Below are 56,341 nucleotides of genomic sequence, written 5' to 3' on the forward strand. Positions count from 1 at the left end.
CGTATTCCCTTCCGAGGTTATTTTCATAATTTACCCTTACCTGCCCTGTGCTGGGATCAAGCCCATTCCAGGGTAGGGCATAGATCACATCCAGAGATTTGCCGACCATGACTGGTGGGATATCCAGGTATGGAGTAATGGAAGAAGGAATGGCAGTACTGAAATGGGTTACTTCGTTTTTATTATAACTAAACAAAAAGGTTGTTTCCCACTTCAATGCATTGTTAAGGTTATAACTGGTTAATGCCAAATCGAAACCCTTAGTTTTAAGATTTGCATAGTTGATTTTATTTTCCAGTGTAGGAAGGGCTGCATCAAAAATCCCGGTTGTAGGATCCATGAAATCAATCCCTATCAGGTCGCTCGCATTTTTGATGTAATATTCCATGCTCCCTTTGAGCCTTTGGTTCAATAACGCGAAATCCATTCCCAGATTTGTTGTCTTTACTGTTTCCCATCTCAAGTTAGGATTACCAGCACCGATCAGAGAAGCAGCAGGTAAACCTGTTCGTAAATCGGGGATATAAGACGCCACCGGAAAGGCACTTACATTTGGATTGACATTACCACTGCTACCATAAGTCGCACGCAGTCTTAAATAAGGTATTGCAGATAAGCTATAAAATTTTTCTTTACTCAATTCCCAGCTCACGCCTGCTGACCATAGTGGTACACCTTTCTGGTTTGAATTTACGCCAAACAGATTTGAGCCGTCCCAACGGATGCTTCCTGATAAAATGTACCGATCCATGAATATATCGGATGCATTTACAAAATAGGATAGATATCTATCTGTTGTCAATCTGTGAGATGCAGGAGGTGCCGGAATCTGGAGTGCTCCTTCGGGCCTGGCCGGATAATATTTACTATAGTCCAGCATATTATTAGCGGTCAATACATCACTGTTATAGTCATAAAGACGGAATCCAGGCAGTGATTCTGCAACTAGTTGCCTGACTTCTGCGCCTGCTAGTGCAGTAAGGGAATGACTGGATCTGATCCGTGTCGTATAGTTCAGTTGTACCCTGCCTGAATGGCTATCGGTCACTTGCTGGTTGCCTTCTAAAATTCCACCAGTAGGGATAACTCGCGTACCATCTGACTGGGTAAATCTATTAACCAGGTTTCTTACATAATAGCTATCTGGGTTATAATAGTTTCTACCCTTATTGCTATCACCTGTATATTGATAGGTAGCGTTAATATTGAACTCATTAAGAATATTATATTTCAAACCACCAATCAACCGGATCTGGGAGCTCAACCGGGTGTTGTCTGCTAGGTTAACTTCGTCAAGAGGTTTGAATGTCCAGTCCAGCAACTCTCTGGTTGGGGTAGCCTGCTGATAGCTGAAGCGGTATTCCTTTGGGATAGCTAGTGCATTTCCCTGTTCATCTGCCAGTTGCAAGTAAGGTGAAACACTGAGCGTTCCTGCCGAAAGGTTATTAAAAGAAAGGCCATTGTTTTTTATTTTTTGCATGGTATACCAGATGCCTGCTGTAATTTCCAATTGTTCAATGGGTTTGAAGGTGTTTTGAAGGTTTAGGTTCAGTCTGCTGCCTGTATTTCCAATGACATCAGATCGGTTTTGGTCATAGTCACTTGAAAAATAATACCGGTGTACATTTCCACCTCCGCTTATATTTATTGCGTATTGCTGGTTCAAGCTACGCTGATACAGGGATTTTAAGGCCTCAGCTCGGGTATCGGTTGTTTCCATTATGGCTTGCTGTCTGTTAAATTCTTCTGCAGAAATTGTCTCTTGTTTCTTGCTAATCAGGAGTTCGACATATGGAGGAATCAGAATGGCTGGATTTTCCGAGTAAGTACCACCCCTGTTATACAATTCCTTTTCTATTTCCATTACAGCACTGGAGGGCAGGTATTTTCTATCATAAAACAAGTCTGGTTTATTACCTATATTCAAACTGGTATTGAAAGATATTCGTGTCTTTTGATTATAACGCCCGGTTTTGGTGGTAATCACGATCACCCCGTTTCCAGCCCTGGCACCCCAGATGGATGCAGCAGCTGCATCTTTCAATATGGTGATACTTTCCACATCGTTAGGGTTAATGGTCGTAATGTCATTCTCATACGGAAAATTGTCTACTACAATCAGGGGTGATTTATTGGATTCAATAGTCGAAAGCCCACGTATCTCGATCTTTGGCCTGGTATTAGGTGAATTGGCCGACAAGTGTCTCCTGTCAAAATTAAGACCTCCGGCTACTCCTTCGAGCCTGTCCAGAATATTTGTGCTTACATTTCTATTGATTTGGTTATTGTCTAGGTGTGTGAAAGAACCGGTGGCTCGTTCTGGTGAAACCTTATAATATCCTGTATTTATTTCTACGGCTTTCAGGTTTAATTCATTGCTTTCAAGAACTACGGTTAACGTTTTTTTTATCTCCTTGTTTACAGCAATCATTTTTGGAAGGTAACCTGTAAAACTCACAAGCAAGGTGTCTGTTACCGAAGTAAGGAAAATGCTAAAATTGCCATGACTATCGGTTGTGGTTTTCGTACTACTTCTTTTTAAGGTTACATTTGCTCCGGCAAGGACTTTTCCCTGTACATGGTCATATACTTTTCCTTGTATATAAACCTGTCCTTTTAGCGCGAAAATTTGCATGACCATAAAAAAAGTCAGTATATATATATTCCTCATAGTTTTAGTTTAATTGATTGATTTTTAGCGTTGTCTTAGTTCCAGGTAATTCCTGAGGGTATTTCTAAGCCTGGTTTTTTCACGATGAGTACAGGAACTTTCCTCTGTTCAATTTTTAATGCTAAGCCATATTTAGAACATTCTCTAGCTGCAATATCAGAGTGTTCGTCTATGTTTGTGGGTAAATCAAATTGTATTAAGAAATCTTCATCTATGCCAGTACTGTTCAAGATGATTGCGTCTGGATTTGCCTGCTGTAGGACCCCCAAAATTGAACGAAATCCAACTTTTCTCATTCGGTATTGTTTTTCATTTTTTTCTGCAAGCCATTTTTTACTCTTATTCTTGAGCAGTGATTTAGTTTTCTGGATAGAGTTACTCACTGACAGGATAACGAATGTTCGGTTTTTCATTCCGATTTTAGATTCCAGATTAAATTTTCTTTCGAAAAAGCCGCTAATGTCATGTTGCATAATGTTCTGTCCTTCTTTTTCACTGACGCCTGTTGTGGTGAATAGTTGATAGGAGTATAAATTTTGTTCTCTCCATTTTAATAGCTTAGCATCCAATTTTAGATTTCCTGTCATGTTCACCTTAGGTGTTTTGAGTGCGGTCTTTAGGGAGTCATCAATAAACCAAAATACTCCTGAACCTTCGTTGTTCTCTAACTCTGCGTAGATTTTGTTCTTATAAGCTTCGTATAATAAGCTCAATGCCGGAAGGTTGACGATGGATAATGATAATGTATCTCCGTTGATTTTAGATGTTAACTTAGACTTACGGGCTCCTTGAATTTGTTTGGTGATTGTTGATTGAAATAGGATATCATCCTTTGGTAAGCTCGTGCCGATTGGTTGTTCACTATCCACGACCCTATCCTGTAGATTCATAACCATTGCAGGATGCTTGTCTTGCAAAATAAGGTTTATGTTTTCTGCTGTGGCGTAAGTCCATTGTGGAATCGCGATTATTTTTCCATCTTTTATCCAGACCTGATGGGGTATTCCACTGTGTGGAAATATTTGTGAGAGCTGGGTATCAGCCACTATTGAAGTCATATTCCATTTGTACTTATTAAAAGCAGGTTTTGCTTCTATAGCTGATTGATAGGTTACAGGCAAAACAATTACCTGATTTTGATTTTGCATAGTTTGTATAACATTATCCAGCTTGTTTAGTGATTTGATGCAGGGACCGCACCACGTTGCCCAGAAGTCAAGTATAATCAGTTTGTTTCTGTAGTTCTTCAGTTGAATATTTGTAAGTGTACCTGTTTTAACATTTACGGCCTGATGGGGCGTTTGGTAAAAAGATTCAGGTAGGTTTTCACCCATTCTAATGGTCTTATTAGAAGGTTTATAAAACTGTGCCTCCGTCTTAAAAAAAAGGCAAAGCGTGGCCAGGACTATAGTTAGTATAGTTTTTTTCATATATAAATCGATTTAGTTAATTAGCAGGAATTAGGAAAGGTTCCTTATTGAGCTGTTGGTTATGATATTAATTCTTTTTTTCTTCTTTAGCTTTCAACTCCCTGTAAGCATGGTAAACTCTTTTTTGCATTTCTAATAGTGGAACTTCCATATGCTCGGCCATAACTTTCATAGAAATTCTAAGTAACCAGATAAAAACACTGGTCTGAGATGATTCGTAATTTTCAACCTCATGCCACGCCTTAATGAAAGTCCAATCCAATATTCTATTTCTAGTTTCCTCATCAGTTACTACCAAAGCAACGACACCAGACATGCTATAGACATAGTTGTCATGAAGCTTTTTTAAACTAGATAGCTCCCTGTTTTTTAGACCATGAATAGTATCATCATTTGAGCGGGAAATCTGTCCTTTCATATCTTTGTCTTTAGTAATTTTTCAGTGAAACGCTCAATTAAGCGGTTTTGGGAAGTTTATAGTAAGAAGATAGCGAGGCGACACACTTCCGCTCTCATAAAGGTGCCGCTCGCTTATCAAAGACCGCCTAGACGGGTGCTTTTATTATGTTTTTGAATAGATTTTTTTGTTGTGCGTGATGTTTAAATAAAAATGAAACAGTATGTAGCACAAACCCCCTTTGCTCATTTATGGTTGAGCGTGAGAAACTACGCGACCTTTTAATAAAGGAGGCTGTGCCCTCGATACTGTTATATGTCTTATTTTTTGTAAACATTCTGGTTTAGTATGGTTTCTCACGCCTAACCACCAGAACAATCGTTTAACAAATATAATAAATATAGCTTTTGTTGCAAGAACTTATAACAAAAAAGTTTTCTTAAAGCCTTTTCTTGCACCAAAAACAAAGTAATGAAAGAAGAAAGGGATCTTTCCCGATTAATTGAAATAGGTGGATTTCTAAAAAAGTTGAGAAAGGAGCAAAAATTAAGTATGGATCAACTTGCCGCCCGTTGTGACCTCACCAAGAGCAATATTAGTAATATTGAAAATGGTAAAAAGGATTTTAATTTTACAACTTTTCTGGAATATGCAAAAGGCTTACGATTACATCCTAAGCAACTTTTAGATGCAGACTTTTCTTTCTTGAAATAAATTGCAACATAATATTTAGCTAATTCAGAGCTTTAATTTTTTCATTACACAATCTAACAACGATATCCTTTAGATCCTCAATTTTTGACATTAAGAGTTCCAAGTCTTCTTTTGAGATACAATAATCATCTTTGTACCGTGAATCGACATAACTTTTGTGAAGGATCTTAAATAATCTTCGTTCTTCCATATCCTCTGCTGGATATAGAAATACTTGGTTAAGCTTTTCTGAGATATGCTTTGAGTATCTCCTGTAATCTTTAAGACTATGCGACTTAGGCTTGTATCCTGTATAAACTAGTAAAAGGCCAGCATAAAATCTCTCAGTAGCTTGATGAAGATAGAAAATAACCTCGTTAAATGGGAAACTTTTTTCAATAGCATAATTGAAACTATTTGTTGTATGTTCAAACATACGTATGCCACTTTCGATCCATTTTTGGTAATAATATTCGGTAACTTCCTTTTGTTCTCTTACGGTTGCAATTTTGGCCTCTGAGAACTGGTATTTACCTGTATCAAACAGTAATATTCCCTCATTTACTATATCTTGAAAAAAATATTGTCCTTTTTCCAATCCTGTATTAATGTACTCTATGTCATGAATAATTGGACTTACCTCGTTCTTATACTTTAATGTACGATTTTCAATCCTACTAATTATATCATGTTCCTTAATTTCTGTAGCATTGTTGATGACTATTAAGAAATCATAATCACTGATATAAGTGTATGTAGCTCCTTTGTCAATATAGGAATCTTCTACCCAATTACCGGTAGCATGACTTCCAAATAATATTATTTTTTCCGGATTAGTTTCTTCTTTTATAATGTTGAGAATTTCTCTAATCTCTTGTTGTTTGTGGTCTGGTAAATGGGTTATAGATGTTTTCATCAACGTTAAAGGTACGAAATCTTAAAAACTATCTCACCCCAAATCTTAATTACTTATACTGGTTTCCTCAATATATAAGGTGGCTATATTGATTTTACAAATCAGCAGCTCACATAGCTTTTAATTCAAATCATATTTTTTAATGATATACCAGCCGGATTTGGGAAGTCGCCTTATTCAGTTATATTTGGGTAGTATAGTCAGCTATGCAATATTTAACCCAATATCCTCTCATCAAATGAAAAACAATTTTATTTCTTCCCTGAAAAGAGTAAACAGCTTGAAGTTTATTTTCTTTTTCTTGATTTTATTATTCTTTGCAGCCGGTGCCAACGCACAGTTTCGAGTAAAGCTCCAATTTGGGCAAATTATTAAAGATGATGGTACTTTTGGAACGTTCCGGCCTGAAAAACACAAATCATTAATTGATAGCCTGGATAAAAATTTGAAATCAAATCCTAAGGATACTACAAGTCTTTTTTATCGGGCAGCTATCTACCTTTTTTCGAATGACATTTTATCAAAACCATATCAAAGAGAGAAGGGGTCTTTGGAAGCATTGGTAGTGGCTAAAAATATGGCTGAAAGCGCTGTTGCATTAAATATGCATGACTTTAGGCTGAAGGTACTACGGGCGCAGATTTATAAGGATTTGGTATACAGATACACCGGAGACGAATCCTGGATGTTTAAGGCACCCCAAATTGTCGAAAGGCGTAAGCAGCACAATTCCTACAAAGAACTTGCAAATAAATACTATGATGAACTTGCTGCAATGGATGAAGCTAATGCACATGAATACCAAAAACTGAAAGTGACACATGAGTATTCATTGTAACTTTCAGCTTATATTCTATGAACTCTTGGATCGCAAGTATTCTAGAATTGACTGCTAGAGTTCGGTCTTCCAACATAAACAAACATGGTGAACTTTTCGAATTTTCTTTATTTGTATTTGTTAACTTCCGTGTTAACGCTCTGTTGACTATTTAACTGTGTCTAGGGTTTCTCTGTGAGGTTTTGGCTTTTAAGTTCATTTATATATATATGATATGGACATCTCTTATTTCACCCACAAAAGTCTGTAATTGGTGATTTTTTGTGCCTTAATCATTTCTCTATTCTGGTGTATGATGTGATTGTTTTGTTGGATATGCAATTGCTTGTTTTGCAGTTGTTTGTGTTTGAACAGCTCGTCTTCGTAAAGATTTATGGCTTCTTTTAATGAATCTGCTCGTTTGTTGACTAAATAGCGGGCAATAGCATCAACGGCTTGCAGGCTTCTGTATTGCTCCGGTAATACTATCTAACTTTTCAGCTAAGGAATCCATCTCTTTGGACAAATTTTGTATTTCTGGTATGATCTGTGGCTGGATGTTCTTGCGTTTAAGGTAGTCCAAAACTCCGCCTAAGCCAAACCTGAAGAAAAGATAGGTGAGGGGGACCATATAAATGATTACACCTATGGTTGCTGCTGTGCCAGATCCAGTAGTGAGTAACATGAGCATTAGCGCACTTGCACCTAAACCGATGATGTTGAATTTGCGATTTCTGTTATAGTGCTTGGCATTGAATTAACGTTGCCAGATTCTGCCGTCTAAATCAGCATAATTGGCAATCAGTTTCCTGGAGGTTTTTAAGTTGGTATAGATTTCTTGTAATTCCACAGGCGTTAAGTTAATCGGATAAATGCAAGAATTTCGGGTTTTAAAGTCAACCGGATTTGGTTGCCGGGGTTTAATGATAACAATTGAAAGATTGGTGGATGTGCTTTAGTATTCGTTTTCTGAAAATGTGTTCATTAATGTACTGTCAATGAAAGGTCCTTTTCATGTTGAGTTGTATGATTAGAAAGTTCGGTTTGTGCAGGTGTAGGTATAAGCTAATAGTGGGCTGTTTTAATGTATTTTTAGTTAGTGTTGGTTGGTTTTAAATTTTTTGGCTAGAATGTGAAATGCTTTTTCATAAATTGTTATGTCTGGTGTGCCAAATCCGGCTCTTATTCCTATAATTGGTAGTTTTGGATTTAGTTGCGGATTATCATTTACATTATATATTTCAATTTCAGCTAAGAGGGGTAATACTTCGTATATATTTTGATCCTGATTCAATTTGATCCAGGCACCTAGTCCGCCGTCGGGTGAATTGAAAACAGCGTATTTGCCAAGTATTAAGCGGCATAGCGTCTGTAGTTGACCTAATTTCTCTTTATAATGCAATCGGAGTTTTTCCAAATCATGGGAGTAGGAATCCGACTGCAGTACTTTAATTATTTTGCTGATATTTTGATCTTCTTTTGCAGAGGCTGGACCTTGAAAAGAAGTATATGGAAGTCGATTGTCTGGGATTTCAGTTCCCAGGATAAGAAAATTCATCGGTTGAGAAATTAATTGCTTAAGGAATTGTTCGTTCTGCTAAAATACTAAATTTTAATTCTAGTTTGGCGTATTTTTGTGATTAGCTCTACATTTAACTTCTTAACCAGCTTGAGCTAAGAAATGATATTTAATCAATATTTATCTTTAGTTAATGTCTGGGGTGTTGCTGACATAAAAATCAAAAGGTGTTTTATAGATGAAATTTGCATTTTCAAGTACCTCTGGGGTCGGGTTATTAACCCGGTGGATTATAGCCTCTAAGTAAATTTAAACTGTATAAACATATTCGTTTTGGTTAAAAAGCGTCTCAGTGTATTTTCGTAGGTTTTATACGAAAAGCCAAAGACAAACCATTCTACCATGTGCAAAAATAAGAAAGCTACCGAATTTGACAAAAGTCAAATTCGGTAGCTTTCTTAATACTGTTCACATTTTTGTTTAAAGTTGATTAGTATTGGATATATCTGTATCTGGTGATACTAATTTTTAAATAAAGCAGGAAGTTAATTGCTAAAATAGGCTGCTTTCAGATAGCTTTTTAAATCTGTTGGCTTGCGTCCTAGCAGGTTTTCTATTGCAGGGTTAATTTGCTCTAAATCATGGTGTCTGAATGTCTTTGCGAATAGTGATAGAATGAAGATTCCGTCTTCTGGTACATTGTGTTTTTTTAATGTTTCTTTGTATTCTTTTGGCTCCGGGCTGATATAAGTCACTGGTTTTCCAGATAATTCTGATAGGAATTGTGCTATATCCGCAAAAGAATAAGCGATAGAGCCAGTAATAACATAGGTTTTATTTTCGTGCCCAGAGGAAGTGATGGCATTCGCAATAGCTTCTGCCATATCTGTTCTTAAAGCAAATGCCGCTTTTCCCTCCCCGGCAGGGAAATAAATTCCGCTATCTACTGCACCTTCGCCAACGTACATTGGGATGGTTTCTGCATACATAGAATTCTGAAATATGGTGTAGGTCAGCCCGCTATTTTTTATGTAATCTTCTGTTTCTCCATGTGACGCTGCTAAAGGCATCAATGGGGTTGTAACATAGTTGCTTACGGCTCCACTTGTATAGTAAATGTGTTTTAGGCCTTTTTGTTTAGCAGCATCTATTACGTTTTTATGGTCCTGAAGGCGATCCATTGAGGAAGATGATACCAATAGCAAATCATCAATTCCTTCAAAAGCGGATAGCAATGAAGAAGGTTTCTTATAATCTGCTACACGAACTTCTATACCCATTGCTTTTAAATCTGCTGACTTATTCTCATCTCTTAACATTGCTATCACCTTATTTTTAGAGATATTCTTAAGTGAAAATTCTACTGTTGCTTTTCCTATATTGCCTGATGCTCCCGTTACTAAAATCATTTTTTTTTCTAAATTTTAAGATATAAAAAGCTAATTGTATTTACTATGTAAAGTTTATAGCTATATCTTTGTATAGTACTATACTTTTGTATAGCTAGATTAATTTTGGATATGATTGAATCTTACTTTGACGGAATAAGTTGCCATAAGGACTATGTTTTGGCGGTAAAAGATACACTCAATGTAGTAAGTGGTAAATGGAAATTGGCTATTGTATGTTCGTTGTTTCATGAAAAAAAACGTTTTTCAGAAATTGAACGGATGATACCACCCATAACACCTCGAATGCTTTCCAAGGAATTGAGAGAATTGGAAGTTAATGGCGTTATTGTAAGAAATGTGATTACTTCTATGCCGATTGTTATTGAATATGATCTAACCTTATCCGGCAGAGAATTGAGGGGCGTAGTTGATAAAATGGTGGAATGGGGATTGCTCCACAGACAAGCGACCATTTCAGAATTGACCTAGTATTTACATCGGTTTCGGATATCTGCACCAGCTAAGATTACTATATTATTTGCAGTACTTCTTAGAAGCAATAAATTAGTTTTTGAAATGTTGAATTCCGCCTTTATTCCTATATATTTTTATATTTTTCGTTTGATGTTGAGTTGAACAGATATGGCGCCGAGTATTTGAAAAATGTACTTGATGAAATCCCCGGTTTTTTCGGAAAGCTGCATTTGCTCGAATTGGTTTCTAACATTGATTCAGTAAGTTCACATGAATTTAAAAAATGCCATTTAGGCTGAAGGATCAATCTACAAAATGATGATAAGTTTATAACCTGGATGGAAAGTATCATATCACAGAGAAGACCTTATGTTTTTCGCAACCGATTTCTAAGCCTGTGAACTAGTAGCTCGCTCGTCTAATGACCGCTTTTGTCAAACGAGTATTCTTAGCTTAGGCCATGCAACAGATTCTAGTAATGTCATTCGATTAGCTGATTTTATTGTTCATCAGGATAATTACGGCATTGTCGATATTCGGAATTCATCATAGTTGATTAGCGATCCCATTTTTGGTCATGGTCTAGCAATTCCATAAGTTAAGGGATTGGGTAAGCGATGGATAATTAATTTGTATAAGATCCCACTTAGCGGAAAGGGTTGTTTGTGATCTTGTTTAGGCCATAAACAATTTTCATTTGGTATAAAGTATTGAAATCTTGGATTTATTTATTCGAAATATTTACTTGGTATGAAGCGTGCAAATCCTTATAAATATAACTTGCTTTTTGAGTATTAGCATTTATTGTTTAAAATATCATTTGCTGAGTGGGCATTGCTATTAAATTCGCTTATTTTGGAATTTGCGTAGTTGCTCATTATTAGCTGCTTTTTACCTTATGCAAGCCAGAAGGTGATTAAGCAATAGCTTAAACAAAATCATCCTCTTATATTTAATGAAAATTGACTAACATTGGCCGGGATTATTCTGTAAATTTAGCTGCAACGATAATATAGGCAATGGATATTCATAAATCTTCAGATCAGCAATTGGTAATTTCTTTGAAAGAGGGAAATAGCTCTGCGTTTGCTGAGATTTATGAGCGTTACTGGTCTCTTTTATTAAGGCACGCTATTGGCATGCTGCAGGATGAAGATATTGCCCAGGATGCCGTTCAGGATGTTTTTCAGATGTTATGGGAAAAGAGTGTTACCTTAAATATCCATACCTCACTTTCATCATTTCTTTATGCTTCACTCAGATTTAGAATCCTAGATCAGTTAAAACATAATAAAGTGCAAGATCGATTCCTGTCAAAATTACAAACTGAGATTGAAAGTGGGGTGGCAAGTACAGATGACGTGATTGCAGAAAAGGAATTTGCAAGAAAAATTGAAGATGGATTAAACAAGCTTCCGCCAAAAATGCGAAAGGTATTCGAACTGAGCAGAATTTATGAATATTCTTATCGCGAGATATCAAAAGAACTTGACCTCTCAGACAATACTGTTAAAAGACAAATTAGTAATGCATTGAAAATCATGCGTGAAAGCATAAAAAGGGGATATGCAATATTTTTTTAACAATTATTTGTTTTCAATCTAACACAAAATTGGTTTTCAATCTTCATAGTAGTATATGAACCATCTATTTTGTTAAAAAGTTATGGATAACAAAGAAGCTGAACATTTATTGGAGAAGTATTTAGCCCATAACTGTACGCCGGAAGAGTTGTTGTTGATTAAGAAGGCTTACAATAAGTTAGTTCCTTATGATATCAGCGAAATTCCTGAGCAAAGGTATGATGAAATGAGGACTAACATGTGGAACAAGTTGGGACAATCACCTAAACTGGATATAAAAACATATCGTTTGTGGCCAAAGATTGCTGTTTCAGCTACTTTACTCTTGACAACCGGTGCCTGGCTACATTTATTTGTTTTAAGGAAAGAAGTGGTTGATAAAAAATCTGTTTCTGTTTATTCAAATGATGTTTCTGCAGGCACAAATAAAGCCATTCTTACATTAGCAAATGGTAAAAAAATCAGCTTGAGTGATGCTAAGGCAGGCATAGTGATTAAAACTTCTGAACTAAGTTATAATGACGGAACTGTTATAGAAAGCATCGATTCCAAAGAATCCCGAAGCTCTATGATAACAACTCCTCGTGGCGGCCAATATCGTATCCAGTTACCTGATGGTACTCAAGTAGCCTTAAATTCTGCCAGTACGCTAAAATTTCCGGCATCTTTTTCTGGGCAGGTGATTCGGCGGGTCGAGTTAGTTGGTGAAGGGTATTTCAATGTGACTAAAGATAAGAAACATCCGTTTATAGTTAAAAGTGGTAATCAGGAAGTGAAAGTTCTTGGAACGCAGTTTAATATCAGTTGCTATCCTGATGAATCTAGTATGAAAACAACTTTAGTAGAAGGAAGCGTGCAGATTAAAGGACTTTCTGGCCATGTTGGTATGAAAATGTTGAGTCCTGGTCAACAGGCTGAAATGATTCGGGATAACATCAGCATTACCAAGGTGGACACTGAATCTGTACTTGCGTGGAAAAACGGGGATTTCATCTTCAATGAGGATATCAGGACCATCATGCGACAAATTTCCCGTTGGTACGATGTGGAAATATTTTACCAGGGTAATATTTCTGAAAAAGAATACATTGGAACGTTTTCCAGATCAAAGAACCTTATTGATATTTTAAAAGCGCTTGAATTAACCAAAGGTGTCCACTTTAAAGTTGAAGGAAGGAGGATTACTGTTATGCCTTAGTTTTTACAAAATAAAGGTTTACCGAATAAGGAACCGAAGGCGTTGGAAGCGCCTCCGGTTCATGTCCGGTTAATCTGATTATCATGCGACTAAACATAAATTTTCAACTATTAACCAAAGCAAAACAAATGTATATATTTTACTATACAATTGGGCATGGCATGACCAGCTATGTCCTGGATATCATAACTGAAACCAAATTGCGTCAAATATGTCGCAGTTCAAAGTTTAAAAGGTGGCTTATGCGGATTAACTTTACTTGTATCTTATTGCTCATTGCTTTTATGCAGGTAGCATTTGCTGTTAGGGCGCAAAAGATCAGTATTTCTAAAAAAAATGCGACGCTTACCGAGCTTTTTAGAGACTTACGTAAGCAAACCGGATACGATTTTGTTCTCCCTAAAGACCTGCTTAAGCAAGCAAAACCAGTTACAGTACAAGTTAAAAATGCTGATCTGGAACAGGTACTAAGGATTTGTTTCGATGCACAACCTTTCACATATGAGGTAAATAATAAAATAATCATCGTTAGCGAGAAAGAAAAGTCAATCATTGATAAGCTTGCTGCCCGACTTCAGACAATTGATGTTAAAGGTAATGTCACTGGAGAAAATGGGATACCGTTGCCTGGGGCAACGGTGACAGTAAAAGGCTCGAACAGAAGTTTTGGTACCGATGCAAGTGGGTATTTCGAGATTAAGAATATTGATGAAAATGCCATTCTGCAGATTTCCTTTATTGGATATGCCACTAAGGAGGTACAATTATCTGCTGAAACAACAAGACTTATCATCAAACTTATCTTGGCAGAAAACAAACTTGATGAGGTCGTGCTTGTAGGTTATGGAACCAGTACCAAAAGACTAAAGACAGGTACTGTTAACTCTGTTAGTGCTAAAGACATCACGAGTCAGCCATTAGCCAATCCACTGGTAGCTCTTGCTGGCAGAATTTCCGGAATGGTAGTTTCACAGGACAATGGATTACCAGGCAGTTCTGTCAGTGTACAGATCAGAGGTAACAATTCCTTGCAATCAGGAAGGTCGCCTCTTTATGTTATTGATGGTGTGCCATTCTCCAATGAAAATCTGAATGCCTATGGAGTGGCTGCTGCAAATGGTGGGATCAGTCCATTTAGCGCGATCAATCCAGCTGACATTGAAAGGGTAGATGTGTTAAAAGATGCCGATGCAACTGCCATCTACGGAGCAAGGGGAGCAAATGGCGTAGTTCTAATAACCACAAAAAGGGGCCAGACAGGCATGGGTAAGCTCAGTGCTAATTTTTATAAAGGAGTAGGTAAGGTTGGGCACTTTATCCCAATGCTTAACACGCAGCAGTACCTGGAGCTTAGACGTGAAGCCTTTGCAAATGACGGCATTACTCCGGATGAGTTTAATGCACCCGATTTGACTACTTATGATCAAAGGGCCTACACCAACTGGCAAAAAGAACTGATAGGGGGCACAGCCAATTTGACGGATGCACAAACTAGTTTTTCAGGAGGAACGGATAATTTAAGGTTTTTAGTCAACGCTAATTACAGGAAAGAAGGTACTGTTTACAAACAGGATATGGGGAATGAGCGAATCGGAACACGAATGAATTTAGACTACGGTGCTCAGAACAGCAGATTCACAGCTCAATTCTCTGCGGCTTTTTCTTCGGATAAAACCAACTTAATTCCGGTAGATTTGACAAGTGCATATGCACTTCCCCCAAATTATCCGCTGTATAATCCAGATGGTTCTCTATACTGGGATTTTTTTCTGAATAACCCTTTAGCATATACTAAACAAAAATATAACGGTATAACTCAGACAATTTTGGGGAATGCCACGTTTAAGTACATCGCTGCAAATCATTTGAATTTGAAGTTAAACCTTGGCTTTAACCAGTCTACGCTGGATCAAAAGTCTGCTTATCCTCAATCTTCCAACAATCCCAACTTTGGTATGCCAAGTATTGCATTTTTCGCCAATAGCAGGTCGAGGAATTACATTGCAGAACCGACTGCAGACTATACTATAAAAGCTGATCAGTGGAAATTAAATTTTTTAGCGGGTGGTTCATTGCAGAGTTCATATAACACTGCCGCTACAATAATTGGTAGCAACTACAGTAATGAACAATTAATGAGCTCTATTTCGGCTGCTGGGCTCTTGACACCCAGTTATCAGAATGACGACCTTTATCATTTTAACTCGCTTTTCGGAAGAATCAATTTTAACTTCAGCGACAGGTATATTGTCAATCTAAACTGGAGAAGAGATGGTTCTTCAAAATTCGGATTAAATAACCGTTTCGGGAAATTTGCCTCTGTTGGTGGTGCATGGTTGTTTACCGAGGAGTCTTTTGCTAAAAATGCGATTCCATTCCTGGATTTTGGTAAATTAAGAGCAAGTTATGGTACAACTGGTAATGACCAGATTCAAAATTATCTTTATTTACCTATTTATCGCACAGGCTCAATTTACGATCAGCAATCCGCTCTTTCTGTAAGTAGGGTATACAATCCTAATATAAAATGGGAATCAACTAGGAAGCTGGAAATCGCTATCGATTTAGGTCTTTTTAAAGATAGCAAACTTTTAATTACCGCTAATTATTACCGAAACAGATCCAGTAATCACATTATGAATAATCCTATTGCTTCTCAGACTGGATTTGGATTTTATATGGAAAATGTTAATGCAGTTATACAGAATACAGGATTGGAGTTTGATCTTACCTCAAAAAATGTGTCCGGAGCGCATTTCGCTTGGAATACAAGCTTTAACATTACATTTGCAAAAAATAAATTACTCTCTTTCCCGGGATTAGAAAATAGTCTTTATAAAAATCTTTATATGATTGGACAACCTGCAAATCTGCAGCGTTACTTTCAGACTAAGGGTATAGATGCTGCAACTGGACTTGTTAATTACCAGATTACAGATGGCGCAAGTATGCCGGATTACTTACCAGCACCAGTAGGTCATCCTTTTTTTGGAGGAATTAGTAATAATTTCAACTACAGGGGATGGTCACTTGACTTTCTAGTACAATTCACCAAGCGGTATGGCTTAGTGAATAATATCAGCCAAAGTAATTACTCTTCCGTGCTTGGGGGGATAGCTAATCAAAATACCAGTACACTAAATAGATGGCGTAAAGCGGGTGATGAAAATACCCTATTTCCTGGTGCATCAGCAAATCCTGGATCTTTATTATATGCCAACTACAATTACTTTGACAGATCAACTAATTTGTTTGGTGATAACTCATTTATCAGATTTAAGTCTGTGAATGTTGGGTATAGTTTTCATAGTCGGTGGATTAAGAGGTTGAAATTGTCTGCTTTGAATATTTATCTGCAAGGCCAAAACTTGCTTACCCTTACAAAAAACAAATATGTTTTCGATCCCGAATCCAGTGGTAATGGAGTAGGTACAATGCCTGCTTTAAGGACTTTTGTATTGGGAATGAACTGTTCATTCTAGTTAAATGAATCGTTCTAAATATATGTTGTTTAGTTAAAAAGTGGCTTAAACTTTTAAATATAAAAAAATGAAAAATATCATTATATATAGGATCCTTGGCCTTTTCATATTCCTATGCACCCTATTAAGTGTTTCATCTTGCAAAAAATTTGTTGAAGTTGGTGCTCCGATAACGGAAATCGACGCAGCTAAAGCTTTTGCAAGTGATGCTTCTGCTAATAGTGCAATTCTAGGGATCTATACAAAATCCGTTTCGGGTGCAAATGGAATTGTCAAGTTTTATACAGTTTGTATGGGAAATAGTTCTGATGAACTACAATCTACTACTGGAGCCTATACCCCATTTATGAATAATTCTATTCCCGTGAACAGCAACACTACCAGTCAGTATCTCTGGGCAGGAAGTTATGCTGTTATCGCACAGTGCAATTTTGCGATTGAAGGATTAAATGGATCTCAATCGTTAACTCCGGCTGTTAAGAGCAATCTTATGGGAGAAGTTAAATTCTGGCGAGCTTTTATTTATTTTTACTTGGTCAATATGTTTGGCGATGTGCCAATGCCACTTGGAACTAATTCAGTTGAAAATGGAAAGCTTCCTAGAGTTCCTTCAACAGAAGTTTGGTCACAAATTGTAAAGGACCTGAAAGATGCGCAAACACTACTCAATGCTAACTATCCTGCTACAGGAATCCGGTCGAGGATTAATAAATCTGTTGCTGATGCTTTTCTATCAAGGGTATACCTATACCAGAAAGACTGGTTAAATGCGGAATCAGAAGCTACAAAAGTCATTCAAAACAGTGAGAATGCTTACTCAATAGTTGATAAATCGGCTATTGCTGACGTATTTAAAAATACAAGTAAAGAAATCATCTGGCAAATCTCAAATGCTGATGGAATTTCAACTTTTGGACCCCTCTATAATTATCTTCCCGGTGTTGCATCCGCGATATCCATTCCGGAAACTTACTATCTTTCTTTCGAGACAAATGATTTTAGATTGGTTAATTGGGTTAAAGTAAAAAATACAAATGGGAGTAAATCATATGAAGTTTATAAATATAAAGGTCGAAGCGGTACTGGTGGGAATGAGTATGATGTCGTGATGCGATTGGCAGAACAGTATCTGATCAGGGCAGAGGCAAGGGCACGCCTGCAAAAACTTACAGGAGATAACAGCGCGGCATCAGATCTGGATAAGATAAGGTTGAGAGCCAATTTAAATGGAACAACTGCAACAACAATGCCTCAGATGCTATTTGCAATTGAACAAGAGCGAAAGCATGAACTTTTCGGTGAATTCGGACATCGCTGGTTAGACTTAAAGCGTACGCCTAGTCTTGTTAGTCCAGCTAACAAATCTCGTGCAGATGATATTCTCGGGCCAATAAAACTTGGGTGGATATCCGATGCACAGCTATATCCGATTCCCGCAAGTCAAATTCTAGCCAATCCAAGTCTCATTCAGAATCCAGGATATATGCCTTGATCTCATGAATGTTAAATAAATTTAAACTCAACATAAAGGTGTTCACATACAGTCAAATTATTTCTTAATAAAGACTGCATGTGATCTTATTTAATAAAACATATAAAATGAAATTTTTAAAATTCTTGATCTGGATGATGTTTCCCTGCTTTTTGCATGCGCAAAATCAGGGTATTAACTTCACCACTAACTCAGATTGGATTGCTGTTTTAGCGCAAGCGAAGAAAGAGAATAAGTATATATTTGTAGACTGCAATACCACGTGGTGCTTGCCATGCCAGAAAATGGCGAAAGAAGTTTTCACACTAAAAGAGGTTGGTGATTTTATGAATGAGAAATTCATCAATGTATATCTCCAGATTGATTCTTCAAAGAACGATAGTGGAAACCAAAAGTCCTGGTATAGGGATGCTGCTAACCTTAAGCGCATACATTCAGTAATGAATTATCCCACATTTCTTTACTTTGATCAGGATGGAAAACTTGTCCATCGAAATGTTGGGTTTTTAGATCCTCAGGCGTTTCTTCAGCAAGTCAGGTTTGCATTTGACCAGAACAATCAATATGTCTCGCTGATGGATAGAGTCAATTCCGGTAATCCGTCACCTGAAATCTTATTGAGTGCCGCGATGGCCGCTCAAAACGCTTATGAACTTAAGCGTGCTGCAAACCTTGTAACACGGTACTTTAATTCAGCGAGTGATAAGCAGTTAATGGATAAAAATTCTATTCAATTCGTTAAATTTTATATTGAGTCAAACCAGACCACTGCTGATCCTGGATTTAAGTTTTACCAGAGGAATGCCAGTAAGATCGACAGTATAGTCGGCTATCCTGTAGCATCAGATCTGATTAAGAAAATGATTTCACAGGAGATATCAGCAACTGTAAAAGAATCAATTACAATTAATTGGAATACAATCTACAAAATGATGAACGCCAAATATCCTATGTTTGCGGATGAATTGGTATTAAAAGAAAAGATAGGATATTTTTCGAATAAGAAAGAATGGGGGAATTTTATCAAGCATGTAGAATTGTTAAAATATGCACATGGAAATGCATTGAAATCAGATGAGTTTAATAATTACATTTTTACTTTAGCTAATGGTACAAATCTTAAACAACATTTACAAACAGCTTTAAAATGGAACAGTTCGGAAGTTTTAAATAAAGAAGATGTTTTTAAATCAATTATTCAAGCTACAATCCTTTACAAAATTGGCAAAAAAAATGAGGCTATCTCTTGGCAAAAGAAGGCAATTAAAATAGCCGAGTCGCCAAACAAGCCAGCCCTGGTTGAAGTATTGAAAATTATGCAGGAAAATAAAAAGATTCCTGTATACTAATTTCAAGAATATTTAAAGTAAATAAATGAAAGCTTAAAATAAATATGCTGACTATTCTTTTGTAAGGTATATCATGAGTGACAAGCGCTAAAAATTTGCCTGGTAAAAGTAAGTTTGCAATCTGTAGTTCTGCTGAAAATTATATCAAGGTAGATTAGCTGCAAGGTGAACCGGTTACTACCTTTGATAAGGAAAAAACTTACATTATTCAGTACTGGGCGACATTTTGTGGCCCCATGGAAGGGTGCGATTCCTCACATCAATGAGCAGCAGGAAAAAATATGGTCATAAGGTAGTCAATATTGGTCAGGATATCTGGGAAACCGATATTGACGGAGTAAAAGATTTTTTTGGGATAAAGGTGAGGGCATGTCCTATGGTATCGCATTGCTGCAAGTCCTAGTCGCCTTGTCTATGAAGCTTGTCTCATGGTTGTTGAAAATTTACTAATGCCTTATGCAATTGAATTTAATTTAATTATCAAATTGGTTCATTATAAATGGGGTTTTGGTGGTAAGAAGCCTGCTTCAGAACTAGTAGCAACGAATCTAAAATCTGTTAAAAGAAAGCGGTACTAAAAAACTGGACAATATCTTAAAGTGAATCGCTGATTATCTAAAAAACAATTCTCCCATCAGGTGGAAAATTCAAGGCTTGGGAAATGGAATTAAACGTAAGTATTTCAATAAGTAAATATTTTTTTAAAATTCTTATGCTTGTCATAATATATTTTAAGCTAAAATGTAATATTACTCTTTTTATTAAGTTTTGGGGTAATTGCATATTAAGTTAATTATTTTGTTTTGGACAGAAGGAGCTGAATGGGCAAAATTTATTTCTTTTAATGCTGTAGCCTTGAAATTAATAGAAATTACTAGCTGTTTGGCTCGACATAAATCAAAATGTATCCTAATTCATGAGCTCCTCCTTAAGAGTATCTGCAAGTTTATGTGCGCCAGGTCATGCCCGTCTCTTACGGAGATCCTAGCATCAATTATTGCATGAAGATCGACGTGATATTCATGCCCGCTTTTCGGGGCCTGTTCAAAGTATTAATTGGCTGAAGGCTATAGAGCTTTTTCCTAATGTTGCTCAAACCTGTGATAAACCGGATCTACGATGTCAGGCAAAAAATCATGACGTGTTTACCCGGGTATAACTGTTGATATTTCTTGATCTGCCTGAAATCATTTTTATTCTGGGATGTTACTTAGCGAGCGGTCATATTTTCTGAAATTTTACAATTGGGTTTTCCAGATTTAAATGTCTTTGTGACCTTTTTTCTCTTGGGCTTGTGTAACGACAAAGATAGTACTGGTGCTCTTGCCGCAAGGCCGGGCCCTTCGGGTTTGACCAAATAATCTTCCTCTCTTGGAGAGCGTATTTTTTGGTGCAAAGTCTTGCCTTCCGATCACTGCGTCATCTTTTTCTGTCATTAACAAAGACCAAGAAAAAGGTTTGACAAAGAATCAATTCATCACTTAAAACTCAGATTATGGAAATCACAGCAAGAGTAACCGCAAACGCAGAAGTAAGAACAACACCTAACGGAAAAAAGGTTGTCGGCTTTAACATCGCAAAGAACGAGACTTTCAAGTCTAATGGCGAGAAGAAAACCAGGACGCATTATTTTGAATGCGCCTACTGGAACAATGAAGGAATTGCAATTTACCTGACCAAAGGGACTTTAGTCACCCTATCGGGTATTTCAGGGGCCAGGGCCTACATCTCCAATGGCGAAGCAAAAGCTGTAGCTACTTTCAGGGTAGACAGGATCACACTGGAAGGCAAGGGAAGTCCACAACCTGAAGCTGAACGTGAGAATAAGGCACATGCCGAATCAAGTATTTATCGGCCATCGGCCGGAGTAGATACCATTCCGGTTCCCGAAGATGACCTGCCATTTTAAGATCAGTCATGCGGGCAGATAATCTTCTGTCCGGTTTTTTAAGTCCTTTAATTATTGTTTAATATGAAAACAAATTTCTTCAAAATTATCAATCACCTGAAAAGTCCTGGCTCCTGGACGATACACATCTCACCACTTACCGATGGGAAGTTAATTGTTTCGGTACTGCTAAGTGATCCTGGCTCAGAAAAAGAGGGTATATCCTTGAGTCCAATGATTTTTAACGAAAGTCCTGAGATGCTTGATGAGCACCTGTTTAGCCGGCTAATGGAGCCTGTAGCCCAGATCAATGAAATTTTTGTGAATGTTTCGCTGATGCAGGAGCATATTGAAAATGCGAAAAAACTGCTGAAAGAAAAGTCCAAACCTGCGAAAGCGGACCCGCCTAAACCAGAAGAGGGTGTGGTAAATAAGCAGAAATATGAGGAAAGCATGAAAAAGATCGCTGAACTCAACGGGCTCTGTAAATACAATGATGCTTTAAGTTTATTGAACGATTTAACTGATTATCCCGATAAGCTGTCTGAACTGGATAAACTCCGCATGGAATTAGAAGCTAAAAATAAACAACTCTACTTATTGTAAAACTAAACCTATTTATCATGATCGTAACCGCAAAATTAGAAAGAGAATTTTTGTTTAAGCAGAATCAGAAGGTGATCAAACTGGCTGATCCTTCACCGGGATTTACCCCGCAGCAAGTGATGAATTTTTATTCAGGAACGTATCCTATTCTCACTACAGCGACTTTAGAAGGTCCCAATATCAAAGAAGATAAACTTCAGTATAGTTTTAATTCCTCTTTGGGGACAAAAGGTTAACCTATGGCAAAGCATAATTCTTACAGAAAATTAAACATCACTAAAAATAATGAACAATGGTACTTACATCAAAAAATCGGAAAGTTTCTGCTAGATCTCGACAACGTTCAGGATCTGGCGGCGATTCAAAAAAACAAGCCCAGACCTGCGCCCCTGCAGTTGCTCAATCTGATCTTCTAAACCTGAAGCTGGCACCGATCATATCTGAAGAACATCCTCAGCTTAGCAAGCGTCGGGAAATTGAAAAAGAGTTTTTTACCTCTCTAACATACCTCTGCGATTTCTACGGAATATCTTTGGTGCGGAATAAATCAATCTCATTCCCGATGAATATTCTGGCAGCTTATGAAGAACTATCCGCGAAGCTTTTGGATAGAAATAGCAATCTGAGGCTGGCTATTATTCAGGATGATACGCATGTTGCTACGCTTGCAACAGCCAGGCCATTTGATACCAATAATACGCTGTATTATATCCCTTGTGAACCGCTTTATTTGTTTTTAGAGGATAATTCCAGACAGCCATTAGCAGATTTATGCCTTTCCATATTTACTTACCTGTTTCAGGTCGTGGAGATTCCTCACCACAGGCAATGGGCAAGTTACCTGAATCAGATGTATGACATGATCGAGCAGTGGATGATAGAAGAGGATCAGCCTGAGGAGGCTGAATACCTAGAAGCAGAATTGAAAGAGCTGGATGAGAATGCTGGTAGGGGAGAATACATTTTGCAACTCATCTCTGACTGCAGCCACGTGAACTCCTTTGAAAGAAGAGTCGCTGATTTTCAGGCTTCGGGGGAGGTTGAAGCCGATTTCTTATTGACAGCAAAGAAGGCATTGACGCTTTATCTCGATTTTCCAAATCGTTCTGTGATGGATGCTATCCATCCAGAACTGATCCCAGAAGATGATTATGGTAATGGAATAGTACATGCCGATAAATACATGTCTTTTATTTGGAGTTTCAATGATAGCGTATACGATACATTGGAAGATACCATCAATTGCGATCTCCAGGAATGCAGTGTGATTGAAGAGCCCTTTGCTATGCAGTTTTTTGACCATATACCGGATAGGGAGGTGCATGACTTTGATTTTGAGAACAGGTTGTTTAGTCTGATAGATGATCTGGTAGCCAATCTGCGGGATTTACAGTTTAATTAATCAGTTTCACAAAAAGCCTCTGCCTGATAGAGGGATTTTATTTTTAAAAGTTATGCAAATTATCAATCAGTTATTCAAAGATGTCTATAAGCCCGTTAAGGCTATTGCCTTCTATCAGTCACAAATGGACCAAAGTATTTATGCAGAAATTCTTGACATGGATGCTACCGGGCAAATGATTAATCCTCATCCACTGTCTGTTACCGAAGCAAATTCACTTGACGATTTGTTAAATACTTCGGATGAACTTGGTCAGGATTTTTTAATGAGTAAAGGTCTGTTGCCTGAACATGTATTGTATATCAATAGCAGGAAAGATGGCAATGTGATCTGGTTTACACCTGAAATGCAGGTCGACCTGCTTTTTAAACCTGAACTCACTATTACAGATGGCCGGGCTAATGTTCCACCGATGGTCTGGAAAGCCAGCAGGAATTCTTTGTCTGTTTATGCACTTTCCAGAAATGAAAAGCCTGTTTTGGATACAAGACTCTGTTTTGCGCCATTTTTCAATATCTATACAGACGGAAGGGTGTGCATTGGCAGTGTGAAAATAAATTTTGATACTAAATGTTCGCTGGAAGATTTTATTACTGAATGGCAGAATTACTTCTTTGCAAGTACATTCAGTCACCTGTTGGGATCGGTATCTCCGGTTAAAGGTAATGTTATCGAATTGTGGCAAAAGCTGGTTGGCAGTAAAAGAAAGTTTCCCTTAAAACAACTTAAATCAACATCTAAAACACTTAAATCCCTGATCCGATGAAAACTCAAGATAAGCAGAGCGTTCACTTTGTAGACTCCTACCTGTTAAATCCAACTAACCCGATCACTGTCAATCTAATAGGTGCAGGTGGTACGGGATCTCATATGCTACATGCGCTCGCCAGGATTAATTTCAAGTTGCTTACCATTGGAAAGGCAGGGCTGCAGGTGAATGTATTTGATCCAGATCAGATCGAGGCTCCTAATTTAGGGCGGGCTGAATTCATGGCGCATTTTATTGGGGTAAATAAAGCTGTATCGATTGTTGCCCATATCAACCGTAAGTATGGCACAAACTGGAAAGCATTACCAGAATTCTACCAACCTTTTTCACTATGTGCAATTCCAGAAAACCGCAGTGCGAGTATAACGATTTGTTGCGTAGATAGTGCCAAGGCAAGATTTGAAATTGCTGAGGTGCTTAATGTCCTCTCAAAGAATTCAAACAATTATCGGGATAACCCCATGTATTGCCTTGATTTTGGAAATAATAAATACACAGGTCAGGTGATCTTGTCTACAGTAAAAGAAATGAGGCAACCTGAGTCTGCTAAATTTAGACCCGTGGCCTTTCTGCCACCAGTTACCCAGGAGTACGCTGATCTGTTAGGAATTCCTCAGGAAGAAACTGCTGCGCCCAGTTGTTCTTTAATGGAGGCGCTGGATAAACAAAGTCTGTTCATTAACTCCGCGCTGGCAAATCTTGGAGGAGCAATGATCGACCAGATGCTAGACTATGGCTTATTGACGAAGAGAGGTTTTTTTATGAATCTAGAATCCTTTCGGACAGAGCCTATAGCAGTTTAAAAATTCCATTCTAGCCAAAAAAGTATTTGCTAAGGTGGTATATTGTTTAGTCAACTACTGAAACTTCAATTTCTCTGTTAGATCGTTAAAGTGCTGTCTGGCAGATTTAAAATTGCAGTGTCATCTTTTATTAATGGTATAAAATCCTCCTTTACATTGTCAAATGAAAACACTTTAAATTTCTCGGATATCAAGCCCAGGAGATCATCTTAGGTTAGTTCGTCTTTACTCCGTTCGTCAGTATCTTTTGCCCTTAACTTAAAATGATGCAAGTCAAGTTGTATTCCTTTTTTGATATACCATTCCAGGTCGTATCAATCCTTTCCATTCACCCTATTTTGCCATTTGTGCAAGAGCAGTGCCTGTATGGTTAAAGGGGCATTGATATAATTTCTGATTAGATATTTTGATATGTATTTATGTGCTTATATGGAATCATAATCGGAGATAATCCGATTTTAGAGTAATGAGCATACATAATAGCTTGCATTTAGCATTCACATTATCTTGATACAAAATCTTTAAGCCCGTCTGTGGTCTTTTCTTCAGCAAAGTTATCCCTCTGCTCAGGCAAGGCCAGGCCCTTCGGGTTTGGACAAATAAATCGCCGCCTGTGGCTAAAGATTTTTTTGCCTCAAAGCCTTGCTCTTTAGTCCTGCGCAAAATCGCTGAAGCCTTGTAAAAGACCTTTAACAGGCTTTGCAATCATTTAAACTTTAGCAATATGAAAGCACTACATCAATTCTGCGCAATAGACAGCGCAAAGCTACTACATCAGCTTTTTCCAGATGAAATCCCTGCATTCCTGGAATTTGTATGGAACTTATGTCCAACTATCCGGGAATCCGAGCGCCGTAACCGGGATACATGGGAAGACAAGGATTATCCCTTCGATCTATTTTTTAAGTCACTTTTCGACGTCGAGAAGGCCATTGCAGCCAATCCTAAAGGGCTTGCTTTTGATCCGGAATTGTTTTCATCCGAACTTTTCAGAGGCGAAATTCCAAGGTTTATGGTTTACTGCTTCAATCTTTACACCAAAGTTAAGCAACACCCTAATCCCAAATTTACTCAGGCCGTCAACTTACTTTTTAATTGCTAGGTCATGAAAAGGAAATCAAACGATGTGTATCTGGCACGCTTAAATCGTAAAGTAATCTTCGCTAAGTTCGAGGATACCACCTGGCATAATGAAAATACAGATTCCGCTGAAGCGGAATACTTCGGTAAAATCATCAACATTTCTTTTCCTAATTCTACCAAACTGGTTATCGATGACCCAGAATGCTACATCAGTTTTTGGCTAACGCTGTATGATCTTGATGCGGAAGGGAACTATGAGCAAATTCCTTATTCACCCTTTGACAGGGAATTTCTAAGCTATAATGAAACGCTTGTAGCGATCAACGACTATATCCGAACCCGGCCTTTTTCGATTGTATGGCAAAGTAGGGGGAGATATCGGCTCCTTGATCCGAACGGAATCGATTACACCGGAGAGCTGGTATCCCTTAAGGATGCAAGGAAGACAAGTTCACACAATTATAAAATGAAATAGATATGAAAACCTTAATATACGGAAAGTTCTACCACATTACAGGAGATATCAAAGTGGTTTATGAAAATGCTGATCTGATTCCTGTAACGCTCGATGTTCAGCACAATTGGGCGATTATACTGGATGGAAAATTTGTTCCTTTACACACTTTCGATGTGGATGGGGTCCGATGGTATTTTACCAACGATTATCAGGAAATAGAAATCCGGGAGTTTATCCGGGATATCCTTCCGGGGCTTGGCTTTCAACTTAATGAAATTGAATGGTTCAAAACAATTCCCTCAGGTATTCATGAAGCCAGTTACCATGTTTATTTTAAACTTAAGGATGCCCTTAGTTATCAGACACAGTTTTTGATAGCTTCCAGCGAAAAAGAATTGCTTCGAAATCTGTTATTCTATGGAAGCCCTGAGGGGTTTAATCTTAATTACGGCGGACTGCAGTTCAAGACCGATGGTAATACTTTGTATATAGGTAGGAGGGTGGATGACTATTACCTCTTTACGCATGTTGACGAAAGCCTGCCGGAAGACATTTCAGACGCAAAAGAATGTGCTGAATCATTTGCACCAATTTCAGATCGGGTTACGGAAGTATATTATTATCGGGGCTGGGTGTTTTACAGGTACATGGGAGGTAAACGCTATTACATCGAATATTCAAATACTTCGGAGTGTAGCAATAGCCTTACTGGGATGGAAAAACGAATCATAAAAGCGCTTAAATACGCCTGAGAATGAAAACGGTGAACTCCCTCTCGGGTGGAAAAACAAGCAGCTATCTGGCTGCGCGTTATCCTGCTGATCTGGATGTTTTTGCATTGGTATGTATCGATGATATGAATGCTGGCGGTCGCAGGATCGACCCTAAGATCAGGCAAATGGTTAACGACAAGCTTCAGAAATACTGTAGTGATCAGCATGAGTTTCTTTCTACAGCAGAGGATCCATTGATTTTAGCTGCTATGTTCGATCTGGAGCAGCACATCGGGAGGGAGATCACCTGGTTAAGGGGAATAGGCTTTCAGCAGATATCCAACACCATGCATTTGATTCCCAACAAACGGCACCGTTACTGCACCAGTCTTCTTAAAATTGATCCAATATTCAATTTTCTTTTTCGGTATCATGAACTGCCAGTCAAAATGCGAATTGGCTATCGCGCTGATGAAGGCCACAGAGTAGGCAATTTCAAGGATACTTATTTCATGGCTACACAATGCGACTTTGTAATAGACAATATTGGAGAGCAACCACCTGGGAATTATAAGAAACGAAAAATCCTTCATCCTGGCTTAAAAGGACTTAGACTGGATCGTGAAACGCCGCCTTTCATTACACGTTGGCAGGAGGTTCCCTTTCGTATTGGTGAATTTCCCATGATTGAAGATCAGATTGTGCGGCAGGACGTACAGCGTTACTGGCGTGATAAGGATATCGAGTTTCCTGTGGATTCCAATTGCCAGTTCTGTTTCTGGAAACATCCACTCCAGATTAGAGATAATTATGACCGCAATCCGGGCATCATCAGCAGTGCTATGGTCATGGAAGAAATGATTGGTGGAACCTTTCATTCGGCCCTCTCTATGCAGAAGATCGTCAGCTTAGCCCCTCAACTGGATCTGTTTCAAATGAAAGGCGCCGGATGTCATGGCGGATATTGTACTGATTGACTAACTCATATAAAATAAACTTAAATAAACCAAATTTATGAAGAGCAACACCCTTAAATTACCAGCAATATTATATCATGGAACCAACGCCTATTTTGATGTTTTTGATCTCTATTTTAGGGGCAGCAATATAGGCTATCCCAATACTGTGTATGGCATATTTTTTACTGAAAACCTGGAACATGCGCAAATGTTTGGTAGTCGGATTATCTCCGTATCCCTGAACATTACCAATCCAATTAACTTAAGTAATCAGGGCATATTCACCATTGAAAGTCAGGCCCCGGTAATATGGGAAATATTGAGTGGTGAACGTCTATCTCCCAAAAAGGCACTCAGAATGCTTGACAAGAATATAGGCTTGGGAGAGATCGCTGAAGCGCATGCAACTTTAAATACTATGGAAGCTTCGAATCTTATTAAATCTCGTGGCTACGACTCTATGGTATCCGATATGGGACAAGGTAATCTGGAATATGTTGCCTTTTATCCCGATCAGATTTGCGTTCAGGATATTAATTTTTTCAATCAAAACAAACGAGTGTCAAGTAAATAGTTCAAAAGCCCTCTTCATATTGTGTTTTTATGCAAGGTAATTCTCTTCATTTATGATGAAAAGGACTTTCGCGGCATAAAACGCTATGCTATTAATTCCACGTTCCTTGTCTTCATATTCAGTTCATTCCTGTTGCAAGAAAACAAAATGAAAACAGAAAATCAATTTGAAGCTGCGAATATTCGCATGGAGGATCAGGAACTGACGGTATTGTCCTTTGGCGCAGGACAAGACAGTACATACATTTTATATAAGATCATTCGGGATCCCTTTTACCGGGCAAGGTTTGTGACTGGCGATTTCATCGTCGTGATGTCAGATACCGGTGATGAGCATGACCACACTTATGAACATGTTTGCTTCATAGCAAAGCTTTGCAGTGAGTACGAAATTGAATTTCATTTTCTTACTGCAGATCAGGGATATCATCCAAATACCTGGCAGACACTTACTAGTCAAATGATTCGAAACAGTTCAATAATGAGCATGATGATGCCGCGCTCCTGTACAGACAATGTAAAAATCAAACCTTTCTATAATTTCCTCAATGTGTACATTGCAAATAAGTATTACAATCAGGAGTTACCAAATAGTACCCGGAATAAAACCTGGATCAAACGTTTTGCTGCTGATTATGGCAAAATCAATGTGATTTTAGGTATCGCTGCTGGTGAAGAAAAACGCGTTAAGGAATCCAAAACCGAACTGAAGAAAAGACAACTGGACCTTTTTGTGAAGGTCAAGCGTAAGAACCACATCGTTTGGATGATGAATTGCATTCTGAAAACTTACCCGATGATTGCTGAAGGTATTGACCGAAAAATGGCCCAGGATTACATTCTGGCTACGCCATGGCCTTTACCACCTCCGTCAAATTGCAAACGATGTCCCTTTCTTTCAAAACAGGAAATTCTTTGGATGTATAGATTTATACCCGCGGAGTTTTACGAATGGGTTGCAATGGAACAAGCAAAGATTGATAAATGCTCTGGGTTAGTCAGAAATCTAGGCGTGAAAGGAGAGAAGTTGCTTCCTGAAATACTTGCCGAGGCAATTGCTGAATATGGCCATTGGACTAATGATCAGCTTCATGAGTATAAAATGAGTCATGGCCACTGTGTATTGTCTAAGTTTTAGGCATCAACAGGGTATCTCACATGATCTGACTTTCTTGCTCTACCAGTAGCACCCAATCATTTTGAATATGTAAATATCCCAGGTCAAAACAGAAATAGTAAATGTCCCCGGCTTTGGTGATGTAGGTACTAGTGATGTACTTGAAATTGAACTTAAGCTGCTCTAGCTGGGTACGCTTAACCTTGGTCAACTTTTTGTTCCGGAGTCGTTTTAAAATCTGATAATTGTTCAGAATGATTTTCGGAATGGTTTTTAGAAATTCAGGTTCAGCAGATAAGGCCTTCATTCGCCTGCGGTTATTGAAACTTGTTCTGCAGGTATCTCCGCAATATCTTTTATCGCTTCTGCCTTGTAGGACAATGCCGCATTCCAGGCAACCGGTTTTGCTAATTTGTTTTTCCATAGAGCGAATTTGGAGGTCGATTTCCTGTGACAATATAAAAATTTTTGGGTTTTTGCTAAAGCTTATCTGCCATTTTATTCCAATTTGGAATTAAATATAGCCGATTATAATCGGCTATAACCGTTTATAACCCCACTAATTAATTTCATGTTTTGACCTTTGAGGCCATAACTTAAACTTATGGAACCGACTTATCTGGCTAGCGAAAGCTTTGGGACTTCATCGCGCCACTATTTTATCGATTTTAACGTAGCGGCAAACGACAGCGATTATATTCGCATTACAAGATCTGATCTTCAGATAAACGGTGAGTATAAACGCCGCAGCATTTGTGTGTTTGAAGAGGACTTTCATTTTTTAATTGAATCTTTCTCTATGGTGTTTTCAAGTGTCATTCAACAGCGCAAAGGGAAGGTGATAACGGATGCTATTTCAGCAGGGCAGCAGGGGAGTGGCATCAAGAGTTGGCCTGTAGCGGAACGACCGAGGGAAAAGATGATTACAGCAGGACCATCTGCATTGGGTGACGCGGAGTTACTTGCTTTATTGATTGGCTCAGGAACTGTAAAACATTCTGCCCTGGATCTCGCGAATATGATATTGGAAGATGTAGGTTATGACTTGAATGCTTTGTCTGAGCTAATGGTGGAGGATTTCTGCAGGTTCAAAGGAATTGGAGCAGCGAAAGCGGCAGTTATAGTTGCAGCGTTGGAATTGAACAAGCGGATCGTATCATCCTGATTTTTATATTAGACTGGTTACATTTCTACAGTTGGTAACGCAGACCGATGCTTCTTGCAATTGCTATTAACAAGGCTGGATTATCGTTTATAGTCAGGTCCGGACAGCTCCACTCGTTCTTCTCATTTCGCAAGAGCGTATATTCCTGATCAGCTAAAAGGATTCTGAATTCCCTTGTCGTACGGTCGAGCGTGTTATTCAGGATGGTATAGCTATAATCCTGATCTTCAAAGCGGATTCTTAAGGGAAGTTTCATGGGCTGCAAAGATATACTCATTTCACTGTTTCTCAAACGATGTTGAAATTTTGTTGGTTTTTTTCAAATGTAGATTAGATAGCAAGAATTCTCAGACCTCTTCGGATTTGTTTTTATATTGCGTTTTATGCAAGTTAATTCCTTCATTATGTGACTAAAATAACTTTCGCGGCATAAATGCTGTGCGTTTTATTCCACGTTTCTTGTATTCACATTCAGTTCATTGCTCCTGCAAAAAAAACAATATGAAAAAAGAAAATCAAACTGAAGAACTGCAAATGAAACAAGCGTTAAAAGAACTGCAACTGGGTTGTCTTACATTTCACGAAGATGCCTGTCATGCCTGGATAGAGGTGCCTGTAAGGGCACTTGAGATTTTAAATATTCTACACAAGATAACCCCATTCTCTTATCTCAGTGATGATGGAACAACCGCGTATCTGGAAGAAGATTGCGATGCGTTTACTTTTTGTGAGGCTTATCATCAGGTTAGCGGTATTCCGAGGAAGGAAATCTTTAATGTTAATTACACCGATAGAAGTTTTGTTCAGGATTTAGAAAGGCGATTTGAGTAGATCTGGCTGGCCGGTTGCATTTCAGCCGGCTTTTTTGCCTTTTCAATCGATCCTTAAGCTTTTCAGCAAAACTAAACCTCACTATCATGAAATTGATAAAATGGGGTGTCCTCTGACCTTATTTACCAGACAAGATTTAAAGTGGCTAATCAATTAATTATTTAGGTAATTGTAGATGATGGCATAAGCCATTTATTACCTACTGAAATTTCTAAAAGTGATCAGATCCACAATTGGCGTTTCAGGTAAACAGCAATAATGTTGCAAAGCTTGGACGTCACTTCCATGACGGCAAAAAAATTCCCCCATAAACACATTCCCACTGCTCAGCCAATCATTTATTGGGTTGCTTTTTTGCCTTTAGTTGCTTTGTCCTATTCGGGCTCCATAATTAATTTTTAACCTTAAATCCAATTGTTATGGACTACAACAGCAGTAAAAATCAAGAAATCAAAGGTCAGTTCGTTCAGAAGCATGTCTATGCGTGTATGACAAGTATAGTAGAATACGTCCTGTCAAAAGCTGACGAAGATCCCGATGCTCCTTTTTCTAATCACGATTTGGTAAATAACCTTTACTTCGAAGACGCTCAGGGAAACATTTATTCTCGGGACCAGAGGGATGAGCAAATTGAAAAGTGGCGGCAAGAGCATGATGCCTTCGTAGAACTGCTCGAAGAAGATGAGCAAAACGCATCTTATCTTGAGCAATCTGAAAAACTAGAAGAGCAGATTGATGACCTTAGATATGCAAGTGAACAATATGCCGAGGTTTATGAATGGTGGATTTGTTCTTCCTGGTTATCCAGAAGGCTACAGGAATATGATCAAATTATTATAATTGATGGCAATAATGCTTACTGGGGTCGCTGCACTACGGGACAGGCCATACTGTTGGATCTTGTGATCAGCCGAATATGTGCGGATATGGAAATCCTGGAAGGTCAGGTAAATATGTGGAAATAATTTACAGCCCTAAGCGGAATTTCCGCTTAGGGTAAACTGGTTAGTATTATTTCAATGCTGTATGACAAAACATTGGCAATTCGTGCTGATTTTGTTATTGCATAGACTGTATTTTAATCATGGTTTGATTAGCTGCTACATTGAAAAACGTCTCATACAATGCTTTGGATTCGCATAACTATAATTAATTCACCAAGTGATTTCTTTACCTGGAAAAGGATTCCTGGCAGTGCATGCTCACCAATGTAGTTCTCGAAAATTGGGTATCCCCAATGGGGAGCCTCCACAATTTTCTGCGCTCCACATTGCCTTTTTTCCATTTAAAGTAATGGAAGTCGTGAAATAATTAATCGTTTCACTTTAATCCAAAGTCATGGAAAATCACAAAAATCTTAATGATCAGCTCAATCAATTCATCGGCACAGTAAATTACTATAAACATCCGCTTGGCTTTCATTACACCGATGGGGTTCAATATGTTGCCTCCAAATATGGTACCTATTGGCTCTTGGTGGATATTGGTGTTCATATCAGACGAAGTCCTAAGCTGATGCAGAACTATGGTTTCATTTGCTGGACGCTTAAGCGCAACAGTCCGCAGGAAGATAGTTTTACCCTAACGGCTGAAGATGGAAATTATAATCTGCTTTTTAAGATTTCAATTCCATATTCAGATTTTAAAGCGGATCAGTTGAGTCTCTGGTTTGAAGGTGGTGTCTTGCTACTTCCTTCAGAACATTAAAGATTCAATAAGCGAGGAACTGGTAACATTCAGACCTCGCTTGTTTTTGAGTTATATACATGTTACGCACTTTCTTTAATTAATCTGCTGGCTAGGCATGATGTTTCTTATTTAGCATAAGATAATGCACTTGAAATTTCATGAAATAAACAAAACATCTGACCTCATTTGATGCAAGTAGGTTTTGATAGTTATTCTGGGTTATCAATTTAATATGCTTCAAAATCCCGGTTGTGAGAAAGATCTCGATAATTTATCAGGTAACCTTTGTAGGCCCCGGCTCTTTTTTGTAAAGATCCTTTAAACGGAATTTCTATGGTTTATTTTTCCAGAAGTAGGTTAAATCAATACTGTAATTTCCATAAAATAGGAGCCCTGGAAAGCGCTTCCATTCCTGAACACCCTAGGTTTCAAATTCAGGATACTGCAGAATATCTACTTACTGGAGTTTTGCTTTTCATTGGCTGTTTATCCCCGTTTTTAGTATGCAAAGGTATAAGCTGAAATTTTTACTTGTCAAGGGGCTTTTGCGGCATAAACCGCTTTATTGCTGCGCATTTCGCTATATATTCCACATTCCCCTTGACAAGCAAATTTAAGCTTTAAAAATACCGGCATTAAAAACTTAAAATAAAACAGTCATGAAAAATTTAAAAAACTCAGTACAGCTAGAAGGATTCGCAGGTTCAGATCCAAAAATTTTCAACCTTGAAGGTGGTAAAAGAATGGCAAAATTAAGTATGGCAGTTAATGACTCCTACAGGGATTCTGAAGGTAAAAGCAAAACGCACTGGTTTGACCTGATCTTCTGGAACAACAAGATGACCCTGGTAGAAGATACCGTTAAAAAAGGCACAAGGTTTTCAATCAAAGGCAGCCTCACTACACAGACCTATACGGATAAAGACAAAAAGAATATCACTAAAACGGCGATAGTTGTCAACCACCTGGAAATCATCCGCGGCGAAGAGGACCAAGATTAACAATAGCCCTCAAGGGGCTTACTTAAAGACAGGACCCGAACATGGCGTACGGGTCTTGCTTTAACAAAAAGTTGTGTTGAAATAACGCAGCTCAATATTAATGAAAATTTGACAGGATATATAAGCTTGATGTAGCTTACTTACTATATCTATTAGAATATGCTCGGATAAAAGAGTATCAGCTTACAATCTTTTCTGAAATTCTTTCAGTAGATTTTCATTACGCAACACTTTTAGCAATTCTGTATACCATAACATGCTGAACTCAGGATGCTTTTTGAGCAATGGGATATCAGCGGTCATGAAGTCATTCAGGATCTCTATTCCCATCTTAATAGACTGATCAATATATTGTTGGCTAATGCCGGTGTGACGGATATTTTTGTTGAGATTCCCTTGTGATTGCATGTAGAACTGAACGAATTTTCAGGTTGAAAATAGGAATATATTAATCGTGATGCAAATAATTTGTATGATTAATATGAAGTATACTTCATACCATATCAAGAATTGTTATCGCAATTTGCAGCGTGATTAACGTAAGGAACCAACAGATCATTAATGCATTGGGTGATAGGGTAAGAGCTTTGAGGAAAGCAAAAAACATGTCTATGGAAAAACTTGCAGAACATGCAGGTATTGATTACCGACAGGTTTTTAATATAGAACATGGTAAAACCAATGCTACGGTTTCCACACTGCATAACATCAGTAAGGCTTTGGATATCTCTATCTCTGAACTTTTTGATATTGATAGTCTGAAATAATTTTCAATTTTTTTTGTGCTGATTTCCCACCGCTGACTTCACCGTGGCTGGGCGAAGTATTTCGCCGATTTCGTTTCGTCCTTTTCCCTTCGCCATTCCAATTGCTTTGTGTCCATGAAGCTAAAACAACTGGTTTTTCGGGCAATCCAATCAATAAATAACGATGTAATAGGTGCCGTTATTCCAAAAGAGGATTTGACTGGACCTTTCAGTAACACCACTACACTCCTGATATCCAGTACCTCCGGTTTGGAAGTCTGGCTAAATGAAAGCATGGCTGCATCGGTGAGTTTATGCGGTAAAGTTTCAAAACAACAAATATTAACAGAACGGCTTGCAAGCTTTTGCTGCCGCCTAATACAGGTAAAATCGATGAGTGAATAAGACATCGCTGACCTGACAGGCGCAGTGATGCGCCTGTAGATTATTCTTTGACATACAGGGGACGAAGCATTTTCTCGTGATACTCGGGCGAATTCTGCGAGGTATGGGTCAAAACATACTGGCGCATTGGCAGGTGAAATGTGATCATAAACAAAGTCTTTAATCACATGGAAACCCGGTCTGTACAGACTGACGTGGGTAGTCCCCAAAAATACAGGTTAACCTGAACGACATTGACTTGTTGCACAGCTTGACTTTCAGGGGGGGCAATTTTGCCCCCTTTTTTGTTTCATTAAGTTTTAATAGCAAAGTTCTTTTTCCTGATTTGCCAGGGTAAATCAGTCCCCTTTTATTTCAAACCAAATTGTATGAATGACTTTATCCTCAGCCGTATCGATCGTGCCGTCGCTGATAACCTTAAGGACATTGAAAGGAGCTTCGGTGATCAGGCAGGTCTGGTACAGGATTTTATTATATTCATTTCCTCGCAAATTAAGACAGATCTTTTTGGATATACCCGTTTCACGGTTCAGCAGTTCTGCAAATACACCGGCAGGAACCGTCAGGATCTGGTGATGATCCGTCCTGAATTCGCTGCAGGTAAAAAGTCGGCCCCTTTTATTGAAGGGCATGTATTTCAATCTGTATTTGATTTTGCGTTGTACTCAATGATGGAGCGTAACATTATTTTTTCCTCTAAATATGAAGTGAAGGCTAATGGTGAGGTCATCCAAATGCACAACTTCCCCATCCTTAAGGATTTGAAGTTAAACATCGGCAGGCAAAGTAATGAGCAAAAAATCTATGATGTGCGGGTTTCAGATGAATTGCTTTATGGCTTTCTCAGCCGATATTACACATTGAATTCTGATAGTTATCGTTTAGTGGGCAAGGGACGGGGTGGAGAGAGTCGTAAGAAATTATTACTTTATCTCTCCAAGCTAAGTCACATTATGCAATCCAGTGAGACTATCCCACAAATCATAGTTCCTCTGAATCGGTTGTGTGATTTTGCAGATATCTCTGATATCAAGCCATCACATCGAAAACAGAACCTGATACGGATCTTAACTTATATTCAGCATGTTGGAAAACTGCTGTTTAGTTTTGAATTTATCAGCGGTAATACAAACGTCGAATACTCGGTGAAACTTGATTTCCAACCTTTAGCCTCTCAGCGTAAGATTTTAATGGAACATACTTTTTATTTCCGTTTGATTGCTGGTCTGAAGGATGCTTTTAAGCAGAAGTACAAAACACAGCCTATTCAACAGGACGCTGATCCTTTCCAGAAATGGCTTGCTGATCGCTATATGGATACGGCGCTGAAAGCACGTATCCTTTCCCAGGCCTATTACATGGCTTTGAGCCTAAACATTAACGAATCCCAAGCGGCTGGTATCATCCTGACCGGAGATATTTTGCAGCCACTGCTTGCTGTCAGGTAATTCGGTCTAGCTGTCGGGTATTTTGATTTCGGTGTCGAACATTTCGGCAATGCTGTCGGGTATCTTGGCAATGCTGTCGGATATTTCGGTTTTGTTGTCGAGTAATTCGCCATTGCTGTCGGGTATTTTGACCTGCTGGTCTTGCTGTCGGGCATTTTGGCCCTGCATATGGGATGATTTTGGTTACTAACCTGGTCTGCTGTCGGGTATTTCGGCCATATATATAATTCTAATACTATTTATAAAAAACGCTTTAGCCAGAACTTACTGAAAAAAAGAAATCTGAACTGCTAAACATAATTCAATTTTTATGGAAAATTTAAGTGCCAGTGAAATCAAAGACCAGGTTTCGATCGTGGGCCTGTTGGCTCGTTTGGGGTTTCAACCCAAAAGAACTTCTGGTAAGGAAGTGATGTATTTAAGTATGCTCCGGGAATCCGATACCACACCTTCATTTTGTGTGAATGACCAGTTGGGGGTATGGTTTGACCATGGTAGCGGTAAAGGTGGTACGGTAATCGATTTTGGTATGGCCTTTTGGGCTGACCTTTCTTTTTCAGAGGTCCTGTTGAAAATCCAGGAGGTTTATAACCTTTCAGTAATTGCCGAAATTCCCAGGGAGCCGAAGAGAAAGCGTCTTGCCATAAAACTCCCAAATTATCAGATAGAGGAAGTGAAGCCCCTGGGCGGTAATCAGGTCATCACCGATTACCTGGTCAGCAGGGGTGTCTGGAATGTAGAGAATGACCTGCTGAGGGAGATTTATTATTATGTTGAAGACGAAAAAAAACTTCGGAAACATTTTTTTGCGGTGGGCTGGATGAATGAACTTAAAGGTTGGGAAGTACGCAACAAGTATTTCAAGGGCTGCCTCGGTAGTAAATCGCTGACGCTGATCGAACGTGACACATCATCACTTGTGCTCTTTGAGGGCTACATGAATTATCTCAGCTGGAGGTTGGAGCATCCTGATGCCAATCACAGTGTAATCGTTTTAAATTCCCTGACCACCTTAGTCCGGGCCATTAAAATAGCCTCTTCTTTTTCTTCAGTGGAGGTGTACTTTGACCATGACCAGGCCGGTCGTAAGGCAACCTCGGATTTCATTGGCGCTTTAAAGGAAACGGTAGATGGCTCAGTATTGTACCTGGGCTATAACGATTATAATGAAAAGCTCATTAATGAATTACGTGAGGCCAAACAAAATGCTTCACGCTTTACTCAACACCTTGACTCTCTTTTCAGCAAGTAAGCCCCGTTAACCGGGGCAGTTTGTTGTTCCTTAAGAAACAAGTATTCCATTCACCTGGCCGCAGGTTGCAGGCTTCCCACTTTTCCGTTTCGCGCTATTCAGCCGCGAAAAACTAACATAAAAGCAAACTTCAACCTCCGGACTGGTATGCGTTTAGTTAGTTGCAAGATGTCTTTTTGTATTACAAAAAATCCCGGTGGGATTTTCTTCCATTCAAAAAGATTCTTGCCTTAAACCCTCATCTGCGTTTCTTGATGAAGGCTTTAAGGGGTTAAGCCAGCTCGCAACTCACTGTCTTTTTCCTAGCCACATGGCAAAAAAACTAAAAGGCAGGCCACTGTTGAGTGGTGGCCAAAAGAATAAACACGTCCGAGCAAGATTTACTGAAGAAGAGTTCACGATGCTTCTAAAACTGGAGCAGGAACTGGGCATCAGCAGGACTAATCTTATCCGGCAGCGTGTGCTGAACAACGCCCAGGCCGTAGTCATTAATGCGCGTGAGCTGATCAGCCTGCTTGACCGGATAGGTACAGAACTCGGACGTTCCGGGAATAACATCAACCAATTGGCTAAATATGCCAATACACTCAATAAGCAGGGCTTACTCTCTAAAAATGTCGGTTCCCGGTTCGTTAGCCTGCTTCAGGAGTTTAATAAAAATCAGACAGACTTAGAAGTGGCGCTTAGAAAGATCATTCGCACAATGAGCCGCACTTACTGATCTGGGTAGATCAATTGTGATCATCGTTTTACCCCGGTTATGGTGTTACAAGGATCATCTGCTATATGGCTGTATATCCGATTTCACTGTTATACAGATCAAAAGTTATTTGAGAATATTGTTATTTAGTTACATCGAAATATGGTTACGTAGCTATTTTGCTCTGAGATTATGCTGTTGTATGGATAGTGTGTTAGATCGCTATTTATTTATATATCAGGCTCCGAAGATTTAATAGTCAAGGGATAGGCTGCTACATCGTTAGCCTGTTACATTAAACATCTTTTATTTATGGTGGTTAAAATTCTTTCTTCTGCAAGATCTTTTAAAGGTGTGCATTACAATACAGATAAAGTGGAGGATAACCACGCGGAATTACTCAAAGTAGCCAACTTTGGTCCGCTCCAGGCATTGGACCGGGTGAGACCAGAGGATTACATGAACTATTTAAAAATGGTTTCTGCGCAGAATAAAAACATTAGGAAGCCGCAATTTCACGTGATGATTTCCACCAAGGGGAGGGAACATTCTAAAGAAGAATTATCCGGTATTGCTGAAAAATGGTTAGCTAAAATGGGCTATGCAGAACAGCCTTATCTCCTGGTTTTTCACAAAGATACGCGTAACAACCACGTTCACATCGTATCAACCAGAGTGGACAAGAACGGGGATAAGATCTCTTCCGCATTTGAAAAGAATCGTGCCATACAAAGCCTGAACCAGGTGATGGGGTTGGATGAAAAATGGCAGGCTCAGGCAGATTTCGAAAAAGCAATGACTTACAAGTTCTCCAGTAAAACACAATTCCTGATGCTTTTGGAAACTAAAGGTTATAGCATTGGGGGTGATAAAGAACATATCCAGTTAATCAAGTTTGGAAAGGTAGCTGCAGAATTTGACCCGGCTCTTTTAAACATGCGATTAGCTGAACTCAAGGCAAGTCCTGGAAAAGAGGATATAGACAAACGTAAAAAACAGCTTACTGCGCTATTTTACAAGTACCTGAAAATTCACTCATCTGAACTTTACCCGGTCATACAGCCTCTTGCCGGTGGAAGAGAAAAAGCATTGAGTGCTTTTACTTCTGATTTTGCTCAGTTTCTAAAGATTAACATGGGCATAGAGTTAATCTTTCATTCCAAATACGCCTACAGTATCATTGACAATAGCGATAAAAATGTCTTAAAAGGCAGTCAGATTATGGATTTGAAAACTTTATTAAATCATCAGCTCGCCCGCTCAGTTGGTCCGGAATCTAAAGATTCGCAGTCTGAAACCGCTGTGTTGAATGCGGATTCTACTTTAATCGGTCATTTCAAAGGTAACGAACACTCAGCGGTTTCGACCCCTTCGGACAGCTCTGGGAAACTAGGAACAGTTGCCCTTAGCTATTCAGATCCTATCGCGCCGGTTTACTCCACCAGGATTGCTCAGGCTGGAAATGAAGATGCTGATTATAGCTATAGCCATGGGGACGAGGTGAATATAGATCTTACCGATGACATTGATGATGAAGCAATCCTTGGCCGGAACAGGCGCAGGCAGCGCAAGGCAAGGACCAACACCAGGTAATTACTTAAAAACTTTATTATGATTATTCTCATTGGCAACCAGAAAGGAGGCCCCGGTAAAAGTACGATTGCGTTACTGCTGGCTAATTTTCTCACTCAAGTTAAAAAACATCAGGTTACGCTTATCGATATGGACTATCAGCAGTCTATTGCACAAATGTATTCGCGGGCAAAAATTCTGGACAGTCCGCCGCCTTACGAGGTTGTAGCAGCCAACCTGGAGCAGTTCGAACAGATCAAACCCATATTGTCCCGCAACCCGGATATGATTTTCCTGATTGATCTTCCGGGTAAACTTGACGATGACGGTTTAATCCCTTTATTTCAGAATGCGGATCTGGTATTGTGTCCATTTGCTTATTCTGAACTCAGTTTTGATTCTACAATTTTGTTTTCAGTTGTCCTGAAGAAAATCAAACCGGATATCTCATTGGTGTTTATTCCGAACCGGATTAAGGCAACGGTGAATTACAGAACAAAAAGTGATGTGGAGCATCAGCTTTCTCAGTTTGGAAATATCACACCCGCAATTCCTGATCGCATCGATTTCCAGCGGATCACGACCGTATCTACGCCTATAAATGTACAGCCGCTGGTCATTGCCGTATTCAGCCAGATCTATGCAGACTATATCAAACGGTGATTTTCCACCCATTTTTAATTTAAATATTCCAGTTTTATGAATCAAATCCGAACCCTCGCTGATGAATTGCGGAGCAAGATTACTGCGCCGGATACACCGAAAAAAGGATTGGCGCCCAAAGTCAAAACCACCGCAAAGAAAACGTCAAAAGCTACTGATCCATTGGAAGCTCAAATTCTGTTAGACATTAGATCTTATGATACTAAGGGTCACAAGTCGATGGTACATGTGCGCTTTGATGAGCCCACGGTCAGACTGCTCAATCAGTTTAAAATGGCCACTGAAGTTGACATCAATAAACTAGTCGCTTTTGCGGTGAAGTCGCTGTTTCAAGCGAACCCTGAACTCAAAAACATTATTAAACATTTCATTCAAAACATAGAACTATGACCTGGTTACAGTTTTTTCTTTGGCTTACCGGCCTTTATCTCAGTTATTATCTGTTGAATATTTTTCTGGACTGGGGCCGCGCTCAGAGGTTGGACAAAGTCCTGGAGAGTCAGGAACTGACTTTCTCCGAATCCCATCATCCCGAAAAAGTTGACCTGATACCAGAAAAAAAGGTGAAAGCTACCACTACGTCAGCTCCTCCGTCTACTGGCCTGAGCGGGGTCTCGATCACTGATCTTTTTGAACTCGCCCGTACTGAGTCCATTCACCTGACACGCGCTGTTACATTTTAATATGTACAGGTGCATCCTTTGGATAGCTGTTCTGATATTCTTCTTTCAGTTCTCTGTATCCGCCCAGGAGGGCATTGCCGAAATGAACCAGGTTAAAAATGATTTGAAGCGCTCTTTCTTCGGTGCCCTTGACGCTTCCCTAATGCTTGCCGCCATTCTTGGCATTTGTGGCGCCCTTAGAATTTACCACAACTGGCAACTTGGTAAACATCATTTTCATGTCGATTACGAAGTTGTTGCCTGGTTTTCGGCTTCCTTATTTATGGTTTTGATGGGTGCTTTTCTTCAAAAACTTTATGGTTTATAACCCTTTCCTCTGCTTACTCAGCTAACGGCTGCTTCAATCGAAGCAGCTTTTTTTTTACCTAATAATTTTCAAACAAATGCTAAAAGCAAAACAATTGTTCGCGCTGGGGGTCCTCCTGGCTATTACCCAAATTCCTGCCTTCGCTCAAAGTGGCGTCAACGGTCTGAATACTGCTACCACAACCCTGAGAACTTATGTCGATCCTGTCACTAATATCTCGCTGGTCATAGGTGGAATTGTTGGAATTGTCGGAGGCATTCGGGTCTATTCCAAATGGAACTCCGGTGATCAGGACATTAATAAGGAGCTGATGGGATGGGGTGGCAGCTGCGTCTTTCTGGTGGTTTCTTCGCTGGTTATCAAATCCTTCTTCGGCCTGTAAAATGGGCAAGCGGTTTTCAATTTACAGGGGGCTGCAAAAGCCCCTTGTTTTCAAAGGTTTCAAAGGCAAATTTATTTACTGGGGACTGGCTTGCCTGGTCATGGGTTTGGTACTGGCCGCGATCACGGTTGCCATGGTCAGTATGTTGTTGGGCATTGTCGTGCTCATCGCCTGTATTGGTGGTGGTTTATTCTACACGGCCTCGCAGCAAAAAAACGGCCTTCATAACAAAGACAAAAGCCAGTCCGTATTTGTGCATCAGGCTTATTTTAAAAACAAACATTTATGAGTAAAAAGAACATCTTCAAGATGCCTTATCTGGGCATTAGGGAAGATTCAGGCTACGATCTGCTATATGGCTTAAATGGCGAATGCTCGGTCATCCTTAAAATTAAAAACCCGGTTGTGCAGTATAGTGGTTCCGGGGATGATTACGATAATTTTCACGCGCTGCTCCTGAATATTGTCAAAATTCTGGGCGCTGGTTATTTGATTCAAAAACAGGATATTTTATCCAGATCAGCTTATCCTTACCATCGGTCAGTGGATTTTTTACAGGATAAATACAACGCCCATTTTGCCGGAAGGAATGTACTGAACATTCACACCTATTTTACCATTACCAAGAGTGTCAAAAAACAAGCTTTTTATGTGTATGATAAAAAATCACTTCAGGAGTTTTTCCAAAATCTGAGCAAGGTAATGGATGTTCTCAGTGCTGCAGGTTGTGAGCCTATAGCATTGCGGGAAAAAGAGGTCAATCTTTTTGTCAAGCGCATGCTGGCTATGAATTTCAACGATGGAGCCATTTCGCTTAACAATATCAGTCCTGGAAGTTCTGAATTGAAAATGGGGGAGTTGAGTGTTCGTAGCATCAGCCTGATCAATGTAGATACAGTTGAGCTGCCTGCTGAAATCCCTACGCATGCGGAACTGAATGAGAAGGATGCCATCAAAGGATTTCCGGTTGACCTGTTTTCTTTTTTAATGAAAGTGCCAGCGTATGAATGTATCGTATTCAACCAGATTATCGACATACCCAGTCAACAGGCAATTCTGAACAAGCTGGAACTCAAAAGAAAGCGTCATTCCGGTATTCCCGATCCTGCAAACCTGATTTGTGTTGAAGATATTGACTTACTACTCAATGATGTGGCTAGGGAAAGCCAGCTTTTGGTTCACGCCCATTACAATATCGTTCTGGCCGCAGAGCCTCAACATTTGCAAAAGGCTACCAATTTTATCGAAAGCGCTTTGTTTCACTTGGGGATCACGCCCAGTAAAAATGCTTACAACCAGTTAGAACTCTTCCGTACTTTACTTCCTGGTAATGGTGTTGAACTTAAACCTTACGACTGGTTTTTAACGACTTGCGATGCGGCGATCTGCTTTTTGTTTAAGGAGAGTCTGCAGAAGGACGATCCCTCTGATTTCCTGGTCCGCTTCACAGACCGGCAGGGCACGCCTGTTGGAATTGACATGTCGGATTATCCCATGCGTACCAATAGGATTTCGAACAGAAATCGATTTGTATTAGGATCCAGTGGTGTAGGCAAGTCTTATTTCATGCTAGCCTTGCTCGAACAGTATATGTTGTACAATACAGATGTAGTTATCGTAGACACAGGACATTCCTATTCTGGGTTGTGTGCTTATTTCGAAGGGAAATACATTACTTACACCGAGGAAAAGCCCATCACTATGAATCCTTTTGCCATAACGGCAGAGGAGTGCAATGTAGAGAAGAAGGATTTCCTGATTACCTTGGTCGGATTACTCTGGAAAGGCGCGGATGGTGCTTTGGGGACTGTTGAGCGTGATGTAATCGCCTATGTGGTGAGTGCTTATTATTCCACTTATTTTCTGGAGCACGAAAGCGGCGCTGGCCCTTATGAAATTTCAGAATTGAGTTTCAATAGTTTTTATGAATATGCACTGGCGAAAATTCCAGACATCAAAACACGGGAAAATATTCCTTTTCAGCTGGAAGAGTTTCGCTATGTCCTGAAAAAATTTTATCAGGGCGGGGAGTATGCAACCATCTTGAACGAGTCCATTGATGAAAGCCTGTTCACCGAGCGATTTATTGTCTTTGAAATTGACAATATCGCCGATAACAAAACGCTTTTTCCGATAACCACGCTCATCATTATGGATGTGTTCATTCAAAAGATGCGACACCGGAAAGACCGCCGTAAAGTCTTGCTGCTGGAAGAAGCCTGGAAAGCCATTGCTTCACCTATTATGGCCAATTTCTTACTTTACCTCAATAAAACGGCAAGGAAGTTTTGGGGTGAAATCATCGAGGTGACCCAGGAGCTTGCAGACATTATTGGTAACCCTATTGTTAAGGATGCGATCATTGCCAACAGTGATACGATTTGTCTTTTGGACCAAAGCAAGCTGGAGAAAAATTTTGATGAAGTAGCCAAGCTGCTGTCTATTTCTGACAGTGAGCGAAAGAAAATTTTTACCATAAACAGGCTTGATAATAAAGCTGGTCGTGGCAGGTTCAAGGAGGTCTACATACGTCGGGGGCAGATGGGGGAAGTCTATGGTGTCGAAGTGAGCATCTACCAGTATTTTGTCTACACCACCGAAAAGCCGGAAAAATCTGCACTGGAAATCTATACCAGATTTTATGGTTCCTTCAGAGGAGGGCTGGAAGTCTTTGTTTCTGACTTCAATAAGTCGAAACTACCTGTTAACCAGTTTGTCACTCAGGTCAATCAATTCAATAAGCCGTTGTATGACGATCAGCCTCCACCATTATTATCCAACCTTATATCCTGATTTTATGAAACTACTCACATTTTTTATGCTCCTGACCATTATCGTGGTAAAAGCCCGATCGCAGGTTTTGTACGTAGATCCTGCTACATCAGCTGCAATTCTTACACATAGTAATACTATTGACGGGCAACTTAAGAAATCAAACAATAACCTGACCCTCATCCAGCGCGGACAGTTGGCCGTTACTGGTCAGCTGGTCATTGTCAATGACCTGCAAGACCGTATTTACCGCGGGCTTTCTGAAGTTGCCGGAGTCATTCACAGCCTGACCACCATCAAAGAGATCGCGGACATCGGAATTGATATTGTTTCCGATGTAGAGAAAGCCATTGTCATTGCCAAAAGTAATCCGGTGTTACTACTGTTCGCGGAAGAAAGTGCCAGGGAATTCAAAGGGCGGGCGACCGCTTTGGCTATTGAAGTTAGCAGCTTTGTCCTCAAAGGTGGTGCGGGAAACCTGATGGATTCTGGAGAGCGGGCTAAAATGCTCAATCATATTGCCAATGAACTGCGGATTCTTCGTGGCCTGGCCTATGGAATGCACAGGGCTATGTACTGGGCAAATATGCAAGGTGTTTTTCGCGCACTCAATCCCTGGCAGAACTGGATTAATATGGATGTGAGAATTGCCAATGATGTGATTAGTCAGGCTAAATACTTAAAGCCATGAAAAGTCTTTTTCTTTTGAGTTTTTTACTCACATATATGCTTGTAGCAGAAGCTCAGCAAAAAGCACTGAATATTCCCGGCCTGCACCAGCTCGTATCGGATTCTAAATCCGAACATAAGTTGCAAACAGAAGCCAAAAACCATCAGGCCCTGGTATCGGCTAATGAGTACCAGAATAAAACCATGCTGGCTAGACTCAAAAACCGATACCGGGAACTTCAGGAACGTTATCAGGCTTTAGGTACGATCCTTACCGCGGCCAACATTGGCATTAACGCCATGCCAATGGTCGATCATATAATTGCCAATCAAATTGGGATCTATGAGATTGCTGCCGATGACCCGGCTTTCCTGGCCATTGCTTATACCTCCGAAGTTGAATTTGTCAACAAGGGCAGGAGTTTAGTCAATTATCTGATAGGATTAAGCGCTAATATCGGCGCTATCAACCAGATGAAGATCTCTGACCGAAAGGTGTTGTTTGATTTTATCCTGACCGAGCTCAATCTCATTCAGAATTTGTCGGCGAACCTGCTGATGAGCATGCAATTCAAACAGGCCAATGGATTGATCAAGTCTATAAATCCCTTTCAGGGATACATAGACCAGGACAAAGCTATTGTATCTGACATCATTCGCAATGCCAAATACCTGACCAGATGAGAAGCGCGATGTCATTTTTATTCCTGGTGCTGATGTGTGGTCATCAGGTTTCTGCCCAAAGGATTGTATTTGATTCAAAACATTTCCAAACGGTCAGTGAAAATGCTGCTGTCCGAACCTCTGCAGAGCTGACTCACCAGCAATATCTGGAGAAGATCGATCAGAATCTACAGACCATAAATGTCAATACCGGTTCAATCGTATTGGCGCAAAGTATGATCTATAATGGTTTATCTAACGTAAATTCTGCCTTGAAAAATGGGCTGGCGATGCGGGAACTGTCTGTAATCATCGCTGAAATTCTTCGCTATAGCGGACAGATGCTGGACATGGCTAAAGGTGAGCCTTACCTCTTACTTTTTGCTGAACAAATTGGCAATGAGATGAAAGGCAGGTCCATAAACTTGGTTACGGATGTTTCCGGCTTCATTCTAAGTTCCAATATACTTGCTGATTATAATAGCCGTGATCAGTTGATGCGGCGCATTACCCAGCAACTCCAGATTATCCGGGGTCTGGCTTATGGCGCATACCAGGCTATGTACTGGAGCAAGCAAAGAGGAATTTTTAAATCGGTCAATCCTTTCGCAGAGTTTATCAATTCTGACCGGCAATTCGTAACTGACATCATTCGTAATGCCAAATACCTTAAACAATGAAGTACTTACTCTTAATGATCTTGTTTTTACCAGGTAAATGCCTGATCGCCCAAAAGAAAATCAATGATGAAAGTATGCGCTACCAACAGGAGCGCATGGTTTTCAAGCAGTGGGACAAGAAGAAATTTACGCCCACGAGTGGACTTCTGGGTTTAAACCCCTATTACTGGTTGACATGGGGTTTGATGCCAGGTTATAAAAAAACTGACTTGCGTCCGCTGAGTGCTACCGGCCCGCAGACTCAGCGTCTGGGATTGGTCGGTGTGATGAACGAAACCGAGCGGTCTTATAAACTGGAATCAGATACACTCCGGAATACTACGCTAATAGAAATTGCTACCCATTCAGGAGTTTTGTCCGCTACTGATCCTTTATGGGTTTTGTATTACAGCAAGGAACTCAAACCTGTAATGGAGCATTCAGCTAACGGTATTTTAAGTCCATTACCTGCAAAAGTTCAGGCTGCGGTGATTTCTGAGGGATTATATAATTGGTACAAGCATGAGCTGGAAATCCTAAAGGAAAGGCTGGATGGCGCCCGTACTGCAGATATGGATCGCGGCTCCCGCATTCTGGCCTACCACAGAATGCTGATGGAGTACCGGACGCTCGCGGCAAGATGGGCAATCCGGACAGCTTCTGCCGGTTTGAATATTGGAAGGGCTGCAGATCAACAGGCTGTAAGGGGCAACCGTGTGGAGATACAGTCCTGGACACCAGAATCGGATGCCGCCCTGGCCAGAGAAATCGTTCGTAGTCGCAAATTTTAATCCCTAATTAATGAAAAAAAAGAAAGTTATCAGTATTAGCATGATGCTGATCATGAGTTTGATCAGTACGCTCGGTTACAGTCAGACAACCGATGAAAAATATAAAAAATCACTAGAATACCTGCAGGGAACCGGGATCTATGAAGAGGGCATGATGGTTTTTTTGTCCAATTTGAAGAATAGCATTTGGTCACATTTTGATTTATTCATCAATGACGCGAAGGCCTTGGCAGCGATTTTTATGATCATTTTCTTTGCGATCAAGAGTTATGAAATGATGGCAGGTGACAAAAAACTGGAGATCATGCCACTGCTGCGTCCCTTCGGACTGGTGATGGTGATACTTTGGTGGGGTGCTTTTGTAAAGGTTATCGCGTATCCGGCAAAACTGGTGTCCATGCAGACCGAGGAGATGTTCAATTCGGAACAAAAGAATGTGAATAAACTACGCTTCGAACGCGCTGATTACATGTTGAAAGTGGCCAATGCCATGTACAGTTTTCAAGCCGAGACCGAAGTGGCTCATAAGGAATCTGACAGTTGGTATGAAAAAGCATGGGATACCGTCAACAGCAGTGTGATGGAAAAGATATCCTCTGTCGTTATGCCTATTGTTGAATTGAAGAACAGACTTTCTGTCGGGCTTCAGTTGTTTATGACTCAATTGCTGGAATTGTTGGCGATTTGGCTATTGAGAATAGCAGTTTATATTGTCTTTATCATCCAGATTATTTATTCCAGTATTCTTGTAATACTAGGCCCTTTTGCTGTTGCGGCGAGTATTCTACCTGCTTTTCGGGACAGCTTCAGTACCTGGATTGCACGCTTTGTATCTGTCAGTCTGTATACTGGAATTGCTTACCTAATCATGTACATCATGGCGCTGATGCAGAAATTTGCATTGAGTTCCGAAATCAGCAAGTACAAGGAATTGATAGATCTTGATGCTGGGAGACTACAGAAAATAGCTTGGTTTGCCTCTAATGGGGTACTTTCTTTCGGTACGGTTATCGTCACGTTTGTCATCGGGGCAATTTGTATGTTCACCGTCCCTAGTATCAGTACCTGGATCATTTCTACCTCAGGAATCAGTTCAGCTGCTTCTAACTTCGGACGCGGTGCCGGAACGGTGAAAGGCTTAGCCAAATCCGCCATTAAAAAATTCTAATCTATAAGCATATGATCAAAAATATTGAAGCCAAAATTCGATTGGCCAGCCTTATTGTACTTGTTAGTTTTTTGACTAACATCATCATTTCTGGTTTGGTTTGCTTTTGTTGCTATAATCTGGTTTTGAACTCTCGCAAAAGCATTTATGTGCTGGACAAAGATGTTCCGATTCTGGCCAAACAGACGGATGTTACCAATAACCGCCCAGCGGAATATCGGGCACATGTAGATCTTTTTCATAGTATCTTCTTTAATCTCACGCCGGATGATAAATTCATCGAGTACCAAATGAAACGGTCTATGTACCTGGTCGACGAAAGTGGGGTACAGCAGTATAATAATTTGAAGGAAAAGGGGTTTTTCACCTCTGTTCTCAGTTCAAGTTCTGTGCTTACGTTGCAAACCGATTCCGTCTTTCTCGACCCTCAGCGTAAATATTTCCGGTATTACGGTAAACAAAAGATTGACCGCCGTAGTGCCACGGTATTGCGTTCACTGGTCACTGAGGGCTATCTGAAAGATATCCCCAGATCGGAAAATAATCCGCATGGTGTGCTGATTATGAATTGGAAAACACTCGAAAACAAAGACCTGGAAAATGTTCAAAAAAATACATTCTAACCGCGACCCTGAGGTCACATTCTTTTCTGAGCTTAGAAAGGAGTTCGGCAGCCATTTTTTAAGAGCGGAAAAAGTAATAGTATACTTCCTCAAAGCCAATCCAAGACCACTTTTTGCATTGATGCTGGTATTGATCATTGCTTCTTCCATTCTTTCTTTTACCGTTTTCAGGGATACCGGAGGAAGCTCAGCAGGTAGCTTGCCTGCTAAATCCCGTCAGGAAGCACAATCCATTCCAGAAGCAGCGTCAGGTTTTGACAGAATCCTGGAGACCGGCGCAGCGCTTAAAGAAACCATCGCCATTAAATCGGAGGTAGAAGGTATCATTGCCAAACGGCAGCTTAGTGCGGAAGATAGTGTTCGCTTGTCGCGGGCGCTTGACCGGTTGGAGCATTTACAAAAATCTATAAAATGAATTTTATGAAAATCAATTTTAAACAACCCAAGTATGTGATCCCATTGCTCATACTGCCGTTTATCTGTCTTTTTTTCTATGTCTACAGTAGCAGTAAATCGGATCGGCAAGTGGTCGATCAGTCTCAGGCTAACGGTATACAGGGGCACATCGGCAGTGTTTCCCCAGAGATGGAAAAGAAAGCGCTGGATGATAAGTTGGAAGCATACCGGGGTGCTTACAAAGAAGCCGACGGCTATACGGCGATTAATTTACTAGAGGAGGAGCAGTCTGCAAATGCCACTTATGGCAGCAAATATACTTCGGCAGAAAAGCGGGTCCTGGATTCTATTGAGTTGGTCATGCAACTGAAGCAAAACCAGAAGTCATCGGGTGCTTATGTATCGGACGCAATTCCGTACGCTAGCGGGCCTTCCGGTCAGCGTCAGGCCATTTCCAGGTTAAATCAGCAGGATCAGGATTTGGCCAGGGCTTTATCCAATCTGCATGCGGGTAATGAAAGCGGTACCCCAACCAGAAACGTTCGGGATTTTCAGCAGGTAAAAGAAAAAGATCCTATGGAGATTTTTAAAGCACAGATGGCCTATATGGACAGTGTGAGTAAAGCGGGTGATCCGGAATACCAGGAGGAAATGCAGCGTCAGACGGCGATGAACAAAGCTGAGGAGTTGAGAAAGCAGCAAATCAAACTTGATGTGCGCAAAGCGGATTTGCCCAATTCAGTTTTTAATACAGTCAGGCCGAACCAGAATGAAACTTTCATCATGGCCATTATTGATGAGAATGTTACTGGCTATGCTGGTTCAAGGATAAGAATACGTTTACTGGAGGATATAAAGGTAGGTGGTCATCTGGTCAGTAAAGGCAGCTACCTGTATGCCAGGATCAGTGGTTTTTCCGATCAGCGGGTTACGCTGTCGATACAATCGATCTTACTTGGTAACAAAATTTTGCCCGTTAAACTGGATTTATACGATATGGACGGGCTTTCCGGTCTGTATGTGCCAGAATCTGCTTTCAGAGAGTTTACCAAGGATCTGGGTGGAAATTCCATGCAAGGGGTAAACTTGCAGGGCAACTCACAGAATCAAAATCAATTCATCATGAGTACGGTTGACCGTATGTTTCAATCTACATCCGCTGCCATAGCCAGCCTGATCCGAAAGAATAAGGCGAAGATAAAATACAGTTCTTTTATCTACCTGATTGATTCGGAAGAACTTCAGAATTCACAAAAAAACTATTAATCAAATCCATATGAAAAATTTAATGTTGTTATTATCGCTGATTTTTACAATCGGACTGAATTCCTTTGCCCAGTTTGCTCATTTTGGTAGTGTTAGCAAAGCGGAATTGCCCACCGTTTTTTTATCGGGTGATATGTCCATTCATTTTGTGTCACCTGAACCTATCCAGTATGTTGATATTTCCAGCAAATCCATACTGGGTGACTTTCCCCTGAAAAATTTATTACGCATTAAAGCGCTTAGGGATACTTCGGGGAAAAATGTAGCTGAGCAAATGGGTGATGCGGTGGTCACCATTACGGGTGAAAAATTTATTGCACAATACCACGTGGTCTATAGTTCCGATCCATCGCCGAATACGCTGACCAAAATTGATATCCTTCCTGAACATATGCATTCCCTGGACATTTCAAACCTTGGGATGTCGCAGAATGAGTTAAAAGCTTATGCCATGCGCGTGATAGCCGAAAGGACGAAGGAATACCGCGTCCAGTCGAAAGCTTATGGTATCAAAGCGAGGTTGAACAATGTATTTACGCTCGATGATTATATCTTTCTGGATTTGAGCTATGAGAACCAGACCAACCTGAAGTATGATATTGATCAGCTTCGCTTTACTATTGAAGACCGTAAAGTGAATAAAGCTTCTACTGTTCAGGCTGTTGAAGTCAAACCGGAGTTCGTTTTGTTTAAACCCAATTCTTTTAAAAAGCATTTCCGGAATGTATATGTATTTAAAAAGTTTACTTACCCGGGCAACAAGTTGTTAAAGGTAGAAATGAATGAAAAGCAATTATCTGGAAGAGTCAGTACCATTTCGCTGAAATATAGTGAGATCTTAGGTGCGGATATTCTGTAAAGACTCTTTGACCATCGTTATAATTTAAAAGTGATGAAGTCTTTTTGCATTTCACTGATGATTTTTTCAGGAATCCCTAAAGCTAGCGCATGCTCAAGCCAGCTAGGGATCGCATTTTGTACACTTTCAATGATTTGCTTGGCTTTCTTAATCGTAAATTTATCAGCGATGGTCAATAAATCTTCAAGATTGATTTCTTTTCGTTTTCCATTGATAGACATTGCTCTGCTAGCTTTGAGGATTCTGATCAGCGGATTTAATGCGTAGGTAAGGTCATAGGCAGGAGACAGGCGCCATTCGTTGTCTTGCTCTTCGTATATAAAGGAATGATTTTTCAGGTGATCATCTACATTGAAAAAGATCACATTGAAAATCATTCTTTTGAATAATTCATCTATTTGTCTTGGTGCTACTTTCAGGTTCAGCGCGAGTTCAAAAAGATTCTCATAGCTGGAAACCTCAGGATCTTTAAAATCCCATCCTGTCATTCCTGAGGCTGTAAGAATGTGTTTCTTTTTGCCATTTTGCCTGTCAAACCTCATGGTGGCGAAGTGTTTACCTTCGATGAGCCTGGAAGGCATCATTTCTATGCCCAGTTCAATGGCTGTAAGGTAATAACAGTATTCTACCGTTTCCCTGCTGTAGGGATGCTCCTGGTCTGGAAGAGAAAGTTTAACCAGATAATGGTTGTATTCGGCGGAATATTCCAGATCGCCTGGAATGATCTTGCCGGTCTCTTTGTGTTGGGAAATCAGAATTTTTGGACGTGCTCCGCCTGCCGATGTGCCAATTTTGAAGACATTGAGTAGTGCTGCACTGTCTAGTTGTGCTCCGGAAGTATGGTGTTTCTGTTCGAGTACCTGGCTCAATACTTCGGTGATTTCATCTAGATTAATGCTGACGTTTTTCTTGATCTTCTTTCCCGGTCTGTATTCTAAAGCACCCATTCCCCTGTTTGCTACGTAAGCCAGTTGTTCAATGACAGAGATTTTTTCAAAATCTTTGTGGTTGGCCTCCAGCCATGCTTTAAAAATAATATTGCCGAATACATCGGGAAGTGAGTCCGCTATCATTGGTGGTAGTCCCCTGAAGCTTTCATTGTTGTATTTATTGAATAGCTGTGCTGCCGGGGTCTTTTTAAAAATGAAAGGAAACAGATTGCTGTACTTTCCAGATTTCAGGTGATCTGGATGGTATTGAAAGGTAGAAGTGTTCCTGTCCTCATCAAAGCCGATTTTGCCGATTTCTTCGTCAAAACAGTATAATGATATGATGTCATTCGTAGCCATGTTTTTTAGTAAAGTGATTTTTGCTGGTTTGCCCTGATTAGTTCCTGGAAATATTCATGAAAACTGTTGAGCAGGTCAAAATAGAGAAATGCTTTTAGCAAGGTATCTAATGTGGTATTCTTTCCCAGTTCAAGGTTCGAGACTGTAATTCTTGAAATATTCAGCTGGCTTGCAAATTCGTTCTGATTGAGGCCATGCTTTTTTCTGGTCGATTTGATCAGCTGACCAATCTCTAATTTTACGTCCTTGATAGTGACCTGTTCGAAAATATTCATTTTTGCATGTTATAATATTCAAATATAACCATTTTATTGTAAATGTATATTATAATATACATTTATTAATACTATGTTAATTTTTTTGTTTTGTAATTATGTATGTTGTATTATTCAAATATGGTTATTTATCGGTATTTGTATAATATATTATTCATTTTCTTTATAGTACAAATGCTCAATATATAGCGAGTAGAAATCTTCAATAGCCATGTCTGGCTTTCCTGTCTATTTATTATTTATCAATTTATTTTATGGAAGAAACCAAGGAAATGCAGAAACTGCATGGTTTCCTGCAATGTACAATTTACATGATGGCCGCTCTGGAAGCGGCCATTTTCGTTTTCATCGATGCCCCTTTCTGGGGCATTTTTAAGACCGTACTGGTCAAAATCAGCCACCTGGCTATTTACAAGGAAATCCTGTATAGCAAATTTGCCATCCTGACTATCGTCTGCCTTGTAAGTATTGGCACGCTATCTAAAAAGAAAGTTGACCTTGATCCGAAGAAAGATATCCTGTATCCGCTATCCCTGGGCCTGCTGTTGTTTTTTGGAAGCATGTGGTGCTGTAATAGACCATCACCAGTACTGTATTATGGGATCAGCGGTTTCAATTTTCTTTATCTGCTGACTTCTCTGTTGGGTACACTGATGGTTAGTTTGTCATTGGACAATGTGTCCAAACTGATCCGCTCAGGGATAGGTAAGGACAAGTGGAATGTCGATCAGGAAAGTTTTATGCAGCCGACTGAGAAAGTGGAGACGGAGAGTTCGGTCAATATTCCAATGCAGTTCTATCACAAAGGTAAAGTGCATGATGGCTGGATTAACCTTTGCAACATCTATCGTTCATGTTTAATAATCGGTACACCCGGTTCCGGGAAATCATTCAGTCTTATAAGCCCAATCATCAGGCAATTGATGGCCAAGGGATTTTGTTTATGCGTGTTTGATTTCAAGTATCCGGATCTGGGGAAAATCCTTTATTACCATTTTCTGCTGGCCAAACAGCGAGGTAAATGTAAGCATTACACTTTTCATGTAATCAACCCTTCTGAACCGGAAAAGAGCCGGAGGATTAATATTTTTCGGAAGGAGTGGCTTCAGACTTTGGGTGATGCATCAGAAACTGCGGAATCGTTGGTCGAGGCCATGAAGAAAGGAGATAAATCAGGAGGGAGTGATCAGTTTTTTACCCAATCAGCCATCAACTTTCTATCTGCCTGTATTTATTTTTTCAGTAAGCACCAGAATGGAAAATATTCAACTTTTCCCCATGTGATGGCTTTTATGAACAGGTCTTATGAAGAGATTTTCAATACACTGTTTGTTGAGCCTGAGCTCGCTTCCTTACTTTCTCCCTTTCGGAGTGCCTTCCAATTAAAAGCCTTTGATCAGCTGGAGGGACAGATCGGCACCCTAAAAGTTTTCATGAGCAGGCTCGCCACAAAGGAAACCTTTTGGGTTTTTTCTGGTGATGATTTCAACCTGAAAATTTCTGATCGGAATGAGCCAGGGGTCTTGGTGCTGGCAAGTAATCCAAATACACAGAACATCACTTCGGCCTGCTTTTCAGGAGTTATCAACCGGATGACGCGTTTGATGAACAGCCGGGGCAATCTGCCGAGTGCTTTGATTGTAGATGAATGCCCGGTATTGTATTGTCACCGGATTGAGAATGTGATTTCTACAGCAAGATCAATGCGGTTCGGTGTGGTATTGGGGATGCAGGAGCTTCCTATGCTTCAGCAGCAATATGGTAAGGACAGCGCGGCTGTAATAACCTCGGTAGTGGGGAATGTCTTTTCCGGTTCTGTTAGAAACAAGGATACTCTTGACTGGTTGGAGAAGTTATTCGGTCAGTCTAAGCAGATCACCGAAAACCTATCTATAGATCGGAATAAAACGTCGACTACATTGAATGAAAAACTGTCTGATTTAATTCCTGCTGGTAAAATTGCTGCGCTGAACACCGGGGAAATGGTTGGGCTGGTAGCTGCCGAACCCAAATTGAAGTACGACGGTAAGTTTGAAACTTCTGCAGTCCATTGCCGGATCAATCTTGATCAGGAAGAGCTCAGGAGAGAGGAAGCTGGCTACCAGGACTTACCCACTTATTACAATTTTGGTGATCAGAAGGATGAGATTCTGATGCAAAACTTCAACAGGATCAATCAGGAGATCGCTGAAATCGTGTTGGTATTTACTCCACCAAAGCCTCCTAAAGCTTCAATGCAATCAGGCCCGGCTAATAAATAACTCATTCACAAAATATATTAAAAC

The 56,341-nt window shown here is 39.7% G+C and carries 62 protein-coding genes and 1 pseudogene (1 of these 63 running past the window's edge); 48 read left to right on the forward strand and 15 right to left on the reverse strand.

Going from position 1 to position 56,341, the window contains the following annotated elements:
* The 3 genes from IM797_RS11065 to IM797_RS11075 all read right to left on the reverse strand — a co-directional run.
* Positions 1 to 2,671, reverse strand: the 5' portion of a protein-coding gene (locus IM797_RS11065) for a SusC/RagA family TonB-linked outer membrane protein (protein WP_194127195.1). It extends 542 nt beyond the left edge of the window; the window shows 2,671 of its 3,213 coding nt (coding positions 1-2,671); it begins with the start codon at positions 2,669 to 2,671; the stop codon falls past the left edge of the window.
* 35 nt (positions 2,672 to 2,706) lie between these two features.
* A complete protein-coding gene (locus IM797_RS11070; RefSeq protein ID WP_194127196.1) occupies positions 2,707 to 4,101 on the reverse strand; it encodes a TlpA disulfide reductase family protein in 1,395 nt (464 codons plus the stop codon).
* A gap of 67 nt (positions 4,102 to 4,168) precedes the next feature.
* Entirely contained in the window at positions 4,169 to 4,519 is a 351-nt protein-coding gene (locus IM797_RS11075) for a hypothetical protein (RefSeq protein ID WP_194127197.1), read from the reverse strand.
* A gap of 450 nt (positions 4,520 to 4,969) precedes the next feature.
* Between IM797_RS11075 and IM797_RS11080 the strand changes: the two genes are divergently transcribed.
* Positions 4,970 to 5,212 carry a helix-turn-helix domain-containing protein gene (locus IM797_RS11080; protein ID WP_194127198.1) on the forward strand — a complete coding sequence of 81 codons (243 nt, stop codon included), beginning with the start codon at positions 4,970 to 4,972 and terminating at the stop codon, positions 5,210 to 5,212.
* Positions 5,213 to 5,231: 19 nt separating this feature from the next.
* On the opposite strand, the gene IM797_RS11085 is transcribed toward IM797_RS11080, so the two are convergent.
* Positions 5,232 to 6,107, reverse strand: coding sequence for a HEPN domain-containing protein (locus tag IM797_RS11085; protein ID WP_194127199.1), 876 nt, complete (start codon positions 6,105 to 6,107; stop codon positions 5,232 to 5,234).
* A 238-nt stretch (positions 6,108 to 6,345) separates the two neighbouring features.
* Here IM797_RS11085 and IM797_RS11090 point away from each other — a divergent pair, with 238 nt between their 5' ends.
* Positions 6,346 to 6,945, forward strand: coding sequence for a hypothetical protein (locus IM797_RS11090; protein ID WP_194127200.1), 600 nt, complete (start codon positions 6,346 to 6,348; stop codon positions 6,943 to 6,945).
* A 427-nt stretch (positions 6,946 to 7,372) separates the two neighbouring features.
* On the opposite strand, the gene IM797_RS11095 is transcribed toward IM797_RS11090, so the two are convergent.
* From IM797_RS11095 to IM797_RS11105, 3 genes are all read right to left on the reverse strand, one after another.
* Complete coding sequence (locus tag IM797_RS11095; RefSeq protein ID WP_194127201.1) at positions 7,373 to 7,609, reverse strand: hypothetical protein; 237 nt, start codon at positions 7,607 to 7,609, stop codon at positions 7,373 to 7,375.
* Positions 7,610 to 8,020: 411 nt separating this feature from the next.
* Positions 8,021 to 8,482, reverse strand: coding sequence for a hypothetical protein (locus IM797_RS11100; protein ID WP_194127202.1), 462 nt, complete (start codon positions 8,480 to 8,482; stop codon positions 8,021 to 8,023).
* Positions 8,483 to 8,988: 506 nt separating this feature from the next.
* On the reverse strand, positions 8,989 to 9,852 hold the full coding sequence (locus tag IM797_RS11105; protein ID WP_194127203.1) for an SDR family oxidoreductase: 864 nt from the start codon (positions 9,850 to 9,852) through the stop codon (positions 8,989 to 8,991).
* A 111-nt stretch (positions 9,853 to 9,963) separates the two neighbouring features.
* Here IM797_RS11105 and IM797_RS11110 point away from each other — a divergent pair, with 111 nt between their 5' ends.
* From IM797_RS11110 to IM797_RS11135, 6 genes are all read left to right on the forward strand, one after another.
* Positions 9,964 to 10,323 carry a helix-turn-helix domain-containing protein gene (locus IM797_RS11110; RefSeq protein ID WP_194127204.1) on the forward strand — a complete coding sequence of 120 codons (360 nt, stop codon included), beginning with the start codon at positions 9,964 to 9,966 and terminating at the stop codon, positions 10,321 to 10,323.
* A 1,004-nt stretch (positions 10,324 to 11,327) separates the two neighbouring features.
* Complete coding sequence (locus IM797_RS11115; protein WP_194127205.1) at positions 11,328 to 11,891, forward strand: RNA polymerase sigma factor; 564 nt, start codon at positions 11,328 to 11,330, stop codon at positions 11,889 to 11,891.
* A gap of 82 nt (positions 11,892 to 11,973) precedes the next feature.
* Positions 11,974 to 13,089: a FecR family protein gene (locus IM797_RS11120; RefSeq protein ID WP_194127206.1), complete on the forward strand. Its 1,116-nt coding sequence runs from the start codon at positions 11,974 to 11,976 to the stop codon at positions 13,087 to 13,089.
* Positions 13,090 to 13,331: 242 nt separating this feature from the next.
* Positions 13,332 to 16,571: a SusC/RagA family TonB-linked outer membrane protein gene (locus tag IM797_RS11125; RefSeq protein ID WP_194127207.1), complete on the forward strand. Its 3,240-nt coding sequence runs from the start codon at positions 13,332 to 13,334 to the stop codon at positions 16,569 to 16,571.
* A 67-nt stretch (positions 16,572 to 16,638) separates the two neighbouring features.
* Positions 16,639 to 18,063 carry a RagB/SusD family nutrient uptake outer membrane protein gene (locus IM797_RS11130; RefSeq protein ID WP_194127208.1) on the forward strand — a complete coding sequence of 475 codons (1,425 nt, stop codon included), beginning with the start codon at positions 16,639 to 16,641 and terminating at the stop codon, positions 18,061 to 18,063.
* A 107-nt stretch (positions 18,064 to 18,170) separates the two neighbouring features.
* On the forward strand, positions 18,171 to 19,412 hold the full coding sequence (locus IM797_RS11135) for a thioredoxin fold domain-containing protein (protein WP_194127209.1): 1,242 nt from the start codon (positions 18,171 to 18,173) through the stop codon (positions 19,410 to 19,412).
* A gap of 914 nt (positions 19,413 to 20,326) precedes the next feature.
* On the opposite strand, the pseudogene IM797_RS28695 reads toward IM797_RS11135, so the two are convergent.
* Positions 20,327 to 20,434, reverse strand: a pseudogene (locus tag IM797_RS28695) (hypothetical protein); the annotation flags it as partial.
* Positions 20,435 to 20,907: 473 nt separating this feature from the next.
* Between IM797_RS28695 and IM797_RS11145 the strand changes: the two are divergent.
* From IM797_RS11145 to IM797_RS11205, 13 genes are all read left to right on the forward strand, one after another.
* Entirely contained in the window at positions 20,908 to 21,321 is a 414-nt protein-coding gene (locus IM797_RS11145) for a single-stranded DNA-binding protein (protein WP_194127210.1), read from the forward strand.
* 63 nt (positions 21,322 to 21,384) lie between these two features.
* Positions 21,385 to 21,906 carry a hypothetical protein gene (locus IM797_RS11150; protein ID WP_194127211.1) on the forward strand — a complete coding sequence of 174 codons (522 nt, stop codon included), beginning with the start codon at positions 21,385 to 21,387 and terminating at the stop codon, positions 21,904 to 21,906.
* Positions 21,907 to 21,923: 17 nt separating this feature from the next.
* Complete coding sequence (locus IM797_RS11155) at positions 21,924 to 22,142, forward strand: PRTRC system protein C (protein WP_194127212.1); 219 nt, start codon at positions 21,924 to 21,926, stop codon at positions 22,140 to 22,142.
* Positions 22,143 to 22,145: 3 nt separating this feature from the next.
* Positions 22,146 to 22,322, forward strand: coding sequence for a hypothetical protein (locus tag IM797_RS11160; protein WP_194127213.1), 177 nt, complete (start codon positions 22,146 to 22,148; stop codon positions 22,320 to 22,322).
* 146 nt (positions 22,323 to 22,468) lie between these two features.
* Positions 22,469 to 23,308: a hypothetical protein gene (locus tag IM797_RS11165; protein ID WP_194127214.1), complete on the forward strand. Its 840-nt coding sequence runs from the start codon at positions 22,469 to 22,471 to the stop codon at positions 23,306 to 23,308.
* 52 nt (positions 23,309 to 23,360) lie between these two features.
* Complete coding sequence (locus IM797_RS11170) at positions 23,361 to 24,074, forward strand: PRTRC system protein B (RefSeq protein ID WP_194127215.1); 714 nt, start codon at positions 23,361 to 23,363, stop codon at positions 24,072 to 24,074.
* A complete protein-coding gene (locus tag IM797_RS11175) occupies positions 24,071 to 24,880 on the forward strand; it encodes a PRTRC system ThiF family protein (RefSeq protein ID WP_194127216.1) in 810 nt (269 codons plus the stop codon). The genes IM797_RS11170 and IM797_RS11175 overlap by 4 nt, the downstream gene beginning before the upstream one ends.
* Before the next feature lie 724 nt (positions 24,881 to 25,604).
* A complete protein-coding gene (locus IM797_RS11180) occupies positions 25,605 to 25,982 on the forward strand; it encodes a hypothetical protein (protein ID WP_194127217.1) in 378 nt (125 codons plus the stop codon).
* Positions 25,983 to 25,985: 3 nt separating this feature from the next.
* Positions 25,986 to 26,438 carry a hypothetical protein gene (locus IM797_RS11185; protein WP_194127218.1) on the forward strand — a complete coding sequence of 151 codons (453 nt, stop codon included), beginning with the start codon at positions 25,986 to 25,988 and terminating at the stop codon, positions 26,436 to 26,438.
* Positions 26,439 to 26,440: 2 nt separating this feature from the next.
* Positions 26,441 to 27,172: a hypothetical protein gene (locus tag IM797_RS11190; RefSeq protein ID WP_194127219.1), complete on the forward strand. Its 732-nt coding sequence runs from the start codon at positions 26,441 to 26,443 to the stop codon at positions 27,170 to 27,172.
* Positions 27,173 to 27,174: 2 nt separating this feature from the next.
* Positions 27,175 to 28,110, forward strand: coding sequence for a hypothetical protein (locus tag IM797_RS11195; protein ID WP_194127220.1), 936 nt, complete (start codon positions 27,175 to 27,177; stop codon positions 28,108 to 28,110).
* A 37-nt stretch (positions 28,111 to 28,147) separates the two neighbouring features.
* Complete coding sequence (locus IM797_RS11200) at positions 28,148 to 28,666, forward strand: hypothetical protein (RefSeq protein ID WP_194127221.1); 519 nt, start codon at positions 28,148 to 28,150, stop codon at positions 28,664 to 28,666.
* A 147-nt stretch (positions 28,667 to 28,813) separates the two neighbouring features.
* Positions 28,814 to 29,803, forward strand: coding sequence for a hypothetical protein (locus IM797_RS11205; RefSeq protein ID WP_194127222.1), 990 nt, complete (start codon positions 28,814 to 28,816; stop codon positions 29,801 to 29,803).
* 16 nt (positions 29,804 to 29,819) lie between these two features.
* Here the strand turns inward: IM797_RS11205 and IM797_RS11210 are convergent, their stop codons facing one another.
* A complete protein-coding gene (locus IM797_RS11210) occupies positions 29,820 to 30,206 on the reverse strand; it encodes a hypothetical protein (RefSeq protein ID WP_194127223.1) in 387 nt (128 codons plus the stop codon).
* A gap of 180 nt (positions 30,207 to 30,386) precedes the next feature.
* On the opposite strand from IM797_RS11210, the gene IM797_RS11215 reads away from it, so the two are divergent.
* Positions 30,387 to 30,947 (forward strand): UPF0758 domain-containing protein, encoded by a 561-nt coding sequence (locus tag IM797_RS11215; RefSeq protein ID WP_194127224.1) that lies wholly within the window; start codon positions 30,387 to 30,389, stop codon positions 30,945 to 30,947.
* A gap of 25 nt (positions 30,948 to 30,972) precedes the next feature.
* On the opposite strand, the gene IM797_RS11220 is transcribed toward IM797_RS11215, so the two are convergent.
* Positions 30,973 to 31,203, reverse strand: coding sequence for a hypothetical protein (locus IM797_RS11220; RefSeq protein ID WP_194127225.1), 231 nt, complete (start codon positions 31,201 to 31,203; stop codon positions 30,973 to 30,975).
* 245 nt (positions 31,204 to 31,448) lie between these two features.
* Between IM797_RS11220 and IM797_RS11225 the strand changes: the two genes are divergently transcribed.
* The 4 genes from IM797_RS11225 to IM797_RS11240 all read left to right on the forward strand — a co-directional run bounded on the left by IM797_RS11225 (position 31,449) and on the right by IM797_RS11240 (position 34,468).
* Positions 31,449 to 31,778, forward strand: a complete 330-nt coding sequence (locus IM797_RS11225; protein WP_194127226.1) for a hypothetical protein — start codon at positions 31,449 to 31,451, stop codon at positions 31,776 to 31,778.
* A gap of 488 nt (positions 31,779 to 32,266) precedes the next feature.
* Entirely contained in the window at positions 32,267 to 32,743 is a 477-nt protein-coding gene (locus tag IM797_RS11230) for a hypothetical protein (RefSeq protein ID WP_194127227.1), read from the forward strand.
* A 373-nt stretch (positions 32,744 to 33,116) separates the two neighbouring features.
* The gene (locus IM797_RS11235) at positions 33,117 to 33,485 is read left to right on the forward strand and encodes a DUF6876 family protein (protein WP_194127228.1); all 369 of its coding nucleotides are present in this window, start codon (positions 33,117 to 33,119) and stop codon (positions 33,483 to 33,485) included.
* Positions 33,486 to 34,126: 641 nt separating this feature from the next.
* Entirely contained in the window at positions 34,127 to 34,468 is a 342-nt protein-coding gene (locus tag IM797_RS11240) for a single-stranded DNA-binding protein (protein WP_194127229.1), read from the forward strand.
* Positions 34,469 to 34,651: 183 nt separating this feature from the next.
* Here the strand turns inward: IM797_RS11240 and IM797_RS11245 are convergent, their stop codons facing one another.
* Positions 34,652 to 34,876, reverse strand: a complete 225-nt coding sequence (locus IM797_RS11245; protein WP_194127230.1) for a hypothetical protein — start codon at positions 34,874 to 34,876, stop codon at positions 34,652 to 34,654.
* A 122-nt stretch (positions 34,877 to 34,998) separates the two neighbouring features.
* Between IM797_RS11245 and IM797_RS11250 the strand changes: the two genes are divergently transcribed.
* Complete coding sequence (locus IM797_RS11250; RefSeq protein WP_370583078.1) at positions 34,999 to 35,235, forward strand: helix-turn-helix domain-containing protein; 237 nt, start codon at positions 34,999 to 35,001, stop codon at positions 35,233 to 35,235.
* A gap of 38 nt (positions 35,236 to 35,273) precedes the next feature.
* Here the strand turns inward: IM797_RS11250 and IM797_RS11255 are convergent, their stop codons facing one another.
* Positions 35,274 to 35,510 carry a hypothetical protein gene (locus IM797_RS11255; RefSeq protein WP_194127232.1) on the reverse strand — a complete coding sequence of 79 codons (237 nt, stop codon included), beginning with the start codon at positions 35,508 to 35,510 and terminating at the stop codon, positions 35,274 to 35,276.
* 477 nt (positions 35,511 to 35,987) lie between these two features.
* Here IM797_RS11255 and IM797_RS11260 point away from each other — a divergent pair, with 477 nt between their 5' ends.
* The gene (locus IM797_RS11260; RefSeq protein WP_194127233.1) at positions 35,988 to 37,067 is read left to right on the forward strand and encodes a hypothetical protein; all 1,080 of its coding nucleotides are present in this window, start codon (positions 35,988 to 35,990) and stop codon (positions 37,065 to 37,067) included.
* A gap of 6 nt (positions 37,068 to 37,073) precedes the next feature.
* On the opposite strand, the gene IM797_RS11265 is transcribed toward IM797_RS11260, so the two are convergent.
* Positions 37,074 to 37,235: a hypothetical protein gene (locus tag IM797_RS11265; protein WP_194127234.1), complete on the reverse strand. Its 162-nt coding sequence runs from the start codon at positions 37,233 to 37,235 to the stop codon at positions 37,074 to 37,076.
* A 142-nt stretch (positions 37,236 to 37,377) separates the two neighbouring features.
* Between IM797_RS11265 and IM797_RS11270 the strand changes: the two genes are divergently transcribed.
* From IM797_RS11270 to traN, 19 genes are all read left to right on the forward strand, one after another.
* Positions 37,378 to 38,319, forward strand: coding sequence for a toprim domain-containing protein (locus tag IM797_RS11270; RefSeq protein WP_194127235.1), 942 nt, complete (start codon positions 37,378 to 37,380; stop codon positions 38,317 to 38,319).
* A 310-nt stretch (positions 38,320 to 38,629) separates the two neighbouring features.
* Entirely contained in the window at positions 38,630 to 39,040 is a 411-nt protein-coding gene (mobC, locus tag IM797_RS11275) for a plasmid mobilization relaxosome protein MobC (protein WP_194127236.1), read from the forward strand.
* 291 nt (positions 39,041 to 39,331) lie between these two features.
* A complete protein-coding gene (locus IM797_RS11280; protein ID WP_194127237.1) occupies positions 39,332 to 40,612 on the forward strand; it encodes a relaxase/mobilization nuclease domain-containing protein in 1,281 nt (426 codons plus the stop codon).
* Positions 40,613 to 40,630: 18 nt separating this feature from the next.
* A complete protein-coding gene (locus tag IM797_RS11285) occupies positions 40,631 to 41,254 on the forward strand; it encodes a ParA family protein (protein ID WP_194127238.1) in 624 nt (207 codons plus the stop codon).
* A 36-nt stretch (positions 41,255 to 41,290) separates the two neighbouring features.
* Complete coding sequence (locus IM797_RS11290) at positions 41,291 to 41,644, forward strand: hypothetical protein (RefSeq protein ID WP_194127239.1); 354 nt, start codon at positions 41,291 to 41,293, stop codon at positions 41,642 to 41,644.
* Entirely contained in the window at positions 41,641 to 41,937 is a 297-nt protein-coding gene (locus tag IM797_RS11295; RefSeq protein WP_194127240.1) for a hypothetical protein, read from the forward strand. The genes IM797_RS11290 and IM797_RS11295 overlap by 4 nt, the downstream gene beginning before the upstream one ends.
* A gap of 1 nt (position 41,938) precedes the next feature.
* A complete protein-coding gene (locus IM797_RS11300) occupies positions 41,939 to 42,244 on the forward strand; it encodes a DUF4134 family protein (protein ID WP_194127241.1) in 306 nt (101 codons plus the stop codon).
* Positions 42,245 to 42,320: 76 nt separating this feature from the next.
* Positions 42,321 to 42,626 (forward strand): DUF4134 domain-containing protein, encoded by a 306-nt coding sequence (locus IM797_RS11305; protein WP_194127242.1) that lies wholly within the window; start codon positions 42,321 to 42,323, stop codon positions 42,624 to 42,626.
* A gap of 1 nt (position 42,627) precedes the next feature.
* Positions 42,628 to 42,915: a DUF4133 domain-containing protein gene (locus IM797_RS11310; protein WP_194127243.1), complete on the forward strand. Its 288-nt coding sequence runs from the start codon at positions 42,628 to 42,630 to the stop codon at positions 42,913 to 42,915.
* On the forward strand, positions 42,912 to 45,419 hold the full coding sequence (locus IM797_RS11315; protein WP_194127244.1) for a TraG family conjugative transposon ATPase: 2,508 nt from the start codon (positions 42,912 to 42,914) through the stop codon (positions 45,417 to 45,419). The genes IM797_RS11310 and IM797_RS11315 overlap by 4 nt, the downstream gene beginning before the upstream one ends.
* A 4-nt stretch (positions 45,420 to 45,423) precedes the next feature.
* Positions 45,424 to 46,089: a hypothetical protein gene (locus IM797_RS11320; RefSeq protein WP_194127245.1), complete on the forward strand. Its 666-nt coding sequence runs from the start codon at positions 45,424 to 45,426 to the stop codon at positions 46,087 to 46,089.
* Positions 46,086 to 46,751 (forward strand): hypothetical protein, encoded by a 666-nt coding sequence (locus IM797_RS11325; RefSeq protein ID WP_194127246.1) that lies wholly within the window; start codon positions 46,086 to 46,088, stop codon positions 46,749 to 46,751. Before IM797_RS11320 ends, IM797_RS11325 begins: the two co-directional genes overlap by 4 nt.
* Positions 46,748 to 47,410, forward strand: coding sequence for a hypothetical protein (locus IM797_RS11330; protein ID WP_194127247.1), 663 nt, complete (start codon positions 46,748 to 46,750; stop codon positions 47,408 to 47,410). The genes IM797_RS11325 and IM797_RS11330 overlap by 4 nt, the downstream gene beginning before the upstream one ends.
* Positions 47,407 to 48,180 (forward strand): hypothetical protein, encoded by a 774-nt coding sequence (locus IM797_RS11335; RefSeq protein WP_194127248.1) that lies wholly within the window; start codon positions 47,407 to 47,409, stop codon positions 48,178 to 48,180. The genes IM797_RS11330 and IM797_RS11335 overlap by 4 nt, the downstream gene beginning before the upstream one ends.
* A gap of 10 nt (positions 48,181 to 48,190) precedes the next feature.
* Positions 48,191 to 49,348: a plasmid transfer protein gene (locus IM797_RS11340; RefSeq protein WP_194127249.1), complete on the forward strand. Its 1,158-nt coding sequence runs from the start codon at positions 48,191 to 48,193 to the stop codon at positions 49,346 to 49,348.
* 11 nt (positions 49,349 to 49,359) lie between these two features.
* The gene (traK, locus tag IM797_RS11345; protein ID WP_194127250.1) at positions 49,360 to 49,971 is read left to right on the forward strand and encodes a conjugative transposon protein TraK; all 612 of its coding nucleotides are present in this window, start codon (positions 49,360 to 49,362) and stop codon (positions 49,969 to 49,971) included.
* On the forward strand, positions 49,949 to 50,386 hold the full coding sequence (locus IM797_RS11350; RefSeq protein WP_194127251.1) for a hypothetical protein: 438 nt from the start codon (positions 49,949 to 49,951) through the stop codon (positions 50,384 to 50,386). Before traK ends, IM797_RS11350 begins: the two co-directional genes overlap by 23 nt.
* Before the next feature lie 5 nt (positions 50,387 to 50,391).
* A complete protein-coding gene (traM, locus tag IM797_RS11355) occupies positions 50,392 to 51,633 on the forward strand; it encodes a conjugative transposon protein TraM (protein WP_194127252.1) in 1,242 nt (413 codons plus the stop codon).
* Between the two features lie 10 nt (positions 51,634 to 51,643).
* Complete coding sequence (traN, locus tag IM797_RS11360; protein ID WP_194127253.1) at positions 51,644 to 52,492, forward strand: conjugative transposon protein TraN; 849 nt, start codon at positions 51,644 to 51,646, stop codon at positions 52,490 to 52,492.
* 17 nt (positions 52,493 to 52,509) lie between these two features.
* Here the strand turns inward: traN and IM797_RS11365 are convergent, their stop codons facing one another.
* Both IM797_RS11365 and IM797_RS11370 read right to left on the reverse strand, forming a co-directional pair.
* On the reverse strand, positions 52,510 to 53,781 hold the full coding sequence (locus IM797_RS11365) for a type II toxin-antitoxin system HipA family toxin (protein WP_194127254.1): 1,272 nt from the start codon (positions 53,779 to 53,781) through the stop codon (positions 52,510 to 52,512).
* A 5-nt stretch (positions 53,782 to 53,786) separates the two neighbouring features.
* On the reverse strand, positions 53,787 to 54,056 hold the full coding sequence (locus IM797_RS11370) for a helix-turn-helix domain-containing protein (protein WP_228098819.1): 270 nt from the start codon (positions 54,054 to 54,056) through the stop codon (positions 53,787 to 53,789).
* Between the two features lie 254 nt (positions 54,057 to 54,310).
* Between IM797_RS11370 and IM797_RS11375 the strand changes: the two genes are divergently transcribed.
* The gene (locus IM797_RS11375) at positions 54,311 to 56,317 is read left to right on the forward strand and encodes a type IV secretory system conjugative DNA transfer family protein (protein ID WP_194127255.1); all 2,007 of its coding nucleotides are present in this window, start codon (positions 54,311 to 54,313) and stop codon (positions 56,315 to 56,317) included.
* Positions 56,318 to 56,341 lie beyond the last annotated feature (24 nt).

Source organism: Pedobacter sp. MC2016-24, from assembly GCF_015223055.1.
Taxonomy (GTDB): domain Bacteria; phylum Bacteroidota; class Bacteroidia; order Sphingobacteriales; family Sphingobacteriaceae; genus Pedobacter.

Excerpts from the sequence above, each read along its gene's own strand:
- IM797_RS11235 (WP_194127228.1), top strand. The coding sequence starts at position 33,117 with ATGGAAAATCACAAAAATCTTAATGATCAGCTCAATCAATTCATCGGC.
- IM797_RS11225 (WP_194127226.1), top strand. The coding sequence starts at position 31,449 with ATGAAAAAAGAAAATCAAACTGAAGAACTGCAAATGAAACAAGCGTTA.
- IM797_RS11110 (WP_194127204.1), top strand. The coding sequence starts at position 9,964 with ATGATTGAATCTTACTTTGACGGAATAAGTTGCCATAAGGACTATGTT.
- IM797_RS11160 (WP_194127213.1), top strand. The coding sequence starts at position 22,146 with ATGGCAAAGCATAATTCTTACAGAAAATTAAACATCACTAAAAATAAT.
- IM797_RS11300 (WP_194127241.1), top strand. The coding sequence starts at position 41,939 with ATGTACAGGTGCATCCTTTGGATAGCTGTTCTGATATTCTTCTTTCAG.
- IM797_RS11205 (WP_194127222.1), top strand. The coding sequence starts at position 28,814 with ATGAAAACAGAAAATCAATTTGAAGCTGCGAATATTCGCATGGAGGAT.
- IM797_RS11120 (WP_194127206.1), top strand. The coding sequence starts at position 11,974 with ATGGATAACAAAGAAGCTGAACATTTATTGGAGAAGTATTTAGCCCAT.
- IM797_RS11190 (WP_194127219.1), top strand. The coding sequence starts at position 26,441 with ATGAAAACCTTAATATACGGAAAGTTCTACCACATTACAGGAGATATC.
- IM797_RS11245 (WP_194127230.1), bottom strand. The coding sequence starts at position 34,876 with ATGCAATCACAAGGGAATCTCAACAAAAATATCCGTCACACCGGCATT.
- IM797_RS11335 (WP_194127248.1), top strand. The coding sequence starts at position 47,407 with ATGAAGTACTTACTCTTAATGATCTTGTTTTTACCAGGTAAATGCCTG.
- IM797_RS11370 (WP_228098819.1), bottom strand. The coding sequence starts at position 54,056 with ATGAATATTTTCGAACAGGTCACTATCAAGGACGTAAAATTAGAGATT.
- IM797_RS11305 (WP_194127242.1), top strand. The coding sequence starts at position 42,321 with ATGCTAAAAGCAAAACAATTGTTCGCGCTGGGGGTCCTCCTGGCTATT.
- IM797_RS11165 (WP_194127214.1), top strand. The coding sequence starts at position 22,469 with ATGAATATTCTGGCAGCTTATGAAGAACTATCCGCGAAGCTTTTGGAT.
- IM797_RS11290 (WP_194127239.1), top strand. The coding sequence starts at position 41,291 with ATGAATCAAATCCGAACCCTCGCTGATGAATTGCGGAGCAAGATTACT.
- IM797_RS11310 (WP_194127243.1), top strand. The coding sequence starts at position 42,628 with ATGGGCAAGCGGTTTTCAATTTACAGGGGGCTGCAAAAGCCCCTTGTT.
- IM797_RS11220 (WP_194127225.1), bottom strand. The coding sequence starts at position 31,203 with ATGAAACTTCCCTTAAGAATCCGCTTTGAAGATCAGGATTATAGCTAT.
- IM797_RS11195 (WP_194127220.1), top strand. The coding sequence starts at position 27,175 with ATGAAAACGGTGAACTCCCTCTCGGGTGGAAAAACAAGCAGCTATCTG.
- IM797_RS11075 (WP_194127197.1), bottom strand. The coding sequence starts at position 4,519 with ATGAAAGGACAGATTTCCCGCTCAAATGATGATACTATTCATGGTCTA.
- IM797_RS11350 (WP_194127251.1), top strand. The coding sequence starts at position 49,949 with ATGTTCAAAAAAATACATTCTAACCGCGACCCTGAGGTCACATTCTTT.
- IM797_RS11170 (WP_194127215.1), top strand. The coding sequence starts at position 23,361 with ATGCAAATTATCAATCAGTTATTCAAAGATGTCTATAAGCCCGTTAAG.
- IM797_RS11200 (WP_194127221.1), top strand. The coding sequence starts at position 28,148 with ATGAAGAGCAACACCCTTAAATTACCAGCAATATTATATCATGGAACC.
- IM797_RS11270 (WP_194127235.1), top strand. The coding sequence starts at position 37,378 with ATGGAAAATTTAAGTGCCAGTGAAATCAAAGACCAGGTTTCGATCGTG.
- IM797_RS11285 (WP_194127238.1), top strand. The coding sequence starts at position 40,631 with ATGATTATTCTCATTGGCAACCAGAAAGGAGGCCCCGGTAAAAGTACG.
- IM797_RS11240 (WP_194127229.1), top strand. The coding sequence starts at position 34,127 with ATGAAAAATTTAAAAAACTCAGTACAGCTAGAAGGATTCGCAGGTTCA.
- IM797_RS11185 (WP_194127218.1), top strand. The coding sequence starts at position 25,986 with ATGAAAAGGAAATCAAACGATGTGTATCTGGCACGCTTAAATCGTAAA.
- IM797_RS11340 (WP_194127249.1), top strand. The coding sequence starts at position 48,191 with ATGAAAAAAAAGAAAGTTATCAGTATTAGCATGATGCTGATCATGAGT.
- IM797_RS11375 (WP_194127255.1), top strand. The coding sequence starts at position 54,311 with ATGGAAGAAACCAAGGAAATGCAGAAACTGCATGGTTTCCTGCAATGT.
- IM797_RS11175 (WP_194127216.1), top strand. The coding sequence starts at position 24,071 with ATGAAAACTCAAGATAAGCAGAGCGTTCACTTTGTAGACTCCTACCTG.
- traK (WP_194127250.1), top strand. The coding sequence starts at position 49,360 with ATGATCAAAAATATTGAAGCCAAAATTCGATTGGCCAGCCTTATTGTA.
- IM797_RS11320 (WP_194127245.1), top strand. The coding sequence starts at position 45,424 with ATGAAACTACTCACATTTTTTATGCTCCTGACCATTATCGTGGTAAAA.
- traN (WP_194127253.1), top strand. The coding sequence starts at position 51,644 with ATGAAAAATTTAATGTTGTTATTATCGCTGATTTTTACAATCGGACTG.
- mobC (WP_194127236.1), top strand. The coding sequence starts at position 38,630 with ATGGCAAAAAAACTAAAAGGCAGGCCACTGTTGAGTGGTGGCCAAAAG.
- IM797_RS11260 (WP_194127233.1), top strand. The coding sequence starts at position 35,988 with ATGAATGACTTTATCCTCAGCCGTATCGATCGTGCCGTCGCTGATAAC.
- IM797_RS11145 (WP_194127210.1), top strand. The coding sequence starts at position 20,908 with ATGGAAATCACAGCAAGAGTAACCGCAAACGCAGAAGTAAGAACAACA.
- IM797_RS11215 (WP_194127224.1), top strand. The coding sequence starts at position 30,387 with ATGGAACCGACTTATCTGGCTAGCGAAAGCTTTGGGACTTCATCGCGC.
- IM797_RS11155 (WP_194127212.1), top strand. The coding sequence starts at position 21,924 with ATGATCGTAACCGCAAAATTAGAAAGAGAATTTTTGTTTAAGCAGAAT.
- IM797_RS11095 (WP_194127201.1), bottom strand. The coding sequence starts at position 7,609 with ATGTTACTCACTACTGGATCTGGCACAGCAGCAACCATAGGTGTAATC.
- IM797_RS11070 (WP_194127196.1), bottom strand. The coding sequence starts at position 4,101 with ATGAAAAAAACTATACTAACTATAGTCCTGGCCACGCTTTGCCTTTTT.
- IM797_RS11255 (WP_194127232.1), bottom strand. The coding sequence starts at position 35,510 with ATGCTTTCATTTAGCCAGACTTCCAAACCGGAGGTACTGGATATCAGG.
- IM797_RS11135 (WP_194127209.1), top strand. The coding sequence starts at position 18,171 with ATGAAATTTTTAAAATTCTTGATCTGGATGATGTTTCCCTGCTTTTTG.
- IM797_RS11130 (WP_194127208.1), top strand. The coding sequence starts at position 16,639 with ATGAAAAATATCATTATATATAGGATCCTTGGCCTTTTCATATTCCTA.
- IM797_RS11125 (WP_194127207.1), top strand. The coding sequence starts at position 13,332 with ATGCGGATTAACTTTACTTGTATCTTATTGCTCATTGCTTTTATGCAG.
- traM (WP_194127252.1), top strand. The coding sequence starts at position 50,392 with ATGAAAATCAATTTTAAACAACCCAAGTATGTGATCCCATTGCTCATA.
- IM797_RS11315 (WP_194127244.1), top strand. The coding sequence starts at position 42,912 with ATGAGTAAAAAGAACATCTTCAAGATGCCTTATCTGGGCATTAGGGAA.
- IM797_RS11365 (WP_194127254.1), bottom strand. The coding sequence starts at position 53,781 with ATGGCTACGAATGACATCATATCATTATACTGTTTTGACGAAGAAATC.
- IM797_RS11090 (WP_194127200.1), top strand. The coding sequence starts at position 6,346 with ATGAAAAACAATTTTATTTCTTCCCTGAAAAGAGTAAACAGCTTGAAG.
- IM797_RS11100 (WP_194127202.1), bottom strand. The coding sequence starts at position 8,482 with ATGAATTTTCTTATCCTGGGAACTGAAATCCCAGACAATCGACTTCCA.
- IM797_RS11325 (WP_194127246.1), top strand. The coding sequence starts at position 46,086 with ATGAAAAGTCTTTTTCTTTTGAGTTTTTTACTCACATATATGCTTGTA.
- IM797_RS11210 (WP_194127223.1), bottom strand. The coding sequence starts at position 30,206 with ATGGAAAAACAAATTAGCAAAACCGGTTGCCTGGAATGCGGCATTGTC.
- IM797_RS11280 (WP_194127237.1), top strand. The coding sequence starts at position 39,332 with ATGGTGGTTAAAATTCTTTCTTCTGCAAGATCTTTTAAAGGTGTGCAT.
- IM797_RS11295 (WP_194127240.1), top strand. The coding sequence starts at position 41,641 with ATGACCTGGTTACAGTTTTTTCTTTGGCTTACCGGCCTTTATCTCAGT.
- IM797_RS11085 (WP_194127199.1), bottom strand. The coding sequence starts at position 6,107 with ATGAAAACATCTATAACCCATTTACCAGACCACAAACAACAAGAGATT.
- IM797_RS11180 (WP_194127217.1), top strand. The coding sequence starts at position 25,605 with ATGAAAGCACTACATCAATTCTGCGCAATAGACAGCGCAAAGCTACTA.
- IM797_RS11105 (WP_194127203.1), bottom strand. The coding sequence starts at position 9,852 with ATGATTTTAGTAACGGGAGCATCAGGCAATATAGGAAAAGCAACAGTA.
- IM797_RS11080 (WP_194127198.1), top strand. The coding sequence starts at position 4,970 with ATGAAAGAAGAAAGGGATCTTTCCCGATTAATTGAAATAGGTGGATTT.
- IM797_RS11115 (WP_194127205.1), top strand. The coding sequence starts at position 11,328 with ATGGATATTCATAAATCTTCAGATCAGCAATTGGTAATTTCTTTGAAA.
- IM797_RS11230 (WP_194127227.1), top strand. The coding sequence starts at position 32,267 with ATGACAAGTATAGTAGAATACGTCCTGTCAAAAGCTGACGAAGATCCC.
- IM797_RS11330 (WP_194127247.1), top strand. The coding sequence starts at position 46,748 with ATGAGAAGCGCGATGTCATTTTTATTCCTGGTGCTGATGTGTGGTCAT.
- IM797_RS11150 (WP_194127211.1), top strand. The coding sequence starts at position 21,385 with ATGAAAACAAATTTCTTCAAAATTATCAATCACCTGAAAAGTCCTGGC.
- IM797_RS11265 (WP_194127234.1), bottom strand. The coding sequence starts at position 37,235 with ATGCAGGGCCAAAATGCCCGACAGCAAGACCAGCAGGTCAAAATACCC.